The following is a 53,950-nucleotide window of genomic DNA, read 5'->3' on the forward strand; positions in this document are numbered from 1 at the left end:
ACTCCGGCAGCCAGTTCGACGCCAAGGGCAACTTCGACAGCTGGTGGACCGACAGTGACCGCAAGCTGTTCACCGAGCGCACCGACCAGCTCGTCGCGCAGTTCGATGGCTACGAAGCGGTGCCGGGCGTGCACGTGAAGGGCAAGCTGACCCTGGGCGAGAACATCGGCGACCTCGGCGGCCTCACCGTGGCCTACGACGCGCTGCAGATGGCGCTCAAGCAGGATCCGGCGGCGGGCAGCGCCAGGGCCAGGCCGATGGCCAGGCAAAGCGAACGCGATGACATGGGAGGTCCCTCCTGCGATATGCGGGAAAGCAGACCACTTGGCCCGTGCGGACGCGACGGATGAACTACCGGTCGGGGCTGAGTAAAACTACTGAGACCACGGCAAAACAAAGGCCCGGTCGTTGCCGACCGGGCCTCGTGGGGTGCGTCGCGGGGCGGCTTACCAGATCGCCACGCGATCCTTGCCACGCACCATGCGGTCGCCCGCCTTGCACTGGAACGCCTGCGCGTAGGCCGGCATGTTCGAGGGCGCGGCGATGGCGCGGAAGTTCGCCGGCGCGTGCGGGTCGGTATTCAGGCGCACGCGCAGCTCGCCATCGGTGAAGTTGCGACGCCACACCGTGGCCCAGTTCATGAAGAAGCGCTGGTCCTGGGTGTAGCCGTCGATCTTGCCCTTCGCCGCCGGATCCTGCTTGAGCGCCATCTGCAGCGCGTCGTAGGCCACGGTGAGGCCGCCGAGGTCGCCGATGTTCTCGCCCAGGGTCAGCTTGCCCTTCACGTGCACGCCCGGCACCGCTTCGTAGCCATCGAACTGCGCGACGAGCTGGTCGGTGCGCTCGGTGAACAGCTTGCGGTCACTGTCGGTCCACCAGCTGTCGAAGTTGCCCTTGGCGTCGAACTGGCTGCCGGAGTCGTCGTAGCCGTGCATCATCTCGTGGCCGATCACCGCGCCGATGCCGCCGTAGTTGAGCGCCGGGTCCGCCTTCGGGTCGAAGAACGGCGGCTGAAGGATCGCCGCCGGGAACACGATCTCGTTCTTGGTGGCGTTGTAGTAGGCGTTGACCGTCTGCGGGGTCATGCCCCACTCGGTGCGATCCACCGGCTTGCCGATCTTGTCCAGGCGGTAGCGGTAGTTGAACGCCTGCGCCGCTTCCATGTTGGCGAGGAAACCGGCATCGGAGGTCCGCAGGCCGCTCCAGTCGCGCCACTTGTCCGGGTAGCCGATCTTCGGCGTGAAGCTGGCCCACTTCTCCAGCGCGCGCTGCTTGGTCTCGGCGCTCATCCAGTCCAGCTTCTCCAGGCGCGCCTTCAGCGCGATGGAGAGGTTGTGCACCAGCTGCTGCATTTCCACCTTCGATTCCGGCGGGAAGGCGGCCTGCACGTAGAGCTGGCCCAGGCCCTCGCCCATCGCATCGTTCACCGCTTCCAGGCTGCGCTTCCAGCGCGGCAGCATCTCCTGCTGGCCGCGCAGGGTCTTGTTGTAGAAATCGAAGTGCGCCTGCTCGAAGGACTGCGCCAGGTACGGGGCGGCCTCGTCGATGGTGTGGAAGCGCAGGTAGGCCTGCCACGTCGCCGCCGGGGTATCGGCGAGCATCTTGTCCAGTTCGGCGAAGTAGCCCGGCTGGGCGAGCGAGAACTTGTCCTCGGCCGGCACCTGCAGGGTGTCGAAGAACGCGTTCCAGTCGAAGTGCGGGGTGATCGCGTTGGCCTGCGCGGCGCTCACCGGGTTGTAGCGCTTGGACGGGTCGCGCAGTTCGATGCGCGACAGCGAGGCGTTGGCCAGGCGGGTTTCGAACGCCATCACGGCCTTGGCCTGGGTGGCGGCCTGCGCCGGCTTGGCGCCGCCCAGCACCAGCACGCGGGCGATGTACTGCACGTAGGCGTCGCGGATCTTGGCCTGCGATTCGTCGAAGTAGTAGCCCTTCTCCGGCAGGCCCAGGCCACCCTGGCCCGCGTAGGCGATGACCTGGCTGGAATCCTTGTAATCGGCATTGGCGCCGAAGGAGAACAGGAAGCCCTGGCCCTGCGCGTAGCGATCGCGCAGCCACGCGGCGACGGCCTTGCCGTCGCGCAGGCCGTCGATGGCCTTCAGCTGCGGCTGCAGCGGCGCCAGGCCAGCCTGGTTGATGGCGGCTTCGTCCATGCCGGTGCGCCAGATGTCGGCGATCTTGCCTTCGATGCTGCCGGCCGGCGCGTTGGCCGCGGCGGCCTGTTCGACCAGCGCGTGCTGGATCACCAGCGAGCGCTCGGCCAGCACTTCGAAGCTGCCCCAGCTGGTGCGGTCGGACGGCACCGGGTTGGCCTTGAGCCACTTGGCGTTGACGAAGCCATTGAGGTCGTCGCAGGCGGCGACGGCCGGGTCGAGGTCGGCCAGGTTGAAGGCGACCTTGGGGGCGTCGAGCTTGGCGACATCCAATGCCGGCGCGCTGGCGGCGGGCGCCTTGGTCGTGGAGGCGGCCTCGGCCTGCGGGCCATGCACGGACAGGGCCAGGGTGATCGCGGCGGTCAGCGCGACCGGGACGATGGTACGAAGGGACATGCGGGACGACTCCGGACAGCGGACGAGGAAGACTCCCCAGCCTAGAACATTGTCCGGTTCGACCTATGGGTCATTGGTCACGGCGTGGCGGGTCCGCGCCGGTGTGGCGGTGGAACGGGAATCGCGCCGGCATCTCGCGGCGCGATCCCGCGCGCGGACTATTGCGACAGCCACCAGCGCGTGCGTTCCACCGCGAAGCCCTGCCGGTCGCCGACCTGAAGCAACGGCTTCAGGCGCATTTCGGCCGCCTGCAGGCTGCGCGGATCGGTCACGCAGCTGGCGCTGGACAGGCGCGCCTCGGGCACGTTGTACAGCCGCGCCACCCAGCCGGCGTAGGCCTGCGCATCGAGCGTCGGCGTGCCCACCGCTTCCACCCGGCCCGGCGCGCTGGCGTAGACCCGCTTGGCGGAAGCATCGGTGACCACGCAGGCCGCATAGCTGCGCGAGGTATCGGCATGCGCCGAGGGCGAGGCGGACAGGGGGGCAGTGAAAGACAGGGCGCCGGCGACGAGCGCGCCGAGCAGCACAGTGGAGCCGAGACGACGATCCATGGTGTGTCTCCGGTAGCGCCCCCGTGGCAGGGACGATGGGCGGACTCTAGCAGGCCGTGGCGGGGTGGGTCGTCAAGGGCTACCGGCCCGCCGTCGGCGGATTCAGATGGACATTGCCATGGCGAACAGCGCGGCACCGACCCACACGCCGAAGATGCCCAGCACCGCGGGCACGCGCAGGCTGGATTTCCAGGCACCCAACAGCGCGAGGAGGACGATGGCGGCGGAACACGCCAGATAGAGCGCCAACATCGCCCTGCCCCACGACAACAGCGCGGCCGGCCCGAGCAGCAGCGCGATTTCCATACCGCCGAATGCCAGCCAGTCGGGCCGATGCAGTGCCACCCAGCCGAGCAGTGCGTATGACAAGACCAAGGCGCACAGGATCATCGCGGGCGCGGCGTTCGCCCATGGCCTGCGAAGTCGACTGAAGACGCCGTGCGGCCGGAGCGCGATCATGTGCCAGCCTCTGCCCGGATACGCGGGCGACGATCGAACCACCACCCGATCAAACCGCCCAGCAGCATCGGCGCCAGCGAATACATCGGCGCGATGAGCAGCCCAAGCGCGGCCTGCGCATCGGCGCGCAAGTCGATGCTGCCGTACACCCAGGCCAGGAAACCGTAGCCGAGCAGCGCGGGAATCCACAACGAGGACATGCGCCGATACAGCCAGCTGCACAGCAGCAGGCCACCCCACACCACCGCGCTGCACGCGGCCAGGAACAGGAACCCGCCCCAGCCGCCGTAAGTGAGCTGCCCCAGCCATTCGCGGCCGCCCGGCAGACGTGACAGGTAGGGCAGCACGAGGGCGAACACCACGATCAACACACGCAGCAATGCCTTTCGCATGGTGTCATCCGACATGGTTGAAGAAGCAGCGCCGAGCGCAGGCGCCGTAGCACCGCATCGCGGCGATCAAGCGTAGCCGAGGACGTACTAGGTTCCAGGCGGATTGGTCACTGGCGCCTCCGGCCTGCAAGCCTCGCAGGGCACCTGCACGCGGCACCCGACTTCTTCGTCGACCACCTCGACCTCACCGCTCCCGCCACAGACCGGACAGACTTCGGCCCCGGCTCCCGCCCCCTCGTCCCGCGCCGGCACCGCCGCGGCATCGACGCGCTCGCCGCCCGCCCTCACGGCCGGTCACCCGGCGGCCGGCCGATCCTGCCGCGCAGCCCCCACATCACCACCAGCGCGACCAGGGCGATGCCCAGCGCGATCGGCACGCCATAGGACAACAGGTACCGCAGGACCATCGGACACCCTCCTCTTGCGCCCCCATCATGCGCCGTTGCGCGGCGCGTGGCGTCAGTGCACCTTCAATGCCTTGGCGATGGCCTGCTCGGCCAGCGGCGCCATGATTGCGTAACCGGCGGCAGTCGGGTGCACGCCGTCCTTGGCCAGCGCCGGGTCGAGGCCGCCGTCGGCATTGGTCATCGCGGCGTAGTAGTCCAGGTACACCAGCCCCTGCTGCTGCGCGTACTGGCGCAGCGCCGCGTTGAGCGCGCGCACCTGGCCGGCCGGCTGCGAGCCCGGGCGCCACGGATACGTGCTCACCGGCAGCACCGATGCCAGCACGACGCGGATGCCATGCGCCTTCGCCAGCTCGGCGATCGAGTGCAGGTTGTCTTCGATCATCTGTTGCGTGGATGGGCCAGTGTTGCCGGCGATGTCGTTGGTGCCCGCGAGGATCACCACCACCGCCGGCTTGAGGTCGATGACGTCCTGGCGGAAACGCACCAGCATCTGCGCGGTGGTCTGCCCGGAGATACCGCGATTCACGTAGCCCTTGCCGGGGAAGAAGCGGTCGCCACCCGTCGGGCCCCAGCCTTCGGTGATCGAATCGCCGAAGAACACCACGCGCTGCGTGCCCTTGGCCGCCGGCGCCAGCGCGGCGTTCTCGGCGGCATAGCGCTGCAACTGCGGCCAGTCGAGCAGGCGCTTCTGCATCTGCGCCACCTGCTCGGGCTTGAGCGATTCGGGGGCGGCGAGATAAGCCGGGTCAGTCAGCGGCGCCTCGGCCGCCTGCGCCTGCGCGATGACGACGCCGAGCAGCAGTGCCATGGCGACGCGGCGCAGCGGAAGATGACGAATGGGGTGCTGCATGGTGCGTATGTCCTCGATCATGGTGTCGCGCAAAGAAAAACCCGGCCATCAGCCGGGTTCTCCTTCGGTACGGCGTGATTACTTCGCCTTGCCCTGGTTGGCCACCGCCTCGGCGGCGCGCTTGGCCGCTTCCGGGTCGCCCAGGTAGCGATAGGTCTTCACCGCCAGCTGGTCGTCCAGCTCAAACAGCAGCGGGATGCCGGTCGGGATGTTGAGTTCGAGGATTTCCTCGTTCGACACGCCATTGAGGTACTTGTACAGCGCGCGCAGCGAGTTGCCATGCGCGGTGACCAGCACCGTCTTGCCGTCCTTCAGCTGCGGGGCGATGGCGTCGAACCAGTAAGGCAGCACGCGCACCAGCGTGGTGGCCAGCGATTCGGTCGCCGGCAGGGCGTTGCGGTCCAGGCCGGCGTAGCGGCGGTCGTGCGCCGGGTGGCCCGGGTCTTCCAGGTCCATCGGCGGCGGCGGGATGTCGTAGGAACGGCGCCACACCTTGACCTGCTCCTCGCCGTGCTTGGCGGCGGTCTCGGCCTTGTCCAGGCCCTGCAGGCCGCCGTAATGGCGTTCGTTGAGGCGCCAGCTCTTGTAGACCGGCAGCCAGTCCTGGTCCATCTCCTTCAGCGCGCCCTGCAGCGTGTGGATCGCGCGCTTGAGCACCGAGGTGTGGGCGACGTCGAACTGCAGCCCCTCGTCCTTCATCAGCTTGCCGGCCGCGGCGGCTTCGGCGCGGCCCTGGTCGGTGAGGTCCACGTCCACCCAGCCGGTGAAGCGGTTGTCCAGGTTCCATTGGCTCTGGCCATGGCGCAGCAGTACGAGTTTGCGGGTCACTACGGGTTCTCCGGCAACGATGGGGAATACCCGCCGATTGTAGGGCAAGCCCGCACGGGTGACGCCGCGCGCGCGCGGCGGGCCGCCCGGCTGGCCTCGCGCCGCGGCGAATGGCCTTTGGAAGCAGGCTGCGCACAACGATCCATGTCGCCGATGGCGCTGCAGCGGTCATCCTCGCCATGCGATGCTGCCCCGCATTCCCGCCGCTGCCAGGAGTCGCCGCCCATGACCACGATCATCGCCCCGCGCGTCCATGACATCGGCGGCCTGCAGGTACGCCGCGCGGTCCCGACGTTGCAGGCACGCAGCGTCGGCCCGTTCGTGTTCGTCGACCACATGGGCCCGGCCATCTTCGAGCCGGGCCAGGGCATCGACGTGCGCCCGCATCCGCACATCGGGCTGGCCACCGTGACCTTCCTGTGGTCCGGCGAAATCGGCCACCGCGACACGCTCGGTTCGGAACAGGTGATCCGCCCGGGCGACGTGAACTGGATGACCGCCGGGCGCGGCATCGCGCATTCCGAGCGCACGCCGCCGCCCGAGCGCGGCCGCGAGCATGCGCTGCACGGCATGCAGACCTGGGTGGCGCTGCCGCGCAACTTCGAGGAAACCGACCCGGCGTTCTACCACCACGGCGCGGCCACGCTGCCGCAGCAGCGTCGCAACGGCGCGTGGCTGCGGGTGATCGCCGGGCGCGCGTACGGCGAGGAATCGCCGGTGAAGGTGTTCGCCGACACGCTCAACGTGGCGATCGATCTGGACGCCGATGCCGAGATCGACCTGGATACCGGCCACGTGCAGCGCTCGCTCTACATCCTGGAAGGACAGGCGCAGCTCGATGGCGTGGATATCCCCGAGCGCCACCTGGTCATCCCCGAGGACGGGGCGCGCGGACGCCTGCGCGCCAAGACGCCGCTCAAGGCGATGCTGATGGGCGGCGAGCCGCTCGATGGCCCGCGCCACCTGTGGTGGAACTTCGTGTCCAGCTCGAAGGAGCGCATCGAGCAGGCAAAGGACGATTGGCGCGAAGGCCGCTTCGGCAAGATTCCCGGCGACGACAAGGAATTCATCCCGCTGCCGGAAACGCCGGTGCCGGCGCCGCCGAACTACCCGTGACGGACGCGGGGTGCGTGAAGGTTTCCAATGGAACCATTCGCCCCCGCACGGTTTATTTGATCCTGCGGCGGGCCTTGGTTATGGTGGGGTCGCTCATCCACATCATGTGATGGATGGCACGTCGGGAGCGCGCATGGGGATGCGCCAGGCGGGCGGTTCGGGAGGCGCCCGTTGGCGGACCAACCCAGGCGATGCGCGCGCACCGCATTGCATTCCACTGCCAGGGGAAAAACCAATGAAGTCCGCAAGCTGCCTGTTTGGCCTGTTGCTGTTGTCCGTCGGCGGAAGCGCCGCCGCGCAGCAGGCACCGACCTGCCCCACCCTGCCTCCGGCCGCCGGCCTGGAATGGAAGCAGCTGGCGGGCGCCGACTATCTTTCGTGCAAGGCGCTCACCGCCGATGGCCGCGAGGTGCTCGGGGTGATGTTCACCACGCGCGACCCGGGCCTGAGCCTGCCGCGCGATCGCCGCGAGGAAAAGGGCCAGCTGGCCGAGGAAGATTTCTACTGGTATCGCCCGGACCTGGGCGGGCGCGAGCTGGTCAACCGCCGCGTGGCGGTGATCGAGCTGGGCAAGAAGCGCTATGCGCAGGTGTGGATCGATGCCGGTGACAACCTGGAGCTGGGCAGCCTGCAGGGGCTGACGCAGCGCCTGGACATGCAGCCGGCCAGCCTGGCGCTGGGCCGTTGATGCAAGGCCGGCCCGGCCGGCCCTAAGAAAAACTACCGTTGCCAAGCCGCCGCACGGGGCATTGAATGCCGCCATCCCGCCCAACCTGGGCGGGCTTGCGCAGGAGGTGCGTCATGTCACTGGCTAAGCGGTTGGCGGCGGAGTTCCTCGGTACGTTCTGGCTGGTCCTGGGTGGTTGCGGCAGCGCGGTGCTGGCGGCGAAATTCGGTGGCGACACCAATCCACTGGGCATCGGCTTCCTCGGCGTGGCGCTGGCGTTTGGCCTGACGGTGCTGACGGGCGCTTACGCGTTCGGGCACATCTCCGGGGGCCATTTCAATCCGGCGGTCAGCCTGGGCCTGGTGGCCGGCGGCCGTTTTCCCGCGCGCGACCTGCTGCCCTATTGGGTAGCGCAGGTGCTGGGTGGCCTGTTGGCCGCGGCGGTGCTGTTCCATATCGCGTCCGGGCAGCCGGGCTTTGCCATCGATCACACGGCGGCGGGTGCGTTCGCCAGCAACGGCTATGGGGCGTTGTCGCCGGGCGGGTATTCGCTGGTGGCCGCCTTCCTGTGCGAGGTGGTGCTCACGGCGGTGTTCCTGCTGGTGATCATGGGCTCGACGCACAGCAGCGCGCCGGCCGGGTTCGCACCGATCGCCATCGGCCTGGCGCTGACGTTGATCCACTTGATCAGCATCCCGGTCACCAATACGTCGGTGAATCCGGCGCGCTCCACCGCGGTGGCGGTGTTTGCCGGGGCCGGAGCGCTGGGGCAGCTGTGGCTGTTCTGGGTGGCGCCGTTGATCGGGGGCGTGATCGGAGGGGCGATCTACAAGGTGCTCGGGCGGCCGGATCCCAGCGTCGTGGGCACCGGGCGTTGAGGCTTGAACCCCGGCGGGGTTGATTGCCTTGCCGGGGTTTTTGCGTTGGCCGCGATGGGTGTGTCGCGCACGGAGCGGCTTGCGCCAAGGCCCGTGAGGCCGGCGGGGCGCAGCCCTTTCGGGACACGCCGTAAACCCATCCATGGGGGGTCGTCGGCGACATCCATGTCGCCAACGGTCCCGAAAGGGCTGCGCCCCGCCGGCCCCACGGGCCTCGGCTCAGCCGCTCCTGCACAGGGTCATGCGAAAGGCGTCGCCTTTCTCGCGTCAGTTCGCTGCTTCAATCACCACTTCACCCGTCAACAGGCGGTGGATCGGGCACTTGTCGGCTATCTCCATCAGGCGGGCGCGCTGGACGTCGTCCAGCTCGCCCTTCAGCACTACCTCGCGCGCGATGGTGGTGCCGGTGGCGTCGCGACGCGTGTAGTGCAGGCGCACGTCCACCGCTTCCAGCGGCCATTGCTTGCGCGAGGCATACATGCGCACGGTGATGGCCGTGCATGCGCCCAGTGCACTGAGCACGAGCGATTCCGGATCCTCCGCCGCGTCCGCGCCGCCGTTCGACGGCACGGTGTCCGAACGCCATGCGTGCACGCCATCGCCCAGCTCGGTGATGTAGGGCATGCCCGCGCTATGCGCGGTAACTGCGCGATCCATGGACATCAGAAGCGTCCTTCCTGGAAGTCGACGAAGGCCTGCATGATTTCCTGCTTGGTGTTCATCACGAACGGGCCGTGGCGCACCACCGGTTCGCGCAGCGGACGGCCCGCGACGAGGATCAGGCGCGCGCCCTGCTGGCCGGCGCGCAACTGCAACGCGTCGCCACCGCCGAGGATGCCGAGCTGCTGCGCTTCCAGCGGCCGCGCCTCGTCGCCCTCGCCCACGGTGAGCGCGCCCTCGAAGACATAGGCGAAGGTGTTGTGGCCCTCGGGCACGACGTAGGTCCACGCGGTGCCGGGCGTCAGTTCGATGTCCAGGTACAACGGGTCGGTGGCCGGCTGCACGATCGGGCCGACGGTGTCGCCCACGCGGCCGGCGATCACCTTCACCGTCACGCCGGGGGCCGGCGTGGTGACCGGGATGTTCTCCGGCGGATATTCCTGGTACTTCGGCTCGGTCATCTTGTCGCGCGCGGGCAGGTTCACCCACAGCTGGAAGCCGCGCATGCGCCCGGATTCCTGCTCGGGCATTTCCGAATGCACCAGGCCGCGGCCGGCGGTCATCCACTGCACGCTGCCCGGGGTCAGCAGGCCTTCGTTGCCGTGGTTGTCCTTGTGGCGCATGCGGCCGTCGAGCATGTAGGTGACGGTCTCGAAGCCACGGTGCGGGTGGCTCGGGAAACCGGCGAGGTAATCCTCCGCGCGGTCGGTGCCGAACTCGTCCAGCAGCAGGAACGGGTCCAGGTCCGGCAGCTCGGGCGAGCCGATGACCCGGGTCAGCTTGACGCCCGCGCCGTCGGACGCGGGACGGCCGCGCAGCACACGCTGCAGGCGGGCCGGAAGGGCGGTCGGGGTAGCGCTCATGGCGATGGCTCCAGTGAAGTTGCCGCACAGGATGGGTGCGCGTGCGCCCCGCTCCAATGTGGGCGGGCGCAACCTATTGTTCCGCGAATGGCGCGCCGCACAAGCGTTTTCGGCACCGCAATGCCATTCGACCAAAGTCCTAGCGGCCGCCATTGACCCCGGCCCGACGCGGGAGGAACCTTGCGGGAGACTTCCGGGAGGAGCTTGCATGAAAGGCTTTTCGAAACTGGCCTGGGCCGCGCTCGCGCTGCTCGGCGCCTTCTGCCTCGGCACGATCGCACTGCGCCGCGGCGAACAGATCAACGCCCTGTGGATCGTCGTGGCGGCGGTGTCGATCTACCTGATCGCCTACCGCTACTACAGCCTGTTCATCGCCACCAAGGTGATGCAGCTCGACCCGACGCGCGCCACGCCCGCGCAGCTCAACAACGACGGCCTGGACTACGTGCCCACCAACAAGCACGTGCTGTTCGGCCACCACTTCGCCGCCATCGCCGGCGCCGGCCCGCTGGTCGGCCCGGTGCTCGCCGCGCAGATGGGCTACCTGCCCGGCCTGCTGTGGCTGGTGGCCGGCGTGGTGTTCGCCGGCGCGGTGCAGGACTTCGTGGTCCTGTTCCTCTCCACGCGCCGCAACGGCCGTTCGCTCGGCGACCTGGTACGCGAGGAAATGGGCCAGGTGCCCGGCACCATCGCGCTGTTCGGCGCCTTCCTGATCATGATCATCATCCTGGCGGTGCTGGCGATGGTGGTGGTCAAGGCGCTGGCCGAAAGCCCGTGGGGCATGTTCACCGTCATCGCCACGATGCCCATCGCGATCATGATGGGCGTGTACATGCGCTACATCCGCCCGGGCAAGATCGGCGAGATTTCGGTGGTCGGGCTGATCCTGCTGCTCGCCGCGATCTGGCTCGGCGGCAAGGTCGCCGCCGACCCGACCTGGGGCCCGGCCTTCACCTTCACCGCCAAGCAGATCACCTGGATGCTGATCGGCTACGGCTTCGTGGCCTCGGTGCTGCCGGTGTGGCTGCTGCTGGCGCCGCGCGACTATCTCTCCACCTTCCTCAAGATCGGCACCATCGTGGCGCTGGCCATCGGCATCCTGATCGTGATGCCGGAGCTGAAGATGCCGGCGCTGACCCAGTTCGCCAGCAGCGGCGACGGCCCGGTGTGGAAGGGCGGCGTGTTCCCGTTCCTGTTCATCACCATCGCCTGCGGCGCGGTATCCGGCTTCCATGCGCTGATCTCCTCGGGCACCACGCCCAAGCTGCTCGCCAATGAAGGCCACATGCGCTACATCGGCTACGGCGGCATGCTGATGGAATCGTTCGTGGCGATCATGGCGCTGGTGGCGGCCTCGATCATCGAGCCGGGCGTGTACTTCGCGATGAACAGCCCCGCGGCGGTGGTCGGCAACGACGCCATCGCCGTGGCCGCCAAGGTCAGCGAGTGGGGCTTTGCGATCACCCCGGACGTGCTGGAAGCCACGGCGCGCGACATCGGCGAATCCACCATCCTGCATCGCGCCGGTGGCGCGCCGACGCTGGCGGTGGGCATCGCGCAGATCCTGCACCACGTGTTGCCGGGCGAGGACACGATGGCGTTCTGGTACCACTTCGCCATCCTGTTCGAAGCGCTGTTCATCCTCACCGCGGTCGACGCCGGCACGCGCGCGGGCCGCTTCATGCTGCAGGACCTGCTGGGCAACTTCGTGCCGGCGCTGCGCAAGACCGAATCGTGGACCGCCAACCTGATCGGCACCGGCGGCTGCGTGGCGCTGTGGGGCTACCTGCTCTACACCGGCGTGGTCGATCCGTTCGGTGGCATCCAGACCTTGTGGCCGCTGTTCGGCATCTCCAACCAGATGCTCGCGGGCATCGCGCTGATGCTGGGCACGGTGGTGCTGTTCAAGATGAAGCGCGACCGCTACGCCTGGGTCACGATCGTCCCGGCGCTGTGGCTGCTGATCTGCACCACCACCGCGGGCCTGATCAAGATCTTCGACAGCAACCCGGCGCAGGGCTTCCTGGCGCAGGCGCACAAGTTCCAGGCGGCGATCGCCAGCAACACCATCACCGCGCCGGCCAAGGATGTGCACCAGATGCAGCAGATCGTCACCAACGCCTACGTCAACACCGGCCTGACCGCGCTGTTCCTGTTCGTGGTGTTCGCGGTGCTGGTGTATTCGGTGAAGACGATCATCGCCGCGCGCCGTAGCCCGGTGCGTACCGACAGGGAGACGCCGTACGTGGCGCTGACCCCGGCCCAGATGGCGGACCTGTGATGGGTACCGGCCTCGTCCCCGTCGGGCAGTACCAGGCGCACCGCCGCGTGTGGCGGCGCCTGGTGCAGACCGCGCGGCTGTGCTGCGGCATTCCCGATTACGACAACTACGTGCGGCACATGCTGGAGAAACACCCGGACCGCCCGGTGATGGACTACCCCACGTTCTTCCGCGAACGGCAGGAAGCGCGGTACGGGGGGAAGAGCGGGTTCCGCTGCTGTTGACTCGGCGTGGTACCTGCGAATAACGAAGAAGGCGGCCCGATGGCCGCCTTCTTTTTTTCTACGACTATTCCGAAATCGGTCGCGCGGAATCCTTACGCGAACCGATGCAGTTCACGGCTGGGCGACCCTCGAGCACCGCCGTAGGATCGCCCCATGAACACGATCAAGCACACCGCCAAGCGCACGCTGTCCGCCCGCCGCTCCGTCCTCGTCAAGTACGGCGATCCCGCCCACGCCGAATTCGAACGTCAGGTCGCGGAGATCCACCGGATCTACGGCACCACGCCGGAGGAAGTCGAAGCGCACACGCGCCGGGTGCGCGCACTGATTGCCGCGGGCAAGCTCAAGTCCGCATTCCTGTGAACGAAGGCCAGCTGGTCGTGGGCTATCACGGCTGCGACATCACCACGCGCGACGACCTGGTGGCAGGGCGCGCGACACCCCAGTTAAGCCATAACCGTTATGACTGGCTCGGCCCAGGCTTCTACATCTTCGAGAACGACCATGATCGTGCCGAAGCCTTTGCCCGCACCGCGGCGGCTGCGCCGGAGCGTCGCCTGACCGCAAGACCCATCGCCCAACCCGCGGTCGTCGGCTGCCTGCTCAGCGTGCAGCGCTGCCTCGACATGACCACCCATGCGGGCGTACGGGAATTCGAAGCTGCGTGCATGGCGGTCTTGGGACACGACGGTCACTCACCGGGCCGGCGCGTTCCGGCCAACCGGGCCCGCGACGATGAGGATGCGGACAACGTCCTGCGCCACCTCGACAACGCCATCTTCAATCACATCCACCGCGCCCGCGAAGCCATCCCGCATTCCCTTCCCTATCAGGCGGTGCGTGGCGCGTTCCAGCAGGGTGCGGAACTGGTACCGCGCTCCGGCTTCCATCGAGACAGCCATATCCAGATTGCGTTGCGCGACCTGGCCTGCGTAATCGGCTGGTTCCTGCCACAGCTCAACGAACTGCTCGCAGAAGCCGCATATCGGCAAGCCCTCCTGCAACTGGAACGAGTGCGGCAGGCGCATCCCAAACCCCGGCAACGTCTGCCGCCTTCGGGCTGATGCACCTGCCGCACCCTGGCGGATCACTCAGAGCAGCATGCCGCCCGAAGCCTCCACGCGCTGCGCGTTCACCCACTGGGTAGCCGGGTCGAGCAGCATCGCGATCACCGGGCCGATGTCGTCCGGCTTGCCCGGGCGGCCCAGCGCCGTGACCGAGGACACCATCGCATTGACGTGCGCGTCGTCGCGCACGCGGCCGCCGCCGAAGTCGGTCTCGATGGCGCCGGGGGCCAGCGTGTTGACGCTGATGCCACGCGCGCCCAGCTCCTTGGCGAGGTAACGGGTGAACACCTCGATGCCGCCCTTCATCATCGCGTAGGCCGAGCTGCCCGGCATGGCAAAGCGCGCCAGGCCGCTGGAGATGTTGAGGATGCGGCCACCATCGGCGATCAGCGGCAGCAGCGCCTGGGTGAGGAAGTACGGGCCGCGCAGGTGCACGGCGACCATCTCGTCGAACTGCGCCGGCGTGGTGTCGGCGATCGGCGAGTACAGCGCGGTGCCGGCGTTGTTCACCAGCGCATGCAGGTGGGTGGCCTGCCACTGGCCGAGCTGCGCGCGCAGCGCCTCGACGAAGCCGGGCAGCGCGGAGGCGTCGGCCACGTCGAACTGCAACGCGGCGGCGCGGCGGCCCAGTGCCTGGATCTCGGACACCACCGCCTGCGCCTCTTCGGCATGGCCGCGATAGGTCACGATCACGTCGCTGCCGGCCTTGGCCACGGCCAGCGCGCCGTTGCGGCCCAGGCCGCGGTTGGCGCCGGTGATCAGGGTGATGCGGGGGTTAGTGCTCATGGGAGGGCTCCTGTCAGGCGCGGTATTGCGCCATGGGGGCCACGTTATTGGGCTTGACGCGCGCGATAAACCCCGCAAACCTGAGCTTACTGTTCAAGAATCAGGAACAATCATGGACTTCGCCCAATCCCTGCGGGCTTTCCAGCGGGTGGTCGAACTGGGGGGCTTCACCCGCGCGGCGGAATCGCTGGGGCTGCCCAAGGCCAGCGTGTCCACCGCCGTGCAGCAGCTGGAGGCCCGCGTGGGCACGCAGTTGCTCCATCGCACCACCCGCCGCGTGCAGCCCACCGCCGATGGCCGCGCGTTCTACCAGCGCAGCCGCGACGTGCTCGCCGACCTGGAAGAGCTGCAGGGCATGTTCCTCACCGAAGGCCGCCAGCTGCGCGGCCGCCTGCGCGTGGACATGGGCAGCGGCATGGCGCGGCTGTTCGTGCTGCCGCAGCTGCAGGCCTTCCTGGCCGAACATCCGCAACTGGAGATCGAGCTGAGCGCCACCGACCGCCTGGTCGACGTGGTGCGCGAAGGTTTCGATTGCGTGCTGCGCGGCGGCAATCCGCAGGACAGCTCGCTGGTGGCGCGCCCGCTGGGGGTGATGCGCATCGTCAACTGCGCCAGCCCCGCCTACCTCGCGCGGCGCGGCACGCCGCAGGGCCTGGAGGACCTGGCCACGCACGAGCTCGTGCACTACGCCAGCGTGCTCGGCCAGCGTGCGTCGGGCTTCGAGTATTTCGACGGCGAGGCGTATCGCCTCATGCCGATGGGCGGCGCGGTCACGGTGAACAACGTGGAGGCCTACCACGTCGCCGCGCTCGCCGGCCTGGGCATCATCCAGGTGCCGCTGCTCAGCGTGCGCGATGCGCTCGCGCGCGGCGATCTGGTCGAGGTGGTGCCGCACCTCGTGTCCGAGCCGATGCCGCTCACGCTGATCTACGCGCAACGCAGGCACCTGCCACGCCGCGTGCGGGTGTTCATGGACTGGCTGGCGGGGTTGCTGACGCCGCATCTGGATCCGATGCCGCGCTGAGCATCGCATCGGGGTTCATGTTCTCGAACGCCGGCGCGTGGCCGGCGTGTCCGAATGTGGGACCAAGTGGCGTTTCCGAGGAGGTGGGTAATGGACCCGCCTACCAAGGACGTTCTCCAATGGACGAGATTTTCCGCTTTCTCATGCTGCGCCCGCCGCAGACCGGCAACGCGCTTGAAGTCCGGCCTTCCAAGGCCTTCGGCACCAAGCTTTCCCGCGCGCAGACCAACGTGCCCAGCCGCACCCGCAGCGCGCTCAAGGCGCTAGCGGTGGAATGGCTGGCTTCCGCGCAACGCATCGACAGCGTCGATGCCCTCGCCTTCGGCAAACCGCTCGCCGCGCTGGTCGACCGCGCCCTGCAATGGCAGAAGCCGGATTTCGACGACCTCCACCGGGCGATCGAATCGATCTTCGGCAGCCCGTTGGAAACCATCGCCCAGAGTGGCGAGTTCCATGCCGACCACGACCGCATCGCCGACCACCTGGTCAGCGCCAAGCTCGTATCGCACGACGAGGGCGTGGCGGCCAGCCAGCTCGAACGCCTGTACGTGCTCGGCGACATGCTGCTGCGCGCCGCGGCCAAGGACGAGGACCTGACCGCGCCCGGCGGCGTGCGTCGCGCGCTCACCCGCCCCACCACGATCAGCTTCGGGGGCCGTGCCGAGGCCGAGACACCGCCGAAGGGCAGCGATCCGCCCAAGCGCGATTCGCGCATCGACGATTTGCGCCGCCGCGCCGAGGTGATCGACAAGCTGATGGGGCGGCTCAGCACGGTCAACGCCGACCAGCTCACCCGCCCGAACCCCAGCAAGGAAGACGCCGACGATGGCCACGATCCGTTCGCCAGGCTGCGTTCGCAACTGGTCGACAAGCTCGACCTGGAAACCCTCGCCCGCCTTCCGCTCGGCGCCGCGGGCCAGGTCCGCCACGACGTGGACGCCCTCACGCCCGCCAGCCGCGACACCATCGCGCCGCGCGGCGCGCAGTCCAGCCTGATCCTCAACCGTACCGCCGCCGCACAGGTCAACCAGAGCGAACGCAAGGTCCTGCGGGAGGCCGGCGTGGACCTGGCCAGCGCACCGCTGCCGGCGGCGCTCAACACGCTCGGCATGGCGCTGCGCGAAACCCACGCGCAACTGGCCACGCTGGATGCGCCCGAAGACCTGCAGTACGCGATGGTGGGCACGAACCTCGTGCCGCTGTCGGGGACGATGACCGCTTACGGTGGCACGATGTCCGCGCTCTCCGTGCCCACCACCCACTCCGACCTCAAGCCGGTGGGCGTGGGCGACCTGCTCGTCGTGCGCCAGCAGCTCAAGCGTTACGAAGGGGGCGAGCTGGCGCACGTGGAGAACATCCTCAAGGGCGAGTTCAAGACGCGCCTGCACGAACGCTCGCGCGAGACCGAGCAGACCACCACCATCGAGGTCGAGACCCAGAAGGACGAAGAGCGCGACACCCAGACCACCGAGCGCTTCGAACTGCAACGCGAGGCCAGCCAGGTGCTGAAGGAGGACATGAGCCTGAAGGCCGGCCTGTCGGTCTCCGGCTCCTACGGGCCGACGGTGGAGTTCAAGGCCTACGCGGACATGTCGATGGACCGCGCCAAGGAAGAGTCGAGCAAGACCGCCAGCAGCTATTCCAAGGAAGTCACCAGCCGCGCCTCGACGAAGGTGTCCGAACGCCAGCGCAGCGAGCAGATCCTGCGCACGCTGGAAGTGTTCAAGGAAAAGAACGAACACGGCTTCGACAACAAGGCCGGCACCGGCCACGTGGTTGGCGTGTACCAGTGGATCGACAAGGTCTACGAGGCGCAGGTCTTCAACTACGGAAAGCGCATGCTGTTCGACCTGATGGTGCCCGAGCCAGGCGCGTTCTGGATCTACGCCAACGCCACCCAGCCGGCCCCCGGCGCCACCCTGACGCGGCCGAGCGCCTTCACTCTCACCCCGGACCAGATCAGCGAATCGAACTATGCGACCTACGTGCAGCGCTACCAGGTCGCCGGGGTGAAGCCGCCGCCGGAGCCGTACAGCACGGTCTCCAAGACGTTCGACGGCACGATCAGCAAGGACGATCACGGCTCGACCAGCAAGATCGCCGAGCTGCCGATTCCGGCGGGCTATCGCGCGCTCACCGGCCATGCCATCGCCACGGCGAGCAGCTGGGAGGACGACTGGCAGGTCGCCGTGGCCGTCGGCCGCGAATACTGGGCGCGGGCGAAGAGTGGCTACGTCAACAACTACTTCACCCTGGACAACGAAACCGACTCCATCCCGGTAGCGGTGCGCACCTTCCACGTGGCGACCTTCGTGGTGAGCATCGAGGTCAACTGCCAGCGCACCGACCGCGCCCTGCAGGCGTGGCGCCTGGAAACCCATGCCGCGATCCAGCAGGCCTACCTCAAGCTCGAGCGCGACTACCAGGACCAGCTCGCGGCGCTGGAAACCGCTGCCGCCAATGCCGTGCAAGGCCGCAACCCCGCGGAGAACCGCCGCATCGAGCGCAACGAGATCAAGAAGCTGGCGATCTCCGCGCTCACCGCGCAGCACTACGACCTGTTCGGCGCGATCGGCACCTCGCCGCAGGGCTATCCGCAGCCGGACCTCACCGAGGCCGAGGCCGAAGGCCGCTACATCCGCTTCTTCGAACAAGCCTTCGAGTGGGAACAGATGATGTACCTGTTCTACCCGTATTTCTGGGGACGCAAGTCGAAGTGGCGCAGCCAGGCGCTGCTGCAGGACGTGGATACCCAATTCGCCGATTTCCTGCGTGCCGGCGCCGCGCGCGCGGTGTTGCCGGTGCGGCCGGGCTTCGAGGCGGCCATCGCGCATTTCCTCGATACCGGCGAAATCTGGGAAGGCGCCGATCCGCCCACGCTTACCAGCCCGCTGTACGTGAGCATCGTGCAGGAGATCAAGGAACGCGACCAGGCCAAGGGCGACGAAGTGGCGCAGGGCGATCCGTGGGACGTGCGCATTCCCACCACGCTGGTGAAACTGCGCCCGGCCGACGACCTGCCGCAGTGGCAGAAGCAGTCGGACGGCACGTGGGTGCCGGTGTGACATGGCCAATCCCAACCTGTACCGGATCCACCCGGCCATTGGCATCGCCCGCCTGGGCGATGCCGCGGCCGACCAGTTCTTCATCGGCCCCGAGCGCCCGAGCCAGAGCGGCGCCGGCGACGCGTCGATCGGCACGATGGCGCCGCCTTACAAGACCGGGGGGCGGATCAAGCGCCAGGCCGCGCGCTTCCGCGTCTACGAGTATGTCGACAAGGGCAAGGGCTATGAGGTCTCGCGCGAGATCACCCTGGACGAAAAGGATGTCGTCGAACTGAGCTGGACCGTGCACCTGGCCAATCGCAAGGCGTCGTTCTTCACTTTCGACGGGTTGGCCGGGTCGCCGCTGCTGAAGAAGCAGCCGGCCCCGCAGCGGCGCAACAAGGCGGTGCTGGACAAGACCAGGCTGGAGCTCGACCCGCTGCCGCGTTCGATCAAGGGACGCAAGGCGGCCAAGGTCGAGTTCCGCAAGGCGGGCAACAAGTCCGAACGCTGGCCGGTGCCCGCGCCGGTGCCGAACATCGAGTACCTCGGCGAATTGCGTACCGACGACAAGGGGCGGCTGATCGTGATCGGCGGCGAAGGGCTGATCGGACAGCAGCCGGGCGCACCGCCGATTACCGACTACGCCAACAACGACGGCTGGTTCGACGACGCCTCCGACGGCCCGGTCACCGCCAGGCTCAAGCTCAAGACCGGCGAGGTCAAGGTGCTCGGCGCGTGGGTGCTGGTGGGGCCGCCGGATTTCGCGCCCGACACCGTGCCGCAGGTATCGCTGTACCACCTGTTGCTGGACACCGCGGTGCGCGGCGTGCCGATCCCCAAGGACCAGCTCGTCTACCAGACCGGCGAGCTGGCGCGGCTGCCGGCGATGGCCAAGGACCTGGCCGGCGGCGGCACGTCGTTTTCCAGCTACAAACCGGACTTCGACCAGGACATCCTGCCGGTGCTGCGCGCGGCGGTGCAGTCCACGTTCCTGTTCCGCTCGGCGCGCTTCGCGCACGGCACGCTCGGCAGCCAGGGGCCTTCGTCGATGTGGGACCTGCTCTCGGATCCCGCCCAGCCCAACAGCGTGCGCCAGGCGCTGTTCGCACGCCTGCGCAAGCCCAACACCGGCGGCACCCCGCTGGAGGACATGCCACGGCTGCTCGGCGACGATGCCTACGACAAGTTCAAGACCGGGTTGAAGCGACTGTTCGTCACCGTCACCCAGTACGCGGCGATGGAGCAGTGGGCGAAGGGCAACTTCACCAAGACCCGGGGCGGTGCGGACTTCCTCTACGGTGGCGCGCCGTATGCGGCCATCACGCCCACCGGCCTGGATCGCGCGGCGATGGAGAACATCAGCGGCGGCGGCTTTTTCCCGGGCATCGAAGTGGGCTGGCAGATCCGCGATGCACGGCTGTACATCGAACCGTTCCGCCTGCGCCCCGGCTCGTCCTCCTTCCATCAGTTCGACAAACCGGGCACGCCGATCATCGCCGGGCATTTCAGCCGGCAGATGGCGCTGCCGTGGATCGCCGACTTCCGCCAATGCAAGATGGAACTCGATGCCGGCAAGGAATGGGGCTGGTGGCCGGCGAACCGCCCGGACGTCGCCTACCCCGATGCCACCGAAGCGAGGAAGCGCGGCACGATCAACGCCTGGGCGCGCTCCAATTCGGCGCCACCCACCGGCTGGGGCGACATGCCCGACGATCCGAAGATGATCGCGAACTGGACCAGGTTCGGCTTCGTCGTGCGACAACCCGGCGATATCTACGTGGAGACCGAACGTGGCGCGTTGCCCTGACCTCGTCGTGCTGGGGGCCGGGCCAGCGGCGTGCGCTGCGGCGGTGTCGGCCTGCCGGCATGGCCTGCGCGTGCGTATGCTCGGGCAGCCGGCGCCGCGTCCACGCGGCAGCCTGGAGGTGCTTTCAGGCCGCGCGTGCGTGGCGCTGGCCTCGCTCGGCATCGCGCCGCCCGCCGGACGCACGTGCACGCGCATCCTTTCGCGCTGGGATACGGGGGTATTTCTCGAACGCGACACCGCCGATGCCCCGGGCGGCGCGGGGCGGGTGGTCGACCGCGCGGACTTCGACCCCGTCCTGCTCGCCAGCGCGTACGCCGCCGGTGCGGACTTCGTGCCCGTTCGCGTGCGCGTGGCGCCGTGCTTGCCGGGGACGCCGGTGATCATCGGGACCGGCAGGCGCGTACCGCGTTTCGTCGAGGGCGCCAGGACACGCTGCCAGCCCGGCATCGCGCAATGGGGCTGGCGCGCCGGCCGCAGCGCGCTGTGCGGCACGCTGGTGGTGGACCGCGGCGAGGACGGCTGGTGGTATGCACTCGGCGACCTGGAAGGCACGACGCTGGCATGGTGCGCGCGCCAGGCGCTGGCGACATCGCAATGGCAGGCGCGCGTGCGTGCGTCCGATTGGCTGCCCGCGGAGTGGGCCGATGCCGTGCCATCGTGCCGCCCTGCCGGCAGCGGCGAAGGTCCGGCACCGCGCTGGGAGGCACTGCCCGTCGGCGACAGCGCGTTGCATGTCGACCCGCTGACCGGGCATGGCCTCGCGTTCGCGATGGAAAGCGCGCAGCGGGCAGTGGCGACGGTGTGTGCCGGGCCCGCGGCGGTCGGCGACTACGCCGCATGGCTGGCCTCGCGACGCGACAGCTACCTGCGCGAACGCGCCGTGTTCCTGCCCGACACCCCCGGCCACAGCAGCACCGTCACCGCCCGGCCGATCAACACGCCAGCGCCCGCGGCGGCGATCCAGTTCGCGTCCACTGCCCTGCTCCGTTCCCGGCCGGCCGCACTTTAGCGCGGCCGCCGGATCGCAGCGATCAGGACGTGCCGTACTCCCAGTCGTACGGCACGCCGGTGTCGCCCAGCACGAACTTCACCAGCTCGGCGAAGCCCTTCTCCGCGCGCACGTCGTTGCCCAGCACCAGCAGGCAGCGGCGTTGCGCGCGCAGGCACACCAGCGTGTTGCCGGTGGTGTCGTTGTGGCCGCCCTTGAAGAAGCCGGCACCTTGCGGGCCATTGAAGGTGACCACGCCCAATCCCGCCGAGAGATCGGGACGGCGCTGCGCCGGCGGCAGCTCCGGCTGCAGGCTGGGGAACTGGCTGCGCGTGGTGATCGGCAACTGCGGGCGCAACATCTCCGCCTGCTCATTCGCGCCGATGCCGCGCGCGGCGACCAGCGCGGCGGCGAACTGCGCCAGGTCGTGGATGGTGGTGTCCATCGAGCCGGCCGCGCGCACTTTCGAGCGGTCGTCGTGCGGTTCGGGCTTGCCCTGGATATCCCAGCCGTCGGCGAGATTGCCGGCGAAATCCGGCCGCCACTTCAGCGCGGTGCGGGTCATGCCCAACTCGGCGAATACCGCGTCGGTGCCCTGCCGCACATCCAGGCCACGGCCTTGTTCAAGCACGAACTGCAGCGTCGCCAGGCCATCGCCCGAATAGGCGTAGCGCGTGCCGGGGTCGAAGTGGAAATGCAGCTTCTCGTCCGGCTCCAGGAAATTGAAATTGGCGAAGCCGCTGGCGTGCTGCAGCAGGATGCGCGGCGTGAGCTGGCGCCAGCGCTCGTCCAGCGCGCTCCAGTCGGTATAGCGGTTGACGATGTCCGCGCCGGTGTATTGCGGCAGCGGCTTGGGCAGGTACTCGGCAATCGAGGTATCCAGCGCGAGGCGATCCTGCCCCACCCAGCGCATCACGGTGTACGCGAATACGGTCTTGGTGAGCGAGGCGCCGTACATCACCGTGTCCACGGTGAGCGGATCGCCCTGCGCATTGCGCTTGCCATAGGCCTGCACGTAGACCGGCTGGCCATCGTCGATGACGGCCAGCGCCATGCCCTGCGCGCCGGTGCGCTGCATCAATTCGGCGACCTGCGCATCGATCTGCGCGGGCTTGGGCAGCGGGCGCGCCTGCGCGGGCAGGAGGGCAAGGGACAACGTGGTACACAACAGACAGCCGATGACGGACTTCATGTCGCATCCTCCGCGGACCACGGCGAGCGGATGTCGCCGCGTTGGGCCCACGCTAACCCGCGCCCTGCCGGCGCGCCCATGCCGCAAGTCACGCGCACTTGTAGGCAGGCCACGGGCGGCCTAGGCTCGCGGCGCACCCCTGTCCCGGAGCGACCATGCCTGCCCCGACGCCCTTCGACGACTTCCTCGCCGCCTATGCCGCCGCCGTGCGCACGCGCGATGTCGCGGCCTTCCTCGCGCTCTACGACCCCGCGCTGCGGGTCTTCGACATGTGGCAGGCCGCGCCGCTGGAGGGTCTGTCGCCCTGGCGCGCGATGGCGGAAGGCTGGTTCGGCGGACTGGGCGAGGAGACCGTCGTGGTGACGTGGCGGCAAGCCCACGCGCAGGTCGAAGGCGACCTGGCGACCGGCCACGCGATCCTCACCTTCGCCGCGCACGCGCCGGACGGGCAGGTGCTGCGGCAGCTGGACAACCGCCTCAGCGTCGCGATGCGGCGCGGCCCGGGGGGCTGGCGGGTCTTCCACGAGCATACGTCCGCCCCGATCGCCCACGAGGGCCTGCAGGCGATCCTGCAACTGCCCTGAGCCCTCCCCGCCTTCGCGCCCCCTGCACCGGCGTCCCGGCACGCTCGCGACGGTCCCCGTGGAGTGCGGTCATGCCTCGCCCCCTTCGTGTGCATCGAATCGCGGGACTGCGCCCGTGAGCCGCACCGCGCGCCCCACGCATGGCGCCGAGGCCACTGCGGGCCTGCGCGTGGACAGCTACAACCTGGCCCTGATGCGGGCCGATGGCGAAGGCTTCGTCGGCGACCTCGCCAGCCAGACCGCCTTCCGCGAACTGCTCGACGAGGCCCGCAAGCACCAGCGCACCGGCAAGGATCCGTTCGGCAAGACGCCCACGTTCGAACTGGGCAAGCGCGAGATCGACATGGCGCTGGTCGGCGGCGACGCCGATGCCGCGCACCTGGTCCATATCGCGGTGGAGGGACACGCACAGCGGCTGGTCGAAGTGACGCGCTGTTTCCTCGCGCAGCCCGAATGGAACGACGTGGAGGCCATCGTGCTGGGCGGCGGCTTTCCCAAGAGCCACTTCGGCGCGCTGTCGATCCGCCGCGCCGACCGGCTGCTGCGCAATGCACGGCTGAAGGTGCGCCTGTGCATCCTCGACGAAGACCCGGACGAAGCCGCGCTGCTGGGCTGGAGCAGCCTGTTGCCGGAAGACGCACGCCGGCACGCCGCGTTCCTCGCGGTGGACATCGGCGGCACCAACCTGCGCTGCGGGCTGGTCGAGCACCGCCTGGGCAAGGCCGCCGAGGGCCACAAGGCACGCGTGCTCGAACACATGCAATGGCGCCATGCCGATGACGCGCCCGCGCGCGGCGAGGCCATCGCGCGGCTGGCCGGCATGCTCAATGGCCTCAACGCGCAGGCGCGCACACTGGGCGTGGACCTGGCCCCGTTCATCGGCATCGCGGTGCCGGGCAAGATCGAGCCGGACGGGAAGATCTCGCAGGGCGCGCAGAACCTGCCGGGCGACTGGGAAATGCCGTTCGACCTTTCCGCCGCGCTGGCTTCGCACCTGGATCGCATCGGCCGCCGCATGCCGCAGGTGCTGCTGCACAACGACGCCGTGGTGCAAGGGCTGAGCCAGCGCCATGCGATGCGCAAGCACAAGCGCTGGGGCATCTTCACCATTGGGACGGGGCTGGGCAACGCGAGTTATTCGCGGGTTTGAGGCGCGTCAGCGCGGGCGGCAACGCAAGGCACCACCGCGAGCGGCCATGTGCCCCGCCTCACACATTCCTTCCCCGCGCATGACGCGGCATGAATGATTCCCCGGCACAGAATCCGCTGCCGCGCTATGGCGGCGAACCGTGATCCGGAGTGATCTGTCATGTTGGACTGGAACGAATACCGCAAGGAACTGGGTGGGCGCATCGGCGAGATCGGCAAGCTCAGCCCCGATACGCTGCGTGGCTACCAGACGCTGTCCGGTGCCGGGGCCAAGACCGGGCATCTCGATGCCAAGACCCGCGAACTCATCGCGCTGGCCGTGGCGGTGACCACGCGATGCGATGGCTGCATCGCGGTGCACACCGCGGCGGCGAAGAAAGAAGGCGCCACGGTCGATGAAGTGGCCGAGGCGCTGGGCGTGGCCGTGGCCCTCAACGCCGGTGCCGCGCTGGTGTACTCGGCGCGCGTGATGGATGCCTTGGCTGATACCCCGTGAGATGCAGGTCCGTCGGCATGGCGGTGCCGGCGGACGATGTGCTCACCCTGCGCCGGCCATCGCCCGCAGCGTGATGCCGACGACATACGCCAGATAGGTGCCGGTGGCATAGCCGAGCGTGCCGAGCAGCACGCCCACCGGCGCCAGCGCCGGATGGAACGCCGCCGCCACCACCGGCGCCGAGGCTGGCCCGCCGATGTGCGATTGCGAGCCGATGGCGAAATAGAAGAACGGCACGTTGAGCAGCCGGCCCAGGCCCCACAGCAGCCCGATGTGCACGCCGATCCAGATGATGCCCAGCAGGAACAGCCACGGCCGGTCGAGCAGCGCCAGCAGGTCCATCTGCATGCCGATGCAGGCGATGAGGAAGTACAGCAGCAACGAGCCGATGCGCGAGGCACCGGCGCCTTCCAGCGTGCGCGCACGGGTGAAGCTCAGGCCCAGGCCGCAGCTGGTGGCCAGCACCACCACCCACACAAACGGCGAGTCCAGGCTGAAACGCGACGCCCACGAGACGTTCGCGCCGAACCACGCCGACAGCGGCGTGGCGATGGCATGCGCCAGGCCCACCGCGCCGAACGCGATGCCGATGATGACCATCAGGTCGGTCAGCGTGGGAATGCGCTCGTGCTGGGCCTGGAAGGCGGCAATGCGGTCCTTCAGTTCGTCCAGCGCGCGGGTGTCGGCGCCGCTGCGCGCGTCGATCTTCTGCGCGCGGCCGGCCAGGAAAATGAGCGTGGCCATCCACACGTAACCCACGCCGACATCCACCACCGCGAACTGGCCGAAGGTGGTGGCATCGACGTTGAACACCTCGCGCATCGCGAGCATGTTGGCGCCGCCGCCGATCCAGCTGCCGGCCAGCGCGGCCATGCCGGCCCAGGTATCGCCGGCAACGGTGGAAGGATGGATCCAGCGCATCACCGCGAAGGCGACGAACGCGCCGAGCATGATGCTGGCCGAGGTGCCGATGTACATCAGCACCAGCTTCGGCCCCAGGCGCACGATGGCCTTGATGTCCACCGCCAGCGTCAGCAGCACCAGCGCGGCGGGCAGCAGGATGTCGCGCGCGACCGGGTTGTAGAGCCGGGTGTGTTCACCGTCGATCAGGCCGACGGTGTTGTAGATGCCGGGAATCAGGTAGCACAGCAGCAGGGCCGGCACGAAGGTATAGAAGCGCTTCCACAGCCCCTTCTCCCGCGAGGCGGTCCAGAACACCGCGCCGAGCGTGGCGGCAATCAGGCCGAAGACGACGATGTCGTTCTGGATCAGGGCGGTGCTGGCTTCGTTCATGCGGTATCCGGACGCGGTGCGGAAACGACGCGGGGCCGGCAATGCCGGCCCCGCGCGAAGGTCTTACTCGCCGATGTGCTGCTTGAGCCAGGCGTTGACCGTGTCATGCCACAGGATCGAGTTCTGCGGCTTGAGCACCCAGTGGTTCTCGTCCGGGAAATACAGGAACTTCGATTCCACGCCCTTGCGCTGCGCGGCGGTGAACGCGGCCAGGCCCTGCTCCACCGGAATGCGGAAGTCCTGCTGGCCGTGGATGACCAGGATCGGCTTGTTCCAGTTGGCGACGTGGTTGACCGGGTTGAACTTCTCGTACTTCTCGGCGTTGTTCCAGGGCGTGCCGCCGTTCTCCCACTCGCTGAACCACAGCTCCTCGGTGCTGTAGCCCATCATGCGGTTGTCGAACACGCCGTCATGGTCGACCAGGCACTTCCACGGCTCGTTCCAGTTGCCGGCGATCCAGTAGGTCATGAAGCCGCCGTAGCTGGCGCCGAGCGCGCAGGCCTTGTCGCCGTTGAGGAAGCCGTACTGCTGCTGCGCCGCGGCCCAGCCCTTCTGCAGGTCTTCCAGCGGGCGGTCGCCCCAGTGCTGGCTGATCGCATCGGTGAACGCCTGGCCGTAGCCGGTGGAACCGTGGAAGTCGATCATCACCACCGCGTAGCCCTGGCCCGCGTAGGTCTGCGGGTTCCAGCGGTAGCTCCAGCCGTTGCCGAAGCTGCCCTGCGGGCCGCCGTGGATCAGGAACGCCACCGGGTACTTCTTGCCCGGCTGGTAGTTGTACGGCTTGACCACGTAACCGTGCACGGTCTCGTTGTTCCAGCCCTTGAACTGGAACTGCTCGAAGTCACCGAACTGCACGTCCGGCAGCGTCTCGCTGGCGCTGGCGGTGATCGCGCGCAGGTTCTGCGCGGCGGTGTCGGCCACGAAGATCTGGTCGCCGCTCTTGAGCGAGTTGCGGGTGAAGGCCAGGGTCGGGCCGGCCAGCACCGGCGAGCCGACGCTGCCCTCGCCCACCAGCTTGGTCGCCTTGCCGCTGGCGATGTCGATCTGGAACAGCGGGTGTTCGCCGAGTTCGTCGGCACCGGTGAGGATGGACTTGCCGTCCGCGCTCAGCACGATCTCGCCGGCCGAGCGGTCCCAATCGGCGGCGATCTCGCGCGTCTTGCCGCTGGCCAGGTCCATCGCCATCAGCGCGAAGCGGTCGGCCTCGAAGCCCGGGCGCTTCATCGCGCGGTAGTACAGGGTCTTGCCGTCGGCGCTGAACACCGGGCCGGCATCCCACGCGGGGTTGGCCTTGGTCAGGTTCACCGCGGCCTTGCTGCCGGCAGCATCGAGCTTGTACAGGTCGAAGTTGGTCGACCACGGCTCCTCGCGGCCGGCCACGCGGATGCTGGCCACGACGGTCTTGCCGTCCGGTGCCCACTCGTAGTCGTCGTTGCCGCCGAACGGCTTGGAGGGCGCGTCGCCGGGAATCTTCGCGCTGATCGCGGTGGCGGTGGTGGCCTTGGCGTCACCCTTGGGCAGCGGGGCCACGAACAGGGTGTTGCGGCGGCCGTCGTTCCAGGTGTCCCAGTGGCGCACGAACAGCGAATCGAACACCTTGCCGGTGGCCTTGGAGGCTTCCGCGGCGTCGAGCTTCTTCTTGGTGCAGGCCAGGTCCGAGACGCAGTCCTGGAACACGCCGGCGCTGAACACGATGCGCTCGCCCTGCGGGGAGAGCTTGAAGCTGTCCACGTCCACGGCGAAGTCGGTCAGCTGGCGCGGCGTGCCGCCTTCGGCCGGCATCGCGTACAGCTGCTGGCTGCCGTTCTTGGCGCTGAGGAAGTACAGGGTCTGGCCGTCATGCGAGAAGGCCGGCGAATTGACGTTCCAGCCTTCCGGGGTGATCTGCTTCGGCGGGGCCATGTCGCGGGTGCGCAGGTCGCGGCGCCACAGGCTGCTGCTGGCCTTGGTCTTGTTTTCGTCCATCACGCGCTTGGAGAACACCAGCACGCCGCCATCCGGGCTCAGGGTCGGGGCGGAGACGCGATCCAGCGCCACCATGTCGCGGACATCGAAACCGCGCGCGTTGGCCAGCGTGGGCAGGGCGGCCAGCAGGCACAGGGGCAGCAGGGCGTGGCGAAGCTTCATGGACTCTCCTGGAGAGGACGGCAAACCCCCGATGGTAGGGGGCCTGAGCAGCCGGGTGCAAAGGAGGGAAGTCATGCTCCCGGCCACCCACCCGCACCCCTCGTTTCGCCGCAAAAACGAAGGCCGCCCGGAGGCGGCCTTCGTTGCGATGCAGCACGCGCGGGCGTTACGCCTTCTCGCCGCGCTTGCCGGTGCGGTACATCAGCCAGCCGACCAGGGCCAGCACGATCAGGCCGATCCACTGGTTCAGGTGGAAGGCTTCCGGCAGGGCCAGGATGTCGGCGCGCTGCGACACCACGATCGGCACCGCAATCGCGATACCCAGCAGCGCCTCGCCGGTGATCAGGCCGGCCGAGAACAGCACGCCCGGGCGATGCACGCGGTCGCGGGCCTCTTCGTCCTCCGGCTTGACCTTGTGGAAGCGCTCCACCAGGTGCGCCAGCAGGCCACCGAGGAAGATCGGCACCATCAGTTCCAGCGGCAGGTAGATGCCGATCGCCGCGGCCAGCACCGGCACGCGGAAACGCGAGCCGCGCGACTTCAGCCACTCGTCCAGCGCGATCACCACCGCGCCGACCACCGCGCCCAGCGCGATGAACGACCACGGCAGCTGGCCGCCGAACAGGCCGCGCGCGACCGAGGCCATCAGGTTGGCCTGCGGTGCCGCCAGCGAATTCGGATGCGCCGGGGTCGGCGCGCCGATGCCGTACGCGTTGGCCAGCAGGTTCAGCACCGGGGCCATGATCAGCGCGCAGGAGAACGCGCCGATGCCCAGCATCAGCTGCTGCTTCCACGGCGTGGCGCCGACCAGGTAACCGGCCTTGAGGTCCTGCAGGTTGTCGCCACCCACCGCCGCGGCGCAGCACACCACCGCGCCGATCATGATCGCGGCCACCGCGCCCAGCGGCGCGCCGGCGGCGCCCACCGGGTTCAGGCCGCTCTTGCCCAGCAGCAGCACCAGCACCGCCGAGGCGAACAGGATGGTGGAGATGGTGATGCCCGAGACCGGGTTGTTCGACGAGCCGATCAGGCCGGCCAGGTAGCCGGACACCGACACGAACAGGAAGCCGGCGGCGATCATGATGACCGTCATCGGGATGGAGACGTGCCACTGCTGCACGATGGCCTGGTACAGGCCCAGCAGCGGCAGGGTGAAGGCCACCAGCGCGACGAGCATCCACTTCATCGGCAGGTCGCGCTCGGTCTCGGCGACGACGGTATTGCCGGCGCTCTTGCGCGCGGCGGCAAAGCCGCTCTTGATGCCCGACAGCAGCGACTTGCGCAGCGAGAACAGCGTCCAGATGCCGCCGATCAGCATCGCGCCCACGCCCAGGTAGCGGATCTTCGCGCTCCAGATGGCGTAGGCCGCATCGGCCGAGGAGGCATCGGCGATCGCCGTGGCCAGGCCCGGGTCGCTGCCGCTGAAGAAGGCCTGGTACAGCGGGATGGCGATGTGCCAGGACAGGATCGAGCCGGACACCACCACGATGCCGACGTTCAGGCCGACGATGTAGCCCACGCCCAGCAGCGCCGGCGACAGGTTGGTGCCGATGAACGCGGTCACCTTCGAGCTGCCGACATAGGCCGACTGCACCCAGGTATCCGGGATCAGGCGCAGGCCGCTGGCGGCCGAGAGCTTGACCAGCGCGCCGATGGCGCCGGAGACGGCCAGGATCTTCAGGCCCGGGCCGGGGTTTTCACCGGCCTTGAGCACTTCGGCCGCGGCCTTGCCCTCGGGGAAGGGCAGCGGGTCCTCGACGATCATCGAGCGCCGCAGCGGCACCGAGAACAGCACGCCCAGCAGGCCGCCCAGGCCGGCGATGCCCAGCACCCACCAGTACTTGAAGTCCGGCCAGTAGCCCATGATCACCAGCGCGGGGATGGTGAAAATGACGCCGGCGGCGATCGACGAGCCGGCCGAGGCGCCGGTCTGGACGATGTTGTTCTCCAGGATCGTGCCGCCGCCGAGCAGGCGCAGCACGCCCATCGAGACGACCGCGGCCGGGATGGCGGTGGCGATGGTCAGGCCGGCGAACAGGCCGAGATAGGCGTTGGCGGCCGAAAGCACCATGGCCAGGACAATGGCCAGCACCACGGCACGGAAGGTGAGCTGGCGCGGCTGTGCGGCTTGGCTCATGGAAACCCCCTGGGTAAGGAATGACAAAAAATCCGGGCCACGCTAGCCGCTGGCCGATTTCCTGTCCAGTTGCAGGCGAAACCTTGAAGCGGGCTGCCCCGGCCGACACGGTGCGCCGGCCGGGCGGCCAGACCCGGCAAACCCGCCGCGCACGGGCCTTCTATACTCCCGGCCTTTCGCCCGCCGCCCGACTGCATGACCGCCACTGCCGCCGCCCTGCCCCGCTCCGACGATTTCCTCGGCCATCCCAAGGGCGTCTACGTCTGTTTCTTCACCGAGATGTGGGAGCGCTTCTCCTTCTACGGCATGAAGGCGCTGCTGCTGCTCTACCTCACCAAGCACCACCTGTTCGGCGACCGCGCCGGCCTGGACCTGCTCGGCGCCTACGGCGGGCTGGTGTACTGCATGCCGGTGATCGGCGGCCTGCTCGCCGACCGCTGGCTGGGCATGCGCAAGGCGGTGACCTTCGGCAGCCTGCTGCTGGTGCTCGGCCACGTCGGCATGGCGGTGGAAGGCCATGCCGCCACGCGCGTGGCCGGGGCGGTGGTGCGCGACGAGGGCGCGCTGTCGGTCACCTACCTCTCGCTGGCGCTGATCATCGCCGGCGTCGGCTTCATGAAGCCGAACATCTCCACCATCGTCGGGCGGCTGTATGCCGAGAACGACCCGCGCCGCGATTCGGGCTTCTCGCTGTTCTATGCCGGCATCAACCTCGGCGCGCTGTTCGCTTCGCTGGTGTGCGGCTTCCTCGGCGAGGCCTACGGCTGGAAGTACGGCTTCGGCGCGGCCGGCATCGGCATGCTGCTGGGCCTGGCGATGTTCCTGTGGGGCCAGAAGTACCTGCACGGCCATGCCGAACCGCCGGCCCCGGCGACGCTGCGCGAGCGCGTGTTCGGCCTGCCGCGCGAATGGCTGATCTATGGCGGCGCGGTGCTGTCGGTGTTCCCGATCGCCGCGCTGATGTGGGCCGCCGCCAACGGCGTGGCTTCCATCGGCGGTGAAATCAGCCTGGCACTGGTGCTCATGCTGGTGGTGCTCGGTGGCGTGCTGCTGTGGTTCGCCTGGTTCACCGGCGCCCGCTGCACGCCCGCGCAGCGCGGGCAGATGTGGGCGCTGCTGGCGCTGATCTTCATGGCACTGGTGTTCTTCACCCTCTACGAGCAGACCTATGGTTCGTGGGTCACCTTCACCGACCGCCTGCTGACCAAGGACATCGCGCCGAGCCTGGTGATCCGCGACGGCACGCCGCTGCCGTGGTCGATCGCCTCGCTGCTGCTGGCCCCGCTGGGCTTCGCGGTGGCCGCCACGATGTCCGACCGCCATGCCGCCTCGCGCGCGCCGCGCGTGCTGTTCGTGGGCGTCACCGCGCTGATGCTGGTGTTCCTGGTGCGCGATTGCATCGTGCTGCCGCAGACCGCCGGCTCGCTCACCTATCTCGGCGCGCTGTTCCTGGTGCTGCTGGCCCCGCTGTTCGCCGCGCTGTGGGCATGGCTGGATCGTCGCCGCGCCGATCCCTCCAAGCCGTTCAAGTCGGCCCTGGGACTGATCTTCGCCGGGCTGTCGTTCGTGCCGTTGGCGCTGGCGGCGCAGCAGGTAGGCGCGACCGGCGCGATCGCCAGCGTCTGGTGGCTGGTGCTGGCCTACCTGGTGCTGGAAATCGGCGAGATGTGCCTGGCCCCGGTGGGGCTGTCGGCGGTGACGCAGCTGGCGGTGCCGCGCGTGGTCAGCCTGATGATGGGCACCTGGTTCCTCGCCACCGCGTTTTCCGAGGCGTTGGCCGCGCTGTTCGGCAAGCTCGCCGCCATCGACGTGCCCGAGGATGGGCAGATGGATCTGGTGCAGGCCTCGGCCAGCTACGCGCACCTGTTCTGGCTGATGATGTGGATCGGCCTGGCGTGCGGGGTGATCGCGATGCTGTGCGCGCCGTTGCTGCGGCGCGCGATGCACGGGGTTCGTTGACCGATAGGGTGCGCCGCGACCGGCGGATGCACGGTCGCGGCGCAAGCCGCTTTTACGGGGAAGCAGGTGCCGCCTTCGCCGGCTGCCCACCCAGCGACTTCGACAGGAATGCCAGCAGCTGCGTGTAGTACTCGCGCTGGTGCTCCGGGGTGTAGAAGCCGTGGCCTTCGGTCGGGTAGTACAGCGTCTGAACCGGCACGCCGGCCTTGCGCAGGGACGCTTCCATCTTGCGGGTGTGTTCGATCGGCGCGCGCTCGTCTTCGCCGCCGGCGGCGAGGAACACCGGTACCTTGATCTGCGCGGCCAGGTTCACCGGGGACACCTTCGACAGCTGGGCCGGGTCGCCGACCCACTCGCGCAGGTAGGTTTCACCGCGCAGGGTTTCGCGCACGTCGCCGCCGGAGAACATCATCGGCAGGTCGTACACGCCCACGTAGCCGGCCGCGCACTTGTACAGCGAAGGCTCCTTCGCCACGCCCATGAGCGCGGCATAGCCGCCATAGCTCGCACCGTAGATGCAGATCCGGTTCGCGTCCGCGTAGCCCTGCTGGATCGCCCAGCGCGTGGCGTCGGTGACGTCGTCCTGCATCGTGCCGCCCCACTGCTGCGAGCCCGCCTCCTCGAACGCGCGCCCGTAGTTGCCCGAGCCGCGGAAGTTCACCTGCAGCACCGCGTAGCCGGCGTTGGCGAGCATCTGCGCCTCGCCATCGAACGCCCAGCCATCGAAGACGCCGAACGGGCCGCCATGCGGCATGACCACCATCGGCAGCGCCTTGCCCTGGCTGCCGGCGGGCCGGGTGAGGTAGCCATGCAACGCCAGGCCGTCGCGCGCCTTCAGCGTGATCGGCTCGGCCTGCGCCATCTTCGCCGGGTCGAACCAGTCGCGGCGCCCGACCACGTGCTCGGCTTTCTTCGCCGCCTTGTCGAACAGGTAGAAGTCGCCCGGGTTACGGTCGGTCCAGCTCTGCACCAGCAGCAGGTTGCCGGCCTTGTCGGTGGAAGTGACATGCACGGCGCTGCCGAAGGCGGCTTCCAGGCTGTGGTACAGGCGCGCGTCGGCGCCTTCCGGCTCGAAGAACACCGATTGGGTCTTGTCGCCGGTCACCAGCGCACCCACCGGCACCTGGCTGTTGGGTCGATAGAGGATCGTGCCTGGGTCGGCGACGGCGTCCTGCAGCACGACCTTGCGCGTGTCGGCGGCGATGTCCCAGGCCACGATGGTATCGGGGCCCTTGCGGTTCTCCACCTCCAGGTAGGCGATGCGGTTGTCCTCGGAGAAACCGACCGGCACCGCCTGGCCGCCCGCCTCGATCTCGCTGTGGATCATGCGCCACTGCGCGCCATCGCCGTCGCGGTAGTACAGCAGCTGGTTGTTGCTGACATCGCTGCCCCAGGCGAAGCGCACCACGCCGGCATTGTCGGTAGCGAACTGGCTGTTGCGTACCGGCGAGCGGGTGATCGGCGCGCGCCGCCCACTCTGCAGGTCGAGGCGCTCGGCACTGGTATAGCGCGCCTCGCCCGGCTCCAGCACGTTGATGACGGCATAACGCTCGTCGGCCGGCAGCAGGTCCACGACCTGGGCGCCGACATAGGCAGTGGTGCGCGCGGCCTTGTGCGCGTCCGTGGCCTTGTTGGCCTTGCCCACGCCGATCAGGATGTCCGGGCTGCCGTCCACGTCCAGCTTGTAGAGCTCGTAGGTCTTCTGCGGCGTATCGAGCAGGCCGGACTTCTTGTTCACATCGAACACCACGCGGCGGTCGCCGGACCAGTCGAACGCGCCGACATGGCCGTTCTTCTCCGGCGTGAACTTGCTCGACACCGCGTTGTCGGCGCGGCGGAGGATCACCAGCACGGTGCGGTCCTCCAGCGGCAGCGTCGCGGCGAGGTATTCGCCCGTGGGGGAGAGCTTGATGTTGGTGAACTTGTCGCGCTTGATGTAGGCGTCGATGTCTACCTGCGCGTGCGCCGCACCGGCCGCGAAGGCCAGCGAGCACAGCAGCGCGAGCGCCGGAATCGAATGCTTCATGGTGAATCCCCTTGGATGGCGAAGAAAGACGGCGGCATCCCCCGATGCCGCCGCCTGGTACTGCTCAGCTGCGGTGTTCGCGGCTCAGGGCTGCGCGCCCGCGGCCTTGGCCGGCTGCCCGCCCAGCGACTTCGACAGGAATGCCAGCAGCTGCGTGTAGTACTCGCGCTGGTGCTCCGGCGTGTAGAAGCCGTGGCCTTCGGTCGGGTAGTACAGCGTCTGCACCGGCACGCCGGCCTTGCGCAGGGACGCTTCCATCTTGCGGGTGTGTTCGATCGGCGCGATCTCGTCTTCGCCACCGGCAGCCAGGAACACCGGCACCTTGATCTGCGCGGCCAGGTTCACCGGCGAGACGTCCGCCAGCGTTTCCGGCTTGCCCATCCATTCGCGCAGCCAGGTTTCGCCGGACAGCGTTTCCTGCGCCGCGCCACGGGCATAGCGCATCGGCAGGTCGTAGATGCCGACATAGCCGGCGGCGCACTTGTACAGGCCCGGCTCCTTCGCCACGCCCATCAGCGCGGCGTAGCCGCCATAGCTGGCGCCATAGATGCATACGCGCGAGGCATCGGCATAGCCCTGCTGGATGGCCCAGCGGGTGGCGTCGGTCACGTCGTCCTGCATCGCCTTGCCCCACTGCTGCGCGCCGGCCTCCTCGAACGCGCGACCGTAGTTGCCCGAGCCGCGGTAGTTGACCTGCAGCACCGCATAACCAGCGGCAGCCAACATCTGTGCGTCATTGTCGAAGCGCCACGCGTCGTGGACGCCGAACGGGCCACCATGCGGCATCACCACCATCGGCAGCGCCTTGCCCTGGCTGCCGCGCGGGCGGGTGATGTAGCCATGCAGCGCCAGGCCGTCGCGCGCTTTCAGCGTGATCGGCTCGACCTGCGCGGTCTTGTCCGGGTCGAACCAGGCCTTGCGGCTGGCGACGTGGCTGGCCTTCTTGGCCGCCTTGTCGAACAGGTAGAAATCACCCGGGTTGCCGTCGGTCCAGCTCTGCACGAGCAACAGGTTGCCGGTCTTGTCGGTGGAGGTGATCAGCACGGCGCTGCCGAAGGCGGCTTCCAGGCTGTGATACAGGCGCGCGTCGGCGCCTTCCGGCTCGAAGAACACCGTCTTGGTTTTTTCGCCCGTCACCAGTGCGCCGACCGGCACCTGGCTGTTGGGTCGATAGAGAATCGTGCCCGGGTCGGAGACGGCATCCTGCAGCACCACCTTGCGGGTATTGGCCGCAATGTCCCACGCCACGATGGCGTTCGGGCCCTGGCGATTCTCCACCTCCAGGTAGGCAACGCGGTTGTCCTCGGAGAAGCCGATCGGCCATTCGATCGTGCCGGCCTGGCCTTCGTCATGGACCATGCGCCACTCGCTGCCATCGCCGTCACGGTAGTACAGCTTGTTGGCGTTGTCCGAAGCAGAGCCCCAGGCAAAGCGCACCACGCCGGCATTGTCCGTCGCGAAGCGGCTATTGCGCACCGGAGACTTCACCAGCGGGAAACGGCCGCCCGTGGTGGTGTCGAGCCGCTCGGCGCTGGTGAAGCGCGCTTCGCCCGCGCCCCACACGTTGATCACGATGTTGCGCTCGTCGTTGGGCAGCAGGTCGACGACACTGGCGCCGACCAGCTCCGCCTTGCGCGTCTGGATGCGCGTGCCCAGGCCGCTGCCTTCGGCGCGGTAGCCGATCAGGATCTGCGGCTTGTTGCCGTCGGCATCGATGGCATACAGCTCGCCGGTCGCCTGCGGTTCCTCGAGCAGGCCGTCCTTCTCGCCGATCGCAATGACCACGCGCTTGTCGCTGGACCAGGCGAAATCCTGCACGTGTGAGTTCTGCCCCAGGCCGAACTTGGCGGTCATCGCATTGTCCGAGCGGCGCAGGATCGCCAGCATCGTGCGGTCCTCCAGCGGCACGGTGGCGGCGATGTACTCGCCGGTCGGCGAGAGCTTGATGTCGGTGAACTGGTCCCGCTTGATGTAGGCGTCCACGTCGACCTGGGCGCTGGCAGCACCCGACACGGCGAGCAGGAGCGCTGCGCCGAGATTCCACTTCTTCATTCGATCCCCCGGATCGTGGCTGTTACCCGCCAGCTTCCGCCGGCACCCTCCCCCGCCTCCTGGCGTGGCCGGTGAACGCTAGCAAGTCGCCGATCCGCCGCCAAGCGGCGAACTGCGATTGCGCTCACAGCCACGACGGGACGCGGTCGCCGCGCCGGCGCGTCAGTCCAGCTCGGAAAGGTCGCCCTCGGCCAGCCGCCACCGGCGCGTCACCCCGATCGCGTCCAGGAAGGCGCGGTCGTGGCTGGCCACCACCAACGCCCCCTGGTAGCCGCGCAGCGCCTGCTCCAGCTGCGACACGGTATCCAGGTCGAGGTTGTTGGTCGGCTCGTCCAGCAGCAACAGCTGGGGCGCCGGCTCGGCGTGCAGCACGCACAGCAGCACCGCGCGCAGCCGTTCGCCGCCGGACAAGGCCTCCAGCGGCAGGTTCGCGCGGTCGCCGCGAAAGCCCAGCCCGGCCAGCAGCCGCGCGCGTTCGGCCTCCGGCAGGCCCGGCGCGGCCTCGGCGAAGTGGCGCGCGACGCTGCGCCCCGGCTCGGGCAGTTCCAGCCGCTGCGACAGCCACGCGATACGGCCCGGCCCGCGCCGCACGCTGCCCGCCTCGGGCAGCACGTCGCCGGCGATCAACCGCAGCAGCGTCGTCTTGCCAACGCCATTGCCGCCCAGCAGCGCGATGCGTTCCGGGCCGCGGATCGTCAGCTTCACGCCCTGCGTCCCGAACAGCGCGCGGCCGTCGCGCTGCACGCGCAGGCCTTCGCCATGGAACAGCACGCGCTCGCCGGGCACGCGCGTGGCGGGCAGCGGCAGGTTCAGCGGGCTGGACGCCTCCAGCGCCTGCGCCGCGTCGCGCAGCTGCGCGCGGGCCTGGGCCAGGCGGTCGGCATGCACGTCGTCGGCCTTGCCGGCCGAGACCTGCGCCGCCCGCGCGCGCTTGCCGGCCACCAGCCGCGGCAGGCCGGCATCGACCACCCCGCGTTCGGCGCGGCCACTGCGGCGCTCGGCGCGTTCGCGTGCCTGCTGCCGCGCGTGCTGCTGCCGGCGTACTTCGCCGCGCAGTTGTCGCACGCGTTGTTCGGCGGCCTCCTGATCGGCTTCCACGGCCTCGCGATAGAAGCCCCAGCCGCCGCCATGCAGCTGCAGGCGGTCGGCATGCAGTTCGGCGATCTGGTCCATGCCTTCCAGCAATTCGCGATCATGGCTGGCCACCAGCACGCAGCCCGGCCAGCTGGCCAGCACCTCGCGCAGGCGCTGGCGGGCGGCGTGGTCGAGATGGTTGCTGGGCTCGTCGAGCAGCAGCACGTCCGGGCGCTGCAACAGCCGCGCCGCCAGCGCCAGCGACATCGCCTCGCCCCCGCTGAGCGTGGACAACGGGCGCTGCAGCGACAGCCCGTCCAGGCCAAGCTGGCCCAGCAGCTGGGCAACGCGCTCGCGTAGGTCCCAGTCGCCATCCACCGCGTCGAATGCCTCCGGCGTGGCGTCGCCGGCCAGCACGGCCTCCAGCGCGCGCAGCTTCGCCGCCACGCCGAGGACGTCGGCCACCTGTGCGTGTGGAGCGAGCACGAGCTGCTGCGGCAGGTAGGCCACACGGCCATGCAGTTCGATGCGGCCTGCGGCGGGCGACAACTCGCCGGCGAGAAGGCGCAGCAGCGTGCTCTTGCCGGCGCCGTTCGGCGCCACGAGCCCGGTGCGCGCGGCGCCGAGGGTGAAGGAAAGATCGTCGAGGACGGGCGTGCCGTCCGGCCAGGCAAAGCTCAGGTGCGATACGCGGATGGGCGCAGGGGACATGGGGATTCTCCGTGGGATGCGGCACGCGCGGCAGGGCCGGCGCGGCGGAAACCGATGCGCGCGCCAGCCGGTCACGGCTGCGCGGTCGCGCGGTTCTACGGGGAATCAGGGCTCACACGTCCGAAGGATCTCCTGTCGAGGTCGCTACTCTAGCGCGGCCTGGCTGAAGCGCGGCGGATACCGGTCACGCACCCGCGGGCAGCACCAATGCGGCACACAGGCCACCGCCCTCGCGGTTGGCCAGCTGCAGTTCGCCGCCGAGCGCCTGCGCCAGCTGCTGGGCGATGGCCAGCCCCAGCCCGGTACCACCGCTCTCGCGACCGCGCGAGGGCTCCAGCCGATGGAAAGGCTGCAGCACCGCGGCCAACGCCTCCTCGGGAATGCCGGGGCCGCGATCAAGCACTTCGATCCGCACGCGACCGTCCGCCTGCCGGTGCAGCGCCGCCTCGGCACTGCCCGCGTAGGCGAGCGCGTTGTCGACCAGGTTCTGCACCACGCGCCGCAGCACGTGCGGGTGCGTCGGCAACGCCACCGCCTCGGTGCGGCCCCGTTGCACGGCGCGGCCCATGTCCTGGTAATCGTCCACCACGCTGCCGAGGAACGATTGCAGGTCCACGCGCACCGCCGGCCCCAGCGCGACATGCGCGCTGCGCGCGTAGTTCACGCCTTCGCGCACGAGCTGGCCGAGCTGGGTGACGTCGTCGAGCAGGCGCGCCTGCGTCGGGCTGTCGTCCATGCTTTCCACGCGCAGGCGCAGGCGGGTGATCGGGGTCTGCAGGTCGTGCGAGATCGCCGCGAGGATCTGCATGCGCTCGGCCACATGCGCGGCGATGCGCGCCTGCAGCGCGTTGAGCGCACTGGCTGCCTGGGCGACTTCGCGCGGCCCGTCCTGCGGCAGCGGCGGCGAAGGCCGCGCCGGGTCGAGCCGCCCCGCGGCATCGGCCAGTTGCGCCAGCGGCCGCGTGACCGCGCGCACCGCCAGCCACGCGCAGGCGATCAACAGCAGCACCTGCAGCGCCAGCACCCAAGGCAGCCAGCGCGCCAACGGCAGCAGCGAGGGCGTGACCTCGATCGTGAGCGGCTGGCCGTCGGCCAGCGTCAGCTCGATTTCATAGCGCTCCGGCGCGGCGGATACCGCGCGCGGCCGCAGCGCGTAACGGTGGCCCAACGCGTTGTCGACCAGCGCGGTGACCTGCCGCGCACGCTCGCTCGCCAACGCGGTACCGGGCTGCGCGGGACGCAGCAGGTAGCGATAGGTGCGCCGCTCCAGCCGCGGCAGCCAGGCCTGCCGCTCGGCCGGCGACAACCGCTCCAGCAGCGCCACGCTCAACGGCACATCCTGTTCCATGCCGCTGAGCATCATGCCGCGCGTGGCGAGGTCGCGTTCGTGCAGCAGCAGGCCGAACGACAGCGCATGCGCCAGCAGCAGCCCGCCGGCCAGCAGCAGCACCAGCCGCGTGCCCAGCGAACGCGGCCACGGGATGCGCAGGCTCACGCCGGATCCCCGATCAACGTGACCGGCTGGCAGAACACGTAGCCTTCGCTGCGCACGGTCTTGATGTAGGCCTGCTCGCGCGCCGCATCGCCCAGGCGCTGGCGCAGGCGGCTGACCAGCAGGTCGATGGAGCGGTCGAACAGTTCGGCATCGCGGCCCTGCGTGAGGTTGAGCAGCTGGTCGCGGCTGAGCACGCGCTGCGGGTGGTCGACGAACACGCGCAGCAGGCGGAACTCGGCGGCGCTGAGCGGATAGGCGGTGTCCTGCGCATCGAGCAGGTGGCGCGCGGTGGTATCCAGGCGCCAGTCGCCGAAGCCGATCAGCCGCGCCGCTTCGCTCACCTGCAGGTTCGGCGGCAGCATGCGGGTGCGGCGGATCACCGCGTTGATCCGCGCCAGCAGCTCGCGCGGCGAGAACGGCTTGACGAGGTAATCGTCGGCGCCCATCTCCAGGCCGATGATGCGGTCGGTCTCGTCGTCGCGCGCGGTGAGCATCACCACCGGCACCGCGCGGTGCTTGCCCGCGCGCAGGTTGCGGCACAGCGTCAGGCCATCCTCGCCGGGCATCATCACGTCCAGCACGACCAGGTCCACGTCGCTGGTGTCCAGGGCCGCCTTCATCTCGCGGCCGTCGGCGGCCAGGCTCACGCGCAGGCCGTTCTTGCGCAGGTAGTCGCCGACCAGCTGGCGGATGTCGCGATCGTCATCGACGACGAGGATGTGGTCGGCGTGGGACATCTGGCTCTCCGGGGACAGGGGGACGCGGCGTGGCGCGATGGTAGCGTCTTGCGCGAAGGTGGATTGTGCGCTCAGCCACCATCGAAGCCGGGCGCGCGCTCGGCGGGCTTCAACCCGGCGGCTTCGAGGATGGTGTCGGCCACCTCGTTCGGTGCGGACAGCGGCGAGACATGGCTCGACGCCACCGAACGCCATTGCGCGCCGATGCGCTGCGCGGTGGCCACCTGCAACGCGGGCGTGAGCATGCGGTCATCGCGCGACACCACGTACCAGCTCGGGCGCGTACGCCATGCCGCCACGTCCACCGGCTCGGAAAGCGCGGCCGCCTTCAGCGGCAACTGGTGCGCCACGACCTCGGCGATGCGCGCGGGCATCAGGTCCTGGGCGAAGTCTTCGGCCACGGTGTCGGGCGACAGCGAGAGGAAGCCGTCCTTCGCCACCAGCTGCTGCAGCCCGGGCGCAACCGCGAAGTGCTCGCCCTGCTGCGCGGACGTCTGGCCGACATCGGGCGCGAAGGCGGCGACGTAGACGAGTGATTCGACCTTCGGGTCGGCGCCCGCCTCGGTGATCACCGTGCCGCCCCACGAATGGCCGACCAGCACCACCTTGCCCGGCGCGGCGTCGATGGCGCGGCGGGTGGCGGCGACGTCGTCGGCCAGCGAGGTCAGCGGGTTGTCCACTTTCACGACCGGCACGCCGCGACGCTGCAGGCGCATGGCGACGGCATCCCAGCTCGATGCATCGGCGAAGGCGCCATGCACCAGCACGACGGTAGGCGGCGTGGCGCCCTCGGCGGCGGACGCGATGGCGGGAAAGACGGTGGCGGCCAGCAGGCCGGCCAGGGCAACGGTACGCAACATGTCGTGGACTCCTCGGGTTGGGAGGTCCATTGCAGCGTCGCGCTGTATCGGGCCGTTGTCGGGTGGCCGGCGAAATGTATGCGGGCCGCGCGTGCGGGCCGCTGGATACGTTCGGATACAAACCCGCGGCCGCTTTGTATCGGTCTGTATCCGGCGGCCCAGGGGTGCGGCTCGCTGACAAAAGCCGGGGTGACGGGACACGGGCGGGATACGCCCGGGGCGTGCAATGCACCCACCGCCGGACGACACCGCCGGCACCGCCCCTTCCCGACAGGAGTACGAGCATGTCCAGCCTCTTCCGCCGCACCCCCATGCGCCTGGCCACCCTGCTGCTGGCTGCCCAGCCCTTGCTGGCCGGCATCGCCAGCGCCGCCACGCCGCCCGCGCCGCTGGTCGCCGACCAGCACGTCGTCGCCGGCGACCTGGACATCGGCTACGCCGATCTCGGCCCGAAGACGGGCGAAGTGGTGATCCTGCTGCACGGCTGGCCCTACGACATCAACAGCTACGCCGAGGTCGCGCCGAAGCTGGCCGCGCAGGGTTACCGGGTGATCGTGCCGCACCTGCGCGGCTACGGCAGCACGCGCTTCCTCTCGCCCGACACGCCGCGCAATGGCGAGCCGGCCGCACTGGCCTCCGACGTCATCGCGCTGATGGATGCACTGCACATCCAGCGCGCCACGCTGGCCGGCTTCGACTGGGGTGCGCGCTCGGCCGACATCGTCGCCGCGCTGTGGCCGCAGCGGGTCAAGGCGCTGGTGTCGGTGAGCGGCTATCTGATCAGCAGCCAGGACGCCGGCCGCAAGCCGCTGCCGCCCTCGGCCGAACTGCAGTGGTGGTACCAGTACTACTTCGCCACCGACCGCGGCCGCGACGGCTACGCGCAGTACACGCATGATTTCGCGCGGCAGATCTGGCAGCTGGCCTCGCCGCAGTGGAAGTTCGACGACGCCACCTTCGCCCGCAGCGCCGCGGCGCTGGACAACCCCGACCAGGTCGCCATCACGATCCACAACTACCGCTGGCGGCTGGGCCTGGCGCAGGGCGAGCCGAAGTACGCCGCGCTGGAGCAGCGCCTGGCGCAGCTGCCGGCCATCACCGTGCCGACCATCACCCTGGAAGGCGATGCCAACGGCGCGCCGCATCCGCAGCCGGAAGCCTACGCGGCGAAGTTCACCGGCAAGTACGAGCACCGCACGCTGCAAGGCGGCATCGGCCACAACCCGCCGCAGGAAGCGCCGGCCGCCTTCGCCCAGGCGGTCATCGACGCCACCCGCCTGTAACCGGAGCGCCACGATGAAGCCGATCTTCCTGTTCGCGCTGCTGCTGGCCGGTGTCGCCACCGCGCTGGGCATCGCCTTCCTGGCCCGCGCCGATGATGCCGGTCCTGCCGCCCCGATCTACGGCGTGACGCTGCCGCAGGGTTACCGGCAGTGGGAACTGATCGCCCCGGCCGAGGAAGCCGCCCCGCTCGACGAACTGCGCGTGGTGCTCGGCAACCCGGTGGCGGTGCGCGCATTCCGCGACAACATCCGCCCGTTCCCGGACGGCGCGGTGCTGGTGAAGCTGGCCTGGAAGCGCGCGCCGTCCGCCGACTTCGCCACCGCCACGGTGCCCGGCGCCGCCACCACGGTGCAGGTGATGGAGAAGGACTCCGCGCGCTACGCCGCCACCGGCGGCTGGGGCTACGGCCGCTTCATCGATGGCCAGCCCGCCGACGAAGCCCAGCACCGCACCTGCCATGCCTGCCACGCCGCGCGCGTGAAGCAACGCGACTACGTGTTCACCCGCTACGCGCCGTGACCCCCACGGCGCACCTCAACCCCCAGGAGTTCCCCATGCAATCCGTCGATAAAGTGCTGTACACCGGAAAGACCCACGTCGTCGGCGGCCGCGAAGGCCATGCCCGCAGCGACGACGGCCAACTCGACGTCACGCTCTCCCCGCCGGGCAGTGGCCGTCCCGGCACCAATCCCGAGCAGCTGTTCGCCGCCGGCTGGTCGGCCTGTTTCGAAGGCGCGATGAAGAAGGCCGCGCGCGGCTTGCAGATCGCGCTGCCGGCAGGCACCGCCATCGATGCGGAGATCGACCTCGGCCTGGCCGGCGAGGACTTCCAGCTGCAGGCGCGGCTCACCGTGTCGCTGCCCGGCCTGCCGCGCGAACAGGCGCAGGCGCTGGTCGAACAGGCGCATCGCACCTGCCCGTATTCGCGGGCGACGCGCGGCAACATCGGCGTGCGCATCGACGTCGTCTAACCCGGAGGCATCGACATGCTCGCCTACGCCCTGGCCCTCGTCGCTGGCATGGCCACCCTGCTCTCCCCGTGCATCCTGCCGGTGTTGCCGATCGTGCTGGCCACCACCGCAGGGCGCGGCCGCGCCACGCCGCTGTGGATCATCACCGGCTTCGTGCTGAGCTTCGCGGCGGGCGGCTGGCTGATCGGCGCGCTGTCGGCCTCTTCCGGCGCGCTGCAGGGCGCCATCCGCGATGCCTCCATCGGCGTGCTGTTGCTGGCCGCGCTCTCGTGCTTCTGGCCGGCGCCGTTCGAGGCGCTGGTCGCGAAGCTGCAGGCCTGGCGCGGCCCGCGCGATGCCGCGCACCTGCCCGGCGGTGCGCTCGGTGGGCTGCTGGTCGGCGCCTCGCTCGGCCTGGCGTGGACGCCCTGCGCCGGCCCGGTGCTCGCCTCGGTGCTGGCGCTGGCCGCCAGCGCCCAGGCACCCGGAAAGGCCACCGCGTTGCTGGGCGTGTACGCCCTCGGCGCGGGCCTGCCGATGTTGCTCATCGCCTATGGCGGGCAATGGGTGGATGCCCGCCTCTCCGTGCTGCAACGCCATACCACGCTGTTCCGCCGCGGCTTCGGCGCGCTCGCCCTCGGCGTGGCGCTGCTGCAGCTGTTCCAGTACGACGTGTTCGTGTCGGCCTGGGCGACGCAATGGCTTCCCTCCTCCTCGCAAGGACTCTGATCATGCGCAAGCTCGTTCCCGCCCTCACCCTGCTGGCCGCCTGCGTGTTCGCCAGCGCCTGCTCGCCGCAGGTGCAGGCCGACCCGGTCGAACCCAGCCACACCGCGCCCGCGCCGATGGCGCCGGATTTCCAGGGCATCGGCCAGTGGTTCAACTCGGCCCCGCTCTCGTTGCCACGGCTGCGCGGCAAGGTGGTGCTGGTGGAGTTCTGGACCTACTCGTGCATCAACTGCATCCACGTGCTGCCGCATGTGAAGCAGTGGCACGCCGACTACCACGACCAGGGCCTGGTGGTGGTGGGCGTGCACACGCCCGAATACGCCTACGAAAAGCAGGCCCACAACCTGCAAGCCGCGGTACAGCGCTTCGGCATCACCTATCCGGTGGCGCAGGACAATGACTACCGGACCTGGAACGCCTACGGCAACCAGTACTGGCCGGCGCTTTACCTCATCGATGCGGATGGCCGCATCGTCTACCAGCACTTCGGCGAAGGCGGCTACGCCCAGACCGAAGCGAAGATCCGCCAACTGCTGGCCGCGCGGCGCGATGACGCGCCGGCGTCCCGCGCCCGTTGATTCCCGAGGAGTAATCCCATGTCATCGAGATGGTTCATCACCGGCAGTTCGCGCGGCCTGGGCCGCGCCCTGGCCGAGGCGGTGCTGCAGGCCGGGCACTCGCTCGTCGCCACGGCGCGCGACCCGGCGCAACTGGCCGACCTGGCCGAACGCTACGGCGGTGCGGTACGCACCGTGGCGCTGGACGTCACCGACGAGGCGGCCGCGCAACGCGCCGTGCACGCGGCAGCCGAGGCGTTCGGCGGCATCGACGTGCTGGTCAACAACGCCGGCTACGGCAATGTCGACTCGGTGGAAGACACGCCGCTGGCCGACTTCCGCCAGCAGATCGAAACCAACCTGTTCGGCACGATCATCATGACCAAGGCGGTGATCCCGCTGATGCGCGCGCAGCGCAGCGGGCACCTGGTGCAACTCTCGTCGGTGGGTGGGCGCATCGGTGCGCCGGGGCGCGCGCCCTATTCGGCGGCCAAGTGGGGCGTGGAGGGCTTCTCCGAATCGCTCGCGCTGGAGATGGCGCTGATCGGCGTGCACGTCACGATCGTCGAGCCCGGTGGCTTCCGCACCGATTTCGCCGGTGCTTCCACCGAACTGCGCGAGGGGCGCGCCGAGTACGACGCCGTGGTGGGCGCAACGGCGCGCCGCCAGCGTGACTACGATGGCCGCCAGCCCGGCGACCCGGCACGCGCGGCGCAGGCGATCCTGGCACTGGCGGCGATGCCGCAGCCGCCGCTGCGCATCGCGCTGGGCAGCGACGCGGCCGAGGCCATCGAAGCGGCCGACACGCGACGCCTGGAGGAACTGCGGCGTTGGCGTGCGCTCAGCGTTTCGACCGACTTCCCGGCCTAGACGCGCAGCCAGCGCGAGGACGCCGCCACGCCGAGCAGCGCCACCGCCACGCACAGGAACGCGAACACCAGGCTGGAGGCGTGGGCAAGGAAGCCGATCAGCGCCGGCCCGGCGAGCACGCCGGCATACCCCAGCGTGCTCATCGCCGGCACGGCGATGGTTTCCGGCATCGCCCGCTGGTTGCCCGCCAGCGAGAACAGCACCGGCACGATGTTGGCGCAGCCGATGCCGACCAGCGCGTAGCCACACAACGACAGCCACCACGCCGGCACCAGCGTCACCAGCGCGAAGCCCACGCTGGCCAGCAGGCCGCCGGCCAGCACCGCGCGCTGGCGGCCGAGGCGCTGCACCACCCCATCGCCCAGCAGGCGCGCCAGCGTCATGCTCAGCGCGAACACGACGTAGCCGGCGCCCGCGCGCGAGGGTTCGACGCCGCGCACTTCGCTCAGGAATACCGCGCTCCAGTCCAGCATCGAGCCTTCGGCCAGGAACACCACGAACGCCAACACGCCCAGGAACAACACGAAGCCGTGCGGCCACGCCAGCAAGGGGCCTTCGTGATCGATGCGCTCGCGATGCCAGTGCGGCACGGAGAACACCGCCAGCCCGCACAGCGCGACCACCGCGCCGCCCGCGGCCCACAACGGCGGCACCGCGACGGCCAGCAACGCGGTCATCACCGCCGCGCCGCAGAACCCGCCAATGCTGTAGAACGCGTGGAAGCCGGACATCATCGCCCGGCCGGCCGCGCGCTCCACCGCCACCGCCTGCAGGTTCATCGCGCAGTCCATCGCACCGACACCGGCGCCGAACACGAACAGCACGGCGCCGAGCCACAGCGGCGAACCGGCCAGCGCGAGCAGCGGCAACGTGGCGCACATCACCGCCAGCGACGCGAGCATCACCTTGCGGCAGCCCTGCCGCGCCGCCAGCGCACCGGCCGCCGGCATCGCCAACAACGAACCGGCGCCCAGGCACAGCAGCACCAGGCCGAGCATCGCCTCGTCCAAGCCCGCGCGGGATTTGGCGAACGGCACGATCGGCGCCCACACGGAGACGGCGAAGCCGGGCATGAAGAAGGCGGCACGCGTGGCGTGCTGTTCGGCGCGGGGGGTGGAGATTCCGCTCATTCGCCCAGCACCTGCGCAATCAACCGCGTCAACAGCGCACGCACTGCTTCGGGCGACTGGTCCGGGTCACGCACCGCGCGCATCGCCAGCCCCTCCACCATTACGCGCAGCACCAGCGTGCGGGCGTCCAGTGCGGTTTCGTCGATCTTCGCGCCACGCGCCACGTCGTGCTGGCGCAACCAGTCGCGCACGATGGCGGTGGTGAGCTTGTCCTGCCGGCGCAGCACCTGCGCCACCACCGGATCGCGCTGGGCCTCGGCGGTGATCTCGGCATACAGCGCCACGCTGGCGATGGCGGTGTCGTGCCGGTCCAGCGGCTCCCCGCGGCCCCACATGCGGTAAGTCGCCAGCAGGCCTTCGACCATGTCGTGCGAGAGCGGGGTCTGCGCGATGGACTGCTGGTCGGCGGCAAGCTGCCGTTCGATCAGCGCCAGGATCATCGCGCGCTTGTTTTCGAAGTAGCGGTAGATCAGCCCCTGGCTGATGCCGGCCTCGGCCGCGATCTCGCTGATCGAGGCGGCGTGGAAGCCGTGGGCGATGAAGCAGCGCTGCGCCGCGTCGAGGATGCGTACGCGCTGCGCTTCGGCGCGCGCGCTGGTGGAATCTGGGGGCGTCATTGTCCGTTTGTGGTGTCCATCAAGGAACGATGGTAATGCAACCGCAAAGAGAATGAACGGTCATTTACCTGTCATCCGGGGTGCGCAGACTGCGCCGGCTTTCCACCCTCCCGCCCACGGATCCCATGTCTCTTTCTCTCGCTCGTGTCGCCCTGCGGCCGCAGGTGCTTGCCCTTTCCATCGCCGCGCTGCTGCCCTCGATGGCGGCCGCGGAAGAAGCCAACCCCGCCGATAACGATGCCGCTTCCGGCGCGCGCGATGTCGTCGCGCTGGACCAGGTGGTCGTCACCGCGCAGAAGCGCGAGACCAACCTGCAGGAAACGCCGATCTCGGTATCGGTGGTCGATGCCGAAGCCCTGAAGGACCGCAGCGCGATCTCGCTGGGCAGCCTGGCGGATGGCTCGATCCCCTCGCTGCGCGTCACCCCGTTCGCGACCCGCAGCTCGGCGCTGAACATCGGCATCCGCGGCATCGGCGCCTCCGGCGACGCCAACCAGCCGGCGCGCGATGCCGGCGTGGGCATCTACGTGGACGGCGTGTTCCTGGGCCGCTCGCAGGGCCTGGGCAGCATGCTCTACGACGTGGACCGCATCGAAGTGCTGAAGGGCCCGCAGGGCACCCTGTTCGGCCGCAATACCGAGGGCGGCGCGGTCAGCATCGTCACCAAGGAACCGACCGGCGAATTCGGCGGCAGCGTCAGCGCCGGCGTGTCGAACTACAGCGGCTACAACAGCGCGCTGCACCTGGACCTGCCGAAGGTGGGCGACGTGAGCTTCAAGATCGACGCGGTGCAGGCCAAGCGCGGCGGCACGGTCGACAACCCGATGCAGGGCGAGGAGGACTTCAACAGCTACGACAAGCGCGGCGCTCGCCTCAGCGCGCTGTGGCAGCCGAGCGACAACTTCTCCGCGCTGTATGCCTTCGACCGCTCCTACGACGCGACCACGCCGTACTACACCCAGATCCTGGTGGCCGGCCCGTACCTGAGCCCGCTGCAGAAGGCCGGCGCCAGCGAGGACCGCCGCGACAGCGCCATCCTCGGCGGCCCGCAGCAGGACAACATCGGCCGTACCAGCGGTCACCTGCTCAACCTGTCGTGGACGCTCAACGACAACCTCGAACTGAAGTCGATCAGCTCCTACCGCGAGCTGGAACAGGGCCAGTTCGACATGGGCCTGGTCGATGCGATCTCCGCCTACGGTGGCGCCGGCACCCCGTTCGGCCGCTACAGCCTGGCGCAGGTGTACCAGCACCAGTACAGCCAGGAATTCCAGCTGATCGGCAACACCTCGCAGGTGCAGTACCTGGTCGGCGCGTTCTATTACCACGAGACCGCCGGCGACAACGCGCAGACGCCGAACATGATGGTGTGGGGCCCGGGCGGCAACAGCTACACGCTCAACCCGGCGACCAACCCGCTGAACCTGGACACCGTGCGCATCGACCGCGCGAGCAAGGCGTGGACCGACAGCCTCGGCCTGTTCGGCCAGGCCACTTGGACGCCGGCCGCGCTGGAGAAGCTGCACCTCACCGCCGGCGGCCGTTACACCCAGGATGACAAGAACGGCATCCTCTACATCGTCAACGGCGCCGGCACCGACCTGAGCTTCGACGACAGCTGGAGCCGCTTCGACCCGATGGTCAACATCGCCTATGACCTGGGCGAGAGCGCGATGGTCTACGCCAAGTACAGCACCGGCTTCAAGGCGGGCGGCGCGAACTCTCGCTCCACCACCTACACCGCGTTCGACCCGGAAGAAGTGACCGCCTACGAGCTCGGCTTCAAGTCGCAGTTCTGGGACAACCGCGCGCGCCTGAACCTGGCGCTGTTCGATTCCACCATCTCGCACAAGCAGGTGGATTTCACCCTGCCGTTCGACCCGAACAGCGGCGAGACGCGCACCACGATGGTCACCACCAACGCGCTGGGCGATGCCAAGTCGCGCGGCGCCGAGCTGGAGTTCAGCGTGATGCCGGTGGACAACCTCACCCTGAGCTTCAACCACGCCTACACCGACACCGACGCGCTCACCGCCGTCGACCCGTTCGGCGCCGGCCTGGAAGTCACCGTGCAGCCGCTGCTCGCGCCGAAGAACGCCAGCAGCCTGGCCATCGACTACCTGGTGCCGTTCGCCAACTACTCGGCGCTGAAGTTCCACCTGGATGGCAACTGGTCCGACGGCTTCTACACCAGCGAGTACGACCAGACGCTCACCGACAGCTCGTTCGTGGTCAACGCGCGCATCGCCCTGGTGGACGTTCCGCTGGACGACAAGGGCGCGACGATGAACTTCTCGCTGTGGTCGCGCAACCTGCTCGACGAAGAGCACCTGTTCTACAAGCTCAACAATGCCGCGCTGGGCCAGACCGGCATCTTCAACGACCCGCGCACCTTCGGTCTCGACGTGACCGTGCGCTTCTGAACCCCGGAGATTCCCGATGACGACCCGCCACACCGCCCTCGCGCTGTCCCTCGCCCTGGCCCTGCCGCTGCTCGCCGCCGATGCCGGTGCGCGCAACGCCGCCCCGCAGCCGGCGCCCGCCGCCACTGCCGCCAAGCCGGCCGCGCCTGCCAACGTGCAGCCCGTCGCCGACGACGCGCAGCGCGTGATCCCGCTGCAAGGCGCCTGGAACGTGCGCAGCTTCGCCGGACTGGAAGGCACGCACGGGCCGATCCCGGCCAGCGCCTTCATCCGTACCGCCGACCTCGGTCGCCTCACTGACGCCGACCGCGATGCGCTCGCCAAGGCCGGCGTGACGCTGGACATCGACCTGCGCACCGCCGACGAGGAGGCGCAGTCGCACGACCTGCTCGCCGACGATGCGCGCTTCGACTACCAGCGCATTTCGCTGATGGGCACGGAGAAGATGGACATGCAGAAGATGATGACCAGCTTCCCGGATTCGCTCGGCGCGGCCTACACGCAGTGGCTGGGCAGCAACCAGCCGCAGTTCAAGCAGGTGTTCCAGCGTATTGCCGCGCAGCAGGACGGCACCGTGCTGTTCCACTGCACGGCGGGCAAGGACCGCACCGGCATGATCGCCGCGCTGCTGCTGGACCTGGCCGGCGTGTCGCACGAGGAGATCGTGCACAACTACGCGATCTCCGCGCACTACCTGGAAGGCCAGCCGAAGGACAGCGCGATGAACGCGCAGATCATGGAGATGATCAAGCAGCATCCGGAAATCGGCCGCAAGATGGCCGGCATGTCGGGGACGGCGCCGGAGAACATGGAGATGTTCCTGGCCGCGCTGACGAAGCAGTACGGCGGCGCGAAGGGCTACCTGAAGACGATCGGGCTGAGCGATGCGGAGATCCGCAGCTTGCAGGTGCGGTTGGGGCAGGCGGGCTGAGCTTCGCCCGACAGCGTTGGAAATGAAAAGTCCCGGTTGCCCGGGACTTTTTTTAGCGGCGATCCCGCGCTATTGCAGCAAGCGCCCGGATTTCGGATCGAGCCCGATGACGGCTTCCAGGCCGCTCTTGAAATCGAGACCATCGGCTTCGATGCCGTCGCTGAAAATGATGCCGCCCTCGGGCATCAACGACCTGACCCGCAACGGCTTCTTGCTACCAACGGCACCGAACACCAACGCGGCGCCCGTGGACCGGCTGGGGTACGGCTCTCGCACGTTGAATATCAGCTCACGGCTATCCCAGGGCAACCCTCGCGTGCGGACCTCATGCATGCGCTTGTTCGCATCCTTTCCGGTCACCGCATGCGCGCCGGTCAGCACGCTACGCAGCCAGCCAGTGGAACCGAGCCCCGTTGAGATGATGATGCCACTGGAGGACTGCCGCTCATGCACGTCGCCCAGGGTGATTTCATAGCGCGCCGATACATGGCCACGCACGCCGACGAACAGATCGTTCACGGCCAGCAACGTCTGTCCGTCACTGAGGCGCACGCGTGCCATGCTGATGTCGCGCGTGGGCCGGGTATCGCGCAGGGCTTCGGGAAGCATCTTCGCCAGGTCGTCCACCTGGAAGGGAAGGAGGACGCCTTCCCATCGCGCCGGATCTGGATTTATCGCCAGCACTGGCTGTCCAGTGAGGTATTTCAGGGTGTTGGCCACCAGTCCGTCCTGACCGACCACCACCACCAGCGCGGCCGGTGGAAACAGGAAATTCGGCAGGAAACTGCGATCCAGGCGCTGCAGCTTCCCGTGTCGCTGCAACGTGTCCGACACCGAGGCCACGGCCCGTTGGTACACACGGTCCTCTTCAAGGAAGTCGGTGAAATCCATCCCGAGGTGTTCTGCCTGGAACCGTGCCTGCTCCACCGTGTTGTAGCGGGCCACCAGTTCCTGCAGGCGCGTCCGGCGCGTCACCAGGATGATCTTCCGATCCACCGCCTCCATGCACTCAATCCTTCTGGCGTGCCAGCTGGCGCAACAAGTCGGGGGAGAAGTTGAACTCGCCGATCTTGGCGGCGTTGTCGGCAATATTCTGGAAGCCGAGCGCCATCAAGGCTTCGGGACTGGCGCCTTCCATCGTCAATGCCTGCAGGGAGCGGGCATCCAAACCACTGATCGCCTTGACCAGTGCCTCCAGCCCGTAAGCCTTGACGTCTGCTTCCTGCTTTCGGTTTTCCGATTGCAGCTGGACAAGCTCCGCGTTCTGCCGCTCCAACTGAACCTTGCCGGCCAATTCCTGCGCCTGCATCTGCTGGCGCTTCTCCAACAGCGCGCGCTCCGATTCGACCTGCGTCTCGCGCACCTGGCGCTTCTTCTGCTCGATGACCAGTTCGCTGCGCAGTTCGTTCTCCTTGACCGACCGCTCCTGCTCGATGGCGGCATTGCGCCGCGCGTAGGTGGCGTCGTCTGCCTGCTTGAGGATCTCCTCGCGCATGGGCGCCTCCAGCGCGCGGGCGGTCTCCGGGTTCGGCTTGACGGCCAGCAGCCCCAGGTCGCCAATCTCGATGCCCAACGCGGTCAGGCTGGGCGCGGCGGCCACGGCTCGGCGCGCGGAAGCAGACAAGCGCTCGGTGCCCTGCAACACGTCGCGCAGGTCCAGGTCTTGCAGCAGGGTGCGGAACTGGGCCTTCACCGCATTGAGGACGCGCGGCGGCAAGCGTTCCGGGTCGTCCGAGGCATATTGCCCATCGGGCTTCAGGCTGAAGTTCTGTTGCTCCGCAAGCCGCTTGGGCTCGACCACCCGATAGCCCACCTGTCCCTGCAGCGTGACTTGCTGGAAATCACGCGTGACCTCCTCGAACATGAAAGGCACCTCGACCGCATTCAACGGCACGCTGACCAGCGTGGAGCGCGGTGCGTAGTACCAGAAAGCCAGGCCAGTGCCCTCGCGGACGACATGCCCGTTGCGGAACTGCATCAGGTACTGGCTGGGCGAGGACTTGACGTAGCGGAAGCCGAACATGCGATACCCAAGGATTGGCCGCGACTGGCGCGGATAGCGGAAGGCCACCACCTCGTCCCGCCAGGTCGCGGTGTGGGCAGGTGTATTGGAATATCCCCAAGCCCCGAAGCAGGGGCCGCCTGATTGGACACAAGTCCCTTTGGCGGGTCAAGGATCAACAGGCGGGCTGAGTTCGCAGGTCAGAACAGGCCTTTCACGATCTCCCACCACAGCTTGCGCAGGCGGGGACAGGCGCTGCTGCGATAGCGCAGCAGCGCATAGCCGCTGTAACCCAGGGCCGCCAGGCCGACCAGCGCGATGATCAGCGCTTCCCCGCCCCCAGGCGCCTTCATCGACCACCACCCCACCAGCACGCCGCCCAACAGTGCCGCGAGCAGGGGCCGCCAGACGGAACCGGGAACGTTCATGCCTTCCGAATCTCCATAAAAGAACACCCCCGGATCATCATCCGGGGGTGTCGGTGGTCAGCGCGTCCGAAGCACGGCCTCAGAACGGAATGTCGTCGTCCGCGAAATCGTCCATCGGCGGCGCGGACTGCTGCGGCGCCGGCGCCTGGCGGCGCGGGGCGTATTCCTGGCGCGGCGCGGACTGGCGCTGCGGGCGATCGCCGCCCATGCCGGCACCACCGCCACCGCCGCCTTCACCGCGGCCACCCAGCATCTGCATCTCGTCGGCGACGATGTCGGTGGAGTACTTCTCCACGCCGTCCTGGCCGGTGTACTTGTCGTAGCGGATCGAACCTTCCACGTAGACCGAGCTGCCCTTGCGCAGGTACTCGCCGGCGATCTCGCCGAGCTTTCCGAAGAACACCACGCGGTGCCATTCGGTGCGCTCCTGCTGGTTGCCGTCGCGGTCCTTGCGCACGCTGGTGGTGGCCAGGCTGCAACGGGTCACGGCCATGCCGCTCTGGGTGTACTTGACCTCGGGGTCGTTGCCGAGATTGCCGACGAGGATGACTTTGTTGATGCCGCGGGCCATAGCGTTTCCGTCTGAATGATGCGATTGGGGCGTGGCGGGCCGCGGGCGGGAAGCCGGGCCGGCCGGAGGGTGCTGCCCTGGGGCAGCCCGATGCCCCATCTTAACAGCACCTCCCCCGCCGGCCG

49 protein-coding genes and 1 pseudogene are annotated in these 53,950 nt (G+C 68.9%); 24 read left to right on the forward strand and 26 right to left on the reverse strand.

What is annotated here, in order from left to right; translation table 11 throughout:
* A pseudogene (locus ARC20_RS09595) lies at positions 1-236 on the forward strand (M13-type metalloendopeptidase); the annotation flags it as partial.
* 210 nt (positions 237-446) lie between these two features.
* On the opposite strand, the gene ARC20_RS09600 reads toward ARC20_RS09595, so the two are convergent.
* The 7 genes from ARC20_RS09600 to gpmA form a co-directional block, all read right to left on the reverse strand.
* The gene (locus ARC20_RS09600) at positions 447-2,546 is read right to left on the reverse strand and encodes a M13 family metallopeptidase (protein ID WP_057646562.1); all 2,100 of its coding nucleotides are present in this window, start codon (positions 2,544-2,546) and stop codon (positions 447-449) included.
* 158 nt (positions 2,547-2,704) lie between these two features.
* Complete coding sequence (locus ARC20_RS09605) at positions 2,705-3,097, reverse strand: hypothetical protein (protein WP_146165853.1); 393 nt, start codon at positions 3,095-3,097, stop codon at positions 2,705-2,707.
* 102 nt (positions 3,098-3,199) lie between these two features.
* On the reverse strand, positions 3,200-3,556 hold the full coding sequence (locus tag ARC20_RS09610; RefSeq protein ID WP_057646564.1) for a hypothetical protein: 357 nt from the start codon (positions 3,554-3,556) through the stop codon (positions 3,200-3,202).
* Positions 3,553-3,948 carry a hypothetical protein gene (locus tag ARC20_RS09615; protein ID WP_057646565.1) on the reverse strand — a complete coding sequence of 132 codons (396 nt, stop codon included), beginning with the start codon at positions 3,946-3,948 and terminating at the stop codon, positions 3,553-3,555. Before ARC20_RS09615 ends, ARC20_RS09610 begins: the two co-directional genes overlap by 4 nt.
* A gap of 284 nt (positions 3,949-4,232) precedes the next feature.
* Positions 4,233-4,355: a hypothetical protein gene (locus tag ARC20_RS18840; RefSeq protein ID WP_272914614.1), complete on the reverse strand. Its 123-nt coding sequence runs from the start codon at positions 4,353-4,355 to the stop codon at positions 4,233-4,235.
* A gap of 52 nt (positions 4,356-4,407) precedes the next feature.
* Positions 4,408-5,205 carry an SGNH/GDSL hydrolase family protein gene (locus ARC20_RS09620; protein WP_057646608.1) on the reverse strand — a complete coding sequence of 266 codons (798 nt, stop codon included), beginning with the start codon at positions 5,203-5,205 and terminating at the stop codon, positions 4,408-4,410.
* 78 nt (positions 5,206-5,283) lie between these two features.
* Positions 5,284-6,033, reverse strand: a complete 750-nt coding sequence (gene gpmA / locus ARC20_RS09625) for a 2,3-diphosphoglycerate-dependent phosphoglycerate mutase (RefSeq protein WP_057646566.1) — start codon at positions 6,031-6,033, stop codon at positions 5,284-5,286.
* Positions 6,034-6,258: 225 nt separating this feature from the next.
* Here gpmA and ARC20_RS09630 point away from each other — a divergent pair, with 225 nt between their 5' ends.
* The 3 genes from ARC20_RS09630 to aqpZ all read left to right on the forward strand — a co-directional run bounded on the left by ARC20_RS09630 (position 6,259) and on the right by aqpZ (position 8,694).
* Positions 6,259-7,149, forward strand: coding sequence for a pirin family protein (locus tag ARC20_RS09630; RefSeq protein ID WP_057646567.1), 891 nt, complete (start codon positions 6,259-6,261; stop codon positions 7,147-7,149).
* Between the two features lie 235 nt (positions 7,150-7,384).
* Positions 7,385-7,837, forward strand: coding sequence for a hypothetical protein (locus ARC20_RS09635; RefSeq protein ID WP_057646568.1), 453 nt, complete (start codon positions 7,385-7,387; stop codon positions 7,835-7,837).
* A 113-nt stretch (positions 7,838-7,950) separates the two neighbouring features.
* Complete coding sequence (aqpZ, locus tag ARC20_RS09640; protein WP_057646569.1) at positions 7,951-8,694, forward strand: aquaporin Z; 744 nt, start codon at positions 7,951-7,953, stop codon at positions 8,692-8,694.
* A 267-nt stretch (positions 8,695-8,961) separates the two neighbouring features.
* On the opposite strand, the gene ARC20_RS09645 is transcribed toward aqpZ, so the two are convergent.
* Positions 8,962-9,351, reverse strand: coding sequence for an OsmC family protein (locus ARC20_RS09645; protein ID WP_057646609.1), 390 nt, complete (start codon positions 9,349-9,351; stop codon positions 8,962-8,964).
* A gap of 5 nt (positions 9,352-9,356) precedes the next feature.
* Positions 9,357-10,217, reverse strand: a complete 861-nt coding sequence (locus ARC20_RS09650; protein ID WP_057646570.1) for a pirin family protein — start codon at positions 10,215-10,217, stop codon at positions 9,357-9,359.
* 208 nt (positions 10,218-10,425) lie between these two features.
* Here ARC20_RS09650 and ARC20_RS09655 point away from each other — a divergent pair, with 208 nt between their 5' ends.
* The 4 genes from ARC20_RS09655 to ARC20_RS17975 all read left to right on the forward strand — a co-directional run bounded on the left by ARC20_RS09655 (position 10,426) and on the right by ARC20_RS17975 (position 13,786).
* Positions 10,426-12,498, forward strand: a complete 2,073-nt coding sequence (locus ARC20_RS09655; protein ID WP_057646571.1) for a carbon starvation CstA family protein — start codon at positions 10,426-10,428, stop codon at positions 12,496-12,498.
* Positions 12,498-12,722 carry a YbdD/YjiX family protein gene (locus tag ARC20_RS09660; protein ID WP_057646572.1) on the forward strand — a complete coding sequence of 75 codons (225 nt, stop codon included), beginning with the start codon at positions 12,498-12,500 and terminating at the stop codon, positions 12,720-12,722. Before ARC20_RS09655 ends, ARC20_RS09660 begins: the two co-directional genes overlap by 1 nt.
* Positions 12,723-12,875: 153 nt before the next feature.
* On the forward strand, positions 12,876-13,085 hold the full coding sequence (locus tag ARC20_RS09665) for a hypothetical protein (RefSeq protein WP_057646573.1): 210 nt from the start codon (positions 12,876-12,878) through the stop codon (positions 13,083-13,085).
* On the forward strand, positions 13,082-13,786 hold the full coding sequence (locus ARC20_RS17975) for a hypothetical protein (RefSeq protein WP_081418131.1): 705 nt from the start codon (positions 13,082-13,084) through the stop codon (positions 13,784-13,786). The genes ARC20_RS09665 and ARC20_RS17975 overlap by 4 nt, the downstream gene beginning before the upstream one ends.
* A gap of 27 nt (positions 13,787-13,813) precedes the next feature.
* On the opposite strand, the gene ARC20_RS09680 is transcribed toward ARC20_RS17975, so the two are convergent.
* On the reverse strand, positions 13,814-14,575 hold the full coding sequence (locus ARC20_RS09680) for an SDR family NAD(P)-dependent oxidoreductase (RefSeq protein ID WP_057646576.1): 762 nt from the start codon (positions 14,573-14,575) through the stop codon (positions 13,814-13,816).
* A 112-nt stretch (positions 14,576-14,687) separates the two neighbouring features.
* On the opposite strand from ARC20_RS09680, the gene ARC20_RS09685 reads away from it, so the two are divergent.
* The 4 genes from ARC20_RS09685 (at position 14,688) to ARC20_RS09700 (ending at position 21,462) form a co-directional block, all read left to right on the forward strand.
* Complete coding sequence (locus tag ARC20_RS09685) at positions 14,688-15,599, forward strand: LysR family transcriptional regulator (RefSeq protein WP_057646577.1); 912 nt, start codon at positions 14,688-14,690, stop codon at positions 15,597-15,599.
* 119 nt (positions 15,600-15,718) lie between these two features.
* Positions 15,719-18,664, forward strand: a complete 2,946-nt coding sequence (locus tag ARC20_RS09690; protein WP_057646578.1) for a hypothetical protein — start codon at positions 15,719-15,721, stop codon at positions 18,662-18,664.
* A 1-nt stretch (position 18,665) separates the two neighbouring features.
* Positions 18,666-20,453: a LodA/GoxA family CTQ-dependent oxidase gene (locus ARC20_RS09695; RefSeq protein ID WP_057646579.1), complete on the forward strand. Its 1,788-nt coding sequence runs from the start codon at positions 18,666-18,668 to the stop codon at positions 20,451-20,453.
* Positions 20,437-21,462 carry an NAD(P)/FAD-dependent oxidoreductase gene (locus ARC20_RS09700; protein ID WP_146165852.1) on the forward strand — a complete coding sequence of 342 codons (1,026 nt, stop codon included), beginning with the start codon at positions 20,437-20,439 and terminating at the stop codon, positions 21,460-21,462. The genes ARC20_RS09695 and ARC20_RS09700 overlap by 17 nt, the downstream gene beginning before the upstream one ends.
* Positions 21,463-21,484: 22 nt before the next feature.
* Here the strand turns inward: ARC20_RS09700 and ARC20_RS09705 are convergent, their stop codons facing one another.
* Positions 21,485-22,633: a serine hydrolase domain-containing protein gene (locus ARC20_RS09705; protein WP_057646581.1), complete on the reverse strand. Its 1,149-nt coding sequence runs from the start codon at positions 22,631-22,633 to the stop codon at positions 21,485-21,487.
* A 155-nt stretch (positions 22,634-22,788) separates the two neighbouring features.
* On the opposite strand from ARC20_RS09705, the gene ARC20_RS09710 reads away from it, so the two are divergent.
* The 3 genes from ARC20_RS09710 to ARC20_RS09720 all read left to right on the forward strand — a co-directional run bounded on the left by ARC20_RS09710 (position 22,789) and on the right by ARC20_RS09720 (position 24,862).
* On the forward strand, positions 22,789-23,217 hold the full coding sequence (locus tag ARC20_RS09710; protein ID WP_057646582.1) for a YybH family protein: 429 nt from the start codon (positions 22,789-22,791) through the stop codon (positions 23,215-23,217).
* A 115-nt stretch (positions 23,218-23,332) separates the two neighbouring features.
* Positions 23,333-24,367 carry an ROK family protein gene (locus ARC20_RS09715; protein WP_057646583.1) on the forward strand — a complete coding sequence of 345 codons (1,035 nt, stop codon included), beginning with the start codon at positions 23,333-23,335 and terminating at the stop codon, positions 24,365-24,367.
* A 159-nt stretch (positions 24,368-24,526) separates the two neighbouring features.
* The gene (locus tag ARC20_RS09720) at positions 24,527-24,862 is read left to right on the forward strand and encodes a carboxymuconolactone decarboxylase family protein (protein ID WP_057646584.1); all 336 of its coding nucleotides are present in this window, start codon (positions 24,527-24,529) and stop codon (positions 24,860-24,862) included.
* A gap of 42 nt (positions 24,863-24,904) precedes the next feature.
* Here ARC20_RS09720 and ARC20_RS09725 read toward each other — a convergent pair whose 3' ends face one another.
* The 3 genes from ARC20_RS09725 to ARC20_RS09735 form a co-directional block, all read right to left on the reverse strand.
* On the reverse strand, positions 24,905-26,155 hold the full coding sequence (locus ARC20_RS09725; RefSeq protein ID WP_057646585.1) for a DUF819 family protein: 1,251 nt from the start codon (positions 26,153-26,155) through the stop codon (positions 24,905-24,907).
* Positions 26,156-26,218: 63 nt separating this feature from the next.
* A complete protein-coding gene (locus ARC20_RS09730; RefSeq protein ID WP_057646586.1) occupies positions 26,219-28,282 on the reverse strand; it encodes a S9 family peptidase in 2,064 nt (687 codons plus the stop codon).
* 166 nt (positions 28,283-28,448) lie between these two features.
* The gene (locus ARC20_RS09735; protein WP_057646587.1) at positions 28,449-30,419 is read right to left on the reverse strand and encodes an OPT family oligopeptide transporter; all 1,971 of its coding nucleotides are present in this window, start codon (positions 30,417-30,419) and stop codon (positions 28,449-28,451) included.
* Between the two features lie 195 nt (positions 30,420-30,614).
* On the opposite strand from ARC20_RS09735, the gene ARC20_RS09740 reads away from it, so the two are divergent.
* On the forward strand, positions 30,615-32,378 hold the full coding sequence (locus ARC20_RS09740; protein ID WP_057646588.1) for a peptide MFS transporter: 1,764 nt from the start codon (positions 30,615-30,617) through the stop codon (positions 32,376-32,378).
* Between the two features lie 52 nt (positions 32,379-32,430).
* On the opposite strand, the gene ARC20_RS09745 is transcribed toward ARC20_RS09740, so the two are convergent.
* From ARC20_RS09745 to ARC20_RS09770, 6 genes are all read right to left on the reverse strand, one after another.
* On the reverse strand, positions 32,431-34,404 hold the full coding sequence (locus ARC20_RS09745) for an alpha/beta hydrolase family protein (protein WP_057646589.1): 1,974 nt from the start codon (positions 34,402-34,404) through the stop codon (positions 32,431-32,433).
* Positions 34,405-34,488: 84 nt separating this feature from the next.
* The gene (locus tag ARC20_RS09750) at positions 34,489-36,456 is read right to left on the reverse strand and encodes an alpha/beta hydrolase family protein (RefSeq protein WP_057646590.1); all 1,968 of its coding nucleotides are present in this window, start codon (positions 36,454-36,456) and stop codon (positions 34,489-34,491) included.
* Positions 36,457-36,618: 162 nt separating this feature from the next.
* Complete coding sequence (locus ARC20_RS09755) at positions 36,619-38,241, reverse strand: ABC-F family ATP-binding cassette domain-containing protein (protein ID WP_057646591.1); 1,623 nt, start codon at positions 38,239-38,241, stop codon at positions 36,619-36,621.
* 184 nt (positions 38,242-38,425) lie between these two features.
* Positions 38,426-39,736 (reverse strand): ATP-binding protein, encoded by a 1,311-nt coding sequence (locus ARC20_RS09760; protein WP_057646592.1) that lies wholly within the window; start codon positions 39,734-39,736, stop codon positions 38,426-38,428.
* Entirely contained in the window at positions 39,733-40,473 is a 741-nt protein-coding gene (locus ARC20_RS09765) for a response regulator (protein ID WP_057646593.1), read from the reverse strand. The genes ARC20_RS09760 and ARC20_RS09765 overlap by 4 nt, the downstream gene beginning before the upstream one ends.
* A 71-nt stretch (positions 40,474-40,544) precedes the next feature.
* A complete protein-coding gene (locus ARC20_RS09770; protein ID WP_057646594.1) occupies positions 40,545-41,333 on the reverse strand; it encodes an alpha/beta fold hydrolase in 789 nt (262 codons plus the stop codon).
* Positions 41,334-41,617: 284 nt separating this feature from the next.
* On the opposite strand from ARC20_RS09770, the gene ARC20_RS09775 reads away from it, so the two are divergent.
* The 6 genes from ARC20_RS09775 to ARC20_RS09800 are packed head-to-tail and all read left to right on the forward strand — an operon-like array spanning position 41,618 to position 45,723.
* On the forward strand, positions 41,618-42,616 hold the full coding sequence (locus tag ARC20_RS09775) for an alpha/beta fold hydrolase (RefSeq protein WP_081418132.1): 999 nt from the start codon (positions 41,618-41,620) through the stop codon (positions 42,614-42,616).
* 13 nt (positions 42,617-42,629) lie between these two features.
* Positions 42,630-43,136 (forward strand): cytochrome P460 family protein, encoded by a 507-nt coding sequence (locus tag ARC20_RS09780; protein ID WP_057646595.1) that lies wholly within the window; start codon positions 42,630-42,632, stop codon positions 43,134-43,136.
* 35 nt (positions 43,137-43,171) lie between these two features.
* Positions 43,172-43,588, forward strand: coding sequence for an organic hydroperoxide resistance protein (locus tag ARC20_RS09785; protein WP_057646596.1), 417 nt, complete (start codon positions 43,172-43,174; stop codon positions 43,586-43,588).
* A gap of 15 nt (positions 43,589-43,603) precedes the next feature.
* Positions 43,604-44,296, forward strand: coding sequence for a cytochrome c biogenesis CcdA family protein (locus ARC20_RS09790; protein ID WP_057646597.1), 693 nt, complete (start codon positions 43,604-43,606; stop codon positions 44,294-44,296).
* Positions 44,297-44,298: 2 nt separating this feature from the next.
* Complete coding sequence (locus ARC20_RS09795; protein ID WP_057646598.1) at positions 44,299-44,874, forward strand: thioredoxin family protein; 576 nt, start codon at positions 44,299-44,301, stop codon at positions 44,872-44,874.
* Positions 44,875-44,892: 18 nt separating this feature from the next.
* The gene (locus tag ARC20_RS09800; RefSeq protein WP_057646599.1) at positions 44,893-45,723 is read left to right on the forward strand and encodes an oxidoreductase; all 831 of its coding nucleotides are present in this window, start codon (positions 44,893-44,895) and stop codon (positions 45,721-45,723) included.
* Here the strand turns inward: ARC20_RS09800 and ARC20_RS09805 are convergent.
* Both ARC20_RS09805 and ARC20_RS09810 read right to left on the reverse strand, forming a co-directional pair.
* Complete coding sequence (locus ARC20_RS09805; RefSeq protein WP_057646600.1) at positions 45,720-46,853, reverse strand: MFS transporter; 1,134 nt, start codon at positions 46,851-46,853, stop codon at positions 45,720-45,722. The genes ARC20_RS09800 and ARC20_RS09805 overlap by 4 nt on opposite strands.
* The gene (locus ARC20_RS09810; protein WP_057646601.1) at positions 46,850-47,470 is read right to left on the reverse strand and encodes a TetR/AcrR family transcriptional regulator; all 621 of its coding nucleotides are present in this window, start codon (positions 47,468-47,470) and stop codon (positions 46,850-46,852) included. Before ARC20_RS09810 ends, ARC20_RS09805 begins: the two co-directional genes overlap by 4 nt.
* Positions 47,471-47,595: 125 nt before the next feature.
* Here ARC20_RS09810 and ARC20_RS09815 point away from each other — a divergent pair, with 125 nt between their 5' ends.
* Positions 47,596-49,893: a TonB-dependent receptor gene (locus tag ARC20_RS09815; RefSeq protein ID WP_057646602.1), complete on the forward strand. Its 2,298-nt coding sequence runs from the start codon at positions 47,596-47,598 to the stop codon at positions 49,891-49,893.
* A 16-nt stretch (positions 49,894-49,909) separates the two neighbouring features.
* Positions 49,910-50,824, forward strand: a complete 915-nt coding sequence (locus tag ARC20_RS09820) for a tyrosine-protein phosphatase (RefSeq protein WP_057646603.1) — start codon at positions 49,910-49,912, stop codon at positions 50,822-50,824.
* Between the two features lie 69 nt (positions 50,825-50,893).
* On the opposite strand, the gene ARC20_RS09825 is transcribed toward ARC20_RS09820, so the two are convergent.
* The 4 genes from ARC20_RS09825 to ARC20_RS09840 form a co-directional block, all read right to left on the reverse strand.
* Positions 50,894-51,829: a diacylglycerol kinase catalytic domain-containing protein gene (locus ARC20_RS09825; protein ID WP_057646604.1), complete on the reverse strand. Its 936-nt coding sequence runs from the start codon at positions 51,827-51,829 to the stop codon at positions 50,894-50,896.
* Positions 51,830-51,833: 4 nt separating this feature from the next.
* Positions 51,834-52,847 (reverse strand): SPFH domain-containing protein, encoded by a 1,014-nt coding sequence (locus tag ARC20_RS09830; protein WP_057646605.1) that lies wholly within the window; start codon positions 52,845-52,847, stop codon positions 51,834-51,836.
* A 179-nt stretch (positions 52,848-53,026) separates the two neighbouring features.
* Positions 53,027-53,254: a hypothetical protein gene (locus tag ARC20_RS09835; RefSeq protein WP_057646606.1), complete on the reverse strand. Its 228-nt coding sequence runs from the start codon at positions 53,252-53,254 to the stop codon at positions 53,027-53,029.
* A 79-nt stretch (positions 53,255-53,333) separates the two neighbouring features.
* Positions 53,334-53,825 carry a single-stranded DNA-binding protein gene (locus ARC20_RS09840; RefSeq protein WP_057646607.1) on the reverse strand — a complete coding sequence of 164 codons (492 nt, stop codon included), beginning with the start codon at positions 53,823-53,825 and terminating at the stop codon, positions 53,334-53,336.
* Positions 53,826-53,950 lie beyond the last annotated feature (125 nt).

This window comes from Stenotrophomonas panacihumi (assembly GCF_001431645.1).
Lineage (GTDB): Bacteria > Pseudomonadota > Gammaproteobacteria > Xanthomonadales > Xanthomonadaceae > Stenotrophomonas_A > Stenotrophomonas_A panacihumi.

Bases quoted from the DNA above. Each gene is read 5' to 3' on its own strand.
- ARC20_RS09840 (WP_057646607.1), bottom strand. From the start codon at position 53,825: ATGGCCCGCGGCATCAACAAAGTCATCCTCGTCGGCAATCTCGGCAAC.
- ARC20_RS09805 (WP_057646600.1), bottom strand. From the start codon at position 46,853: ATGAGCGGAATCTCCACCCCCCGCGCCGAACAGCACGCCACGCGTGCC.
- ARC20_RS09785 (WP_057646596.1), top strand. From the start codon at position 43,172: ATGCAATCCGTCGATAAAGTGCTGTACACCGGAAAGACCCACGTCGTC.
- ARC20_RS09665 (WP_057646573.1), top strand. From the start codon at position 12,876: ATGAACACGATCAAGCACACCGCCAAGCGCACGCTGTCCGCCCGCCGC.
- ARC20_RS09605 (WP_146165853.1), bottom strand. From the start codon at position 3,097: ATGGATCGTCGTCTCGGCTCCACTGTGCTGCTCGGCGCGCTCGTCGCC.
- ARC20_RS09795 (WP_057646598.1), top strand. From the start codon at position 44,299: ATGCGCAAGCTCGTTCCCGCCCTCACCCTGCTGGCCGCCTGCGTGTTC.
- ARC20_RS09615 (WP_057646565.1), bottom strand. From the start codon at position 3,948: ATGCGAAAGGCATTGCTGCGTGTGTTGATCGTGGTGTTCGCCCTCGTG.
- ARC20_RS09740 (WP_057646588.1), top strand. From the start codon at position 30,615: ATGACCGCCACTGCCGCCGCCCTGCCCCGCTCCGACGATTTCCTCGGC.
- ARC20_RS09705 (WP_057646581.1), bottom strand. From the start codon at position 22,633: ATGAAGTCCGTCATCGGCTGTCTGTTGTGTACCACGTTGTCCCTTGCC.
- ARC20_RS09620 (WP_057646608.1), bottom strand. From the start codon at position 5,205: ATGCAGCACCCCATTCGTCATCTTCCGCTGCGCCGCGTCGCCATGGCA.
- ARC20_RS09685 (WP_057646577.1), top strand. From the start codon at position 14,688: ATGGACTTCGCCCAATCCCTGCGGGCTTTCCAGCGGGTGGTCGAACTG.
- ARC20_RS09745 (WP_057646589.1), bottom strand. From the start codon at position 34,404: ATGAAGCATTCGATTCCGGCGCTCGCGCTGCTGTGCTCGCTGGCCTTC.
- ARC20_RS09810 (WP_057646601.1), bottom strand. From the start codon at position 47,470: ATGACGCCCCCAGATTCCACCAGCGCGCGCGCCGAAGCGCAGCGCGTA.
- ARC20_RS09720 (WP_057646584.1), top strand. From the start codon at position 24,527: ATGTTGGACTGGAACGAATACCGCAAGGAACTGGGTGGGCGCATCGGC.
- ARC20_RS09650 (WP_057646570.1), bottom strand. From the start codon at position 10,217: ATGAGCGCTACCCCGACCGCCCTTCCGGCCCGCCTGCAGCGTGTGCTG.
- ARC20_RS09610 (WP_057646564.1), bottom strand. From the start codon at position 3,556: ATGATCGCGCTCCGGCCGCACGGCGTCTTCAGTCGACTTCGCAGGCCA.
- ARC20_RS09680 (WP_057646576.1), bottom strand. From the start codon at position 14,575: ATGAGCACTAACCCCCGCATCACCCTGATCACCGGCGCCAACCGCGGC.
- ARC20_RS09825 (WP_057646604.1), bottom strand. From the start codon at position 51,829: ATGGAGGCGGTGGATCGGAAGATCATCCTGGTGACGCGCCGGACGCGC.
- ARC20_RS09635 (WP_057646568.1), top strand. From the start codon at position 7,385: ATGAAGTCCGCAAGCTGCCTGTTTGGCCTGTTGCTGTTGTCCGTCGGC.
- ARC20_RS09710 (WP_057646582.1), top strand. From the start codon at position 22,789: ATGCCTGCCCCGACGCCCTTCGACGACTTCCTCGCCGCCTATGCCGCC.
- ARC20_RS09770 (WP_057646594.1), bottom strand. From the start codon at position 41,333: ATGTTGCGTACCGTTGCCCTGGCCGGCCTGCTGGCCGCCACCGTCTTT.
- ARC20_RS09815 (WP_057646602.1), top strand. From the start codon at position 47,596: ATGTCTCTTTCTCTCGCTCGTGTCGCCCTGCGGCCGCAGGTGCTTGCC.
- ARC20_RS09820 (WP_057646603.1), top strand. From the start codon at position 49,910: ATGACGACCCGCCACACCGCCCTCGCGCTGTCCCTCGCCCTGGCCCTG.
- ARC20_RS09835 (WP_057646606.1), bottom strand. From the start codon at position 53,254: ATGAACGTTCCCGGTTCCGTCTGGCGGCCCCTGCTCGCGGCACTGTTG.
- ARC20_RS09630 (WP_057646567.1), top strand. From the start codon at position 6,259: ATGACCACGATCATCGCCCCGCGCGTCCATGACATCGGCGGCCTGCAG.
- ARC20_RS18840 (WP_272914614.1), bottom strand. From the start codon at position 4,355: ATGGTCCTGCGGTACCTGTTGTCCTATGGCGTGCCGATCGCGCTGGGC.
- ARC20_RS09830 (WP_057646605.1), bottom strand. From the start codon at position 52,847: ATGTTCGGCTTCCGCTACGTCAAGTCCTCGCCCAGCCAGTACCTGATG.
- ARC20_RS09730 (WP_057646586.1), bottom strand. From the start codon at position 28,282: ATGAAGCTTCGCCACGCCCTGCTGCCCCTGTGCCTGCTGGCCGCCCTG.
- ARC20_RS09690 (WP_057646578.1), top strand. From the start codon at position 15,719: ATGGACGAGATTTTCCGCTTTCTCATGCTGCGCCCGCCGCAGACCGGC.
- ARC20_RS09780 (WP_057646595.1), top strand. From the start codon at position 42,630: ATGAAGCCGATCTTCCTGTTCGCGCTGCTGCTGGCCGGTGTCGCCACC.
- ARC20_RS09775 (WP_081418132.1), top strand. From the start codon at position 41,618: ATGTCCAGCCTCTTCCGCCGCACCCCCATGCGCCTGGCCACCCTGCTG.
- ARC20_RS09695 (WP_057646579.1), top strand. From the start codon at position 18,666: ATGGCCAATCCCAACCTGTACCGGATCCACCCGGCCATTGGCATCGCC.
- ARC20_RS09645 (WP_057646609.1), bottom strand. From the start codon at position 9,351: ATGGATCGCGCAGTTACCGCGCATAGCGCGGGCATGCCCTACATCACC.
- ARC20_RS09790 (WP_057646597.1), top strand. From the start codon at position 43,604: ATGCTCGCCTACGCCCTGGCCCTCGTCGCTGGCATGGCCACCCTGCTC.
- ARC20_RS09800 (WP_057646599.1), top strand. From the start codon at position 44,893: ATGTCATCGAGATGGTTCATCACCGGCAGTTCGCGCGGCCTGGGCCGC.
- ARC20_RS09750 (WP_057646590.1), bottom strand. From the start codon at position 36,456: ATGAAGAAGTGGAATCTCGGCGCAGCGCTCCTGCTCGCCGTGTCGGGT.
- ARC20_RS09660 (WP_057646572.1), top strand. From the start codon at position 12,498: ATGGGTACCGGCCTCGTCCCCGTCGGGCAGTACCAGGCGCACCGCCGC.
- aqpZ (WP_057646569.1), top strand. From the start codon at position 7,951: ATGTCACTGGCTAAGCGGTTGGCGGCGGAGTTCCTCGGTACGTTCTGG.
- ARC20_RS09725 (WP_057646585.1), bottom strand. From the start codon at position 26,155: ATGAACGAAGCCAGCACCGCCCTGATCCAGAACGACATCGTCGTCTTC.
- ARC20_RS09600 (WP_057646562.1), bottom strand. From the start codon at position 2,546: ATGTCCCTTCGTACCATCGTCCCGGTCGCGCTGACCGCCGCGATCACC.
- ARC20_RS09755 (WP_057646591.1), bottom strand. From the start codon at position 38,241: ATGTCCCCTGCGCCCATCCGCGTATCGCACCTGAGCTTTGCCTGGCCG.
- ARC20_RS09655 (WP_057646571.1), top strand. From the start codon at position 10,426: ATGAAAGGCTTTTCGAAACTGGCCTGGGCCGCGCTCGCGCTGCTCGGC.
- ARC20_RS09735 (WP_057646587.1), bottom strand. From the start codon at position 30,419: ATGAGCCAAGCCGCACAGCCGCGCCAGCTCACCTTCCGTGCCGTGGTG.
- ARC20_RS09765 (WP_057646593.1), bottom strand. From the start codon at position 40,473: ATGTCCCACGCCGACCACATCCTCGTCGTCGATGACGATCGCGACATC.